At 64.2% G+C, this 53,550-nt stretch carries 56 protein-coding genes and 1 pseudogene (1 of these 57 only partly in view); 35 read left to right on the plus strand and 22 right to left on the minus strand.

The annotated features are described in order from the left end of the window. Positions 1-200: 200 nt before the first annotated feature. Positions 201-506 (minus strand): hypothetical protein, encoded by a 306-nt coding sequence (locus NKJ06_RS15275; RefSeq protein ID WP_352633902.1) that lies wholly within the window; start codon positions 504-506, stop codon positions 201-203. Positions 507-917: 411 nt separating this feature from the next. Here NKJ06_RS15275 and NKJ06_RS15280 point away from each other — a divergent pair, with 411 nt between their 5' ends. Continuing rightward, positions 918-2,423, plus strand: a complete 1,506-nt coding sequence (locus NKJ06_RS15280; RefSeq protein ID WP_352810134.1) for a helicase HerA domain-containing protein — start codon at positions 918-920, stop codon at positions 2,421-2,423. 106 nt (positions 2,424-2,529) lie between these two features. Here NKJ06_RS15280 and NKJ06_RS15285 read toward each other — a convergent pair whose 3' ends face one another. Both NKJ06_RS15285 and NKJ06_RS15290 read right to left on the minus strand, forming a co-directional pair. Beyond that, a complete protein-coding gene (locus NKJ06_RS15285) occupies positions 2,530-2,823 on the minus strand; it encodes a hypothetical protein (RefSeq protein ID WP_352633898.1) in 294 nt (97 codons plus the stop codon). Next, positions 2,795-3,427, minus strand: a complete 633-nt coding sequence (locus NKJ06_RS15290; RefSeq protein WP_352633896.1) for a hypothetical protein — start codon at positions 3,425-3,427, stop codon at positions 2,795-2,797. The genes NKJ06_RS15285 and NKJ06_RS15290 overlap by 29 nt, the downstream gene beginning before the upstream one ends. A 481-nt stretch (positions 3,428-3,908) precedes the next feature. On the opposite strand from NKJ06_RS15290, the gene NKJ06_RS15295 reads away from it, so the two are divergent. The 7 genes from NKJ06_RS15295 to NKJ06_RS15325 all read left to right on the plus strand — a co-directional run bounded on the left by NKJ06_RS15295 (position 3,909) and on the right by NKJ06_RS15325 (position 11,970). After that, the gene (locus NKJ06_RS15295) at positions 3,909-4,793 is read left to right on the plus strand and encodes a helix-turn-helix domain-containing protein (RefSeq protein WP_352633894.1); all 885 of its coding nucleotides are present in this window, start codon (positions 3,909-3,911) and stop codon (positions 4,791-4,793) included. A gap of 253 nt (positions 4,794-5,046) precedes the next feature. Next, the gene (locus NKJ06_RS15300; protein ID WP_352633892.1) at positions 5,047-6,117 is read left to right on the plus strand and encodes an ABC transporter substrate-binding protein; all 1,071 of its coding nucleotides are present in this window, start codon (positions 5,047-5,049) and stop codon (positions 6,115-6,117) included. A 90-nt stretch (positions 6,118-6,207) separates the two neighbouring features. Next, positions 6,208-7,029: an ATP-binding cassette domain-containing protein gene (locus NKJ06_RS15305; RefSeq protein WP_352633890.1), complete on the plus strand. Its 822-nt coding sequence runs from the start codon at positions 6,208-6,210 to the stop codon at positions 7,027-7,029. Next, a complete protein-coding gene (locus tag NKJ06_RS15310) occupies positions 7,026-8,285 on the plus strand; it encodes a sugar ABC transporter permease (protein ID WP_352633889.1) in 1,260 nt (419 codons plus the stop codon). Before NKJ06_RS15305 ends, NKJ06_RS15310 begins: the two co-directional genes overlap by 4 nt. 22 nt (positions 8,286-8,307) lie before the next feature. After that, on the plus strand, positions 8,308-9,036 hold the full coding sequence (locus NKJ06_RS15315; protein WP_127327764.1) for an SDR family oxidoreductase: 729 nt from the start codon (positions 8,308-8,310) through the stop codon (positions 9,034-9,036). A 163-nt stretch (positions 9,037-9,199) separates the two neighbouring features. Then, positions 9,200-10,801 carry an FGGY-family carbohydrate kinase gene (locus tag NKJ06_RS15320; RefSeq protein ID WP_352633887.1) on the plus strand — a complete coding sequence of 534 codons (1,602 nt, stop codon included), beginning with the start codon at positions 9,200-9,202 and terminating at the stop codon, positions 10,799-10,801. A 140-nt stretch (positions 10,802-10,941) separates the two neighbouring features. Further along, entirely contained in the window at positions 10,942-11,970 is a 1,029-nt protein-coding gene (locus NKJ06_RS15325; protein ID WP_352633885.1) for a cupin domain-containing protein, read from the plus strand. 18 nt (positions 11,971-11,988) lie between these two features. Here the strand turns inward: NKJ06_RS15325 and dinB are convergent, their stop codons facing one another. Together dinB and NKJ06_RS15335 are read right to left on the minus strand one after the other, a co-directional pair. After that, the gene (gene dinB, locus NKJ06_RS15330) at positions 11,989-13,236 is read right to left on the minus strand and encodes a DNA polymerase IV (RefSeq protein WP_352810135.1); all 1,248 of its coding nucleotides are present in this window, start codon (positions 13,234-13,236) and stop codon (positions 11,989-11,991) included. Between the two features lie 322 nt (positions 13,237-13,558). After that, entirely contained in the window at positions 13,559-13,975 is a 417-nt protein-coding gene (locus NKJ06_RS15335) for a winged helix-turn-helix transcriptional regulator (RefSeq protein ID WP_352633881.1), read from the minus strand. A 138-nt stretch (positions 13,976-14,113) separates the two neighbouring features. Here NKJ06_RS15335 and NKJ06_RS15340 point away from each other — a divergent pair, with 138 nt between their 5' ends. After that, positions 14,114-14,701, plus strand: coding sequence for a dihydrofolate reductase family protein (locus NKJ06_RS15340; protein WP_352633879.1), 588 nt, complete (start codon positions 14,114-14,116; stop codon positions 14,699-14,701). A gap of 43 nt (positions 14,702-14,744) precedes the next feature. Here NKJ06_RS15340 and NKJ06_RS15345 read toward each other — a convergent pair whose 3' ends face one another. The 4 genes from NKJ06_RS15345 to ada all read right to left on the minus strand — a co-directional run bounded on the left by NKJ06_RS15345 (position 14,745) and on the right by ada (position 17,685). Beyond that, complete coding sequence (locus NKJ06_RS15345) at positions 14,745-15,488, minus strand: 2OG-Fe(II) oxygenase (protein ID WP_352633877.1); 744 nt, start codon at positions 15,486-15,488, stop codon at positions 14,745-14,747. Continuing rightward, positions 15,485-16,039, minus strand: coding sequence for a methylated-DNA--[protein]-cysteine S-methyltransferase (locus NKJ06_RS15350; RefSeq protein WP_352633875.1), 555 nt, complete (start codon positions 16,037-16,039; stop codon positions 15,485-15,487). Before NKJ06_RS15350 ends, NKJ06_RS15345 begins: the two co-directional genes overlap by 4 nt. 281 nt (positions 16,040-16,320) lie before the next feature. Then, the gene (locus NKJ06_RS15355) at positions 16,321-16,542 is read right to left on the minus strand and encodes a hypothetical protein (protein WP_352810137.1); all 222 of its coding nucleotides are present in this window, start codon (positions 16,540-16,542) and stop codon (positions 16,321-16,323) included. Between the two features lie 12 nt (positions 16,543-16,554). Further along, positions 16,555-17,685 carry a bifunctional DNA-binding transcriptional regulator/O6-methylguanine-DNA methyltransferase Ada gene (gene ada / locus NKJ06_RS15360; protein WP_352633908.1) on the minus strand — a complete coding sequence of 377 codons (1,131 nt, stop codon included), beginning with the start codon at positions 17,683-17,685 and terminating at the stop codon, positions 16,555-16,557. Positions 17,686-17,933: 248 nt separating this feature from the next. Between ada and NKJ06_RS15365 the strand changes: the two genes are divergently transcribed. Next, positions 17,934-18,131 (plus strand): hypothetical protein, encoded by a 198-nt coding sequence (locus NKJ06_RS15365; RefSeq protein WP_352633873.1) that lies wholly within the window; start codon positions 17,934-17,936, stop codon positions 18,129-18,131. Positions 18,132-18,268: 137 nt separating this feature from the next. On the opposite strand, the gene NKJ06_RS15370 is transcribed toward NKJ06_RS15365, so the two are convergent. Continuing rightward, positions 18,269-18,961: a winged helix-turn-helix transcriptional regulator gene (locus NKJ06_RS15370; protein WP_352633871.1), complete on the minus strand. Its 693-nt coding sequence runs from the start codon at positions 18,959-18,961 to the stop codon at positions 18,269-18,271. Between the two features lie 176 nt (positions 18,962-19,137). On the opposite strand from NKJ06_RS15370, the gene NKJ06_RS15375 reads away from it, so the two are divergent. Then, positions 19,138-19,464 (plus strand): DUF1330 domain-containing protein, encoded by a 327-nt coding sequence (locus tag NKJ06_RS15375; RefSeq protein WP_023813864.1) that lies wholly within the window; start codon positions 19,138-19,140, stop codon positions 19,462-19,464. A gap of 115 nt (positions 19,465-19,579) precedes the next feature. Next, the gene (locus NKJ06_RS15380; protein ID WP_352633869.1) at positions 19,580-20,116 is read left to right on the plus strand and encodes a hypothetical protein; all 537 of its coding nucleotides are present in this window, start codon (positions 19,580-19,582) and stop codon (positions 20,114-20,116) included. Between the two features lie 195 nt (positions 20,117-20,311). Here NKJ06_RS15380 and NKJ06_RS15385 read toward each other — a convergent pair whose 3' ends face one another. Continuing rightward, entirely contained in the window at positions 20,312-20,761 is a 450-nt protein-coding gene (locus NKJ06_RS15385; protein WP_352633867.1) for an ester cyclase, read from the minus strand. Positions 20,762-20,993: 232 nt separating this feature from the next. On the opposite strand from NKJ06_RS15385, the gene NKJ06_RS15390 reads away from it, so the two are divergent. Next, positions 20,994-23,318: an EAL domain-containing protein gene (locus NKJ06_RS15390; protein ID WP_502905619.1), complete on the plus strand. Its 2,325-nt coding sequence runs from the start codon at positions 20,994-20,996 to the stop codon at positions 23,316-23,318. A 377-nt stretch (positions 23,319-23,695) separates the two neighbouring features. Continuing rightward, positions 23,696-23,926, plus strand: a pseudogene (locus NKJ06_RS15400) (3-keto-5-aminohexanoate cleavage protein); the annotation flags it as partial. Positions 23,927-23,942: 16 nt separating this feature from the next. Here the strand turns inward: NKJ06_RS15400 and NKJ06_RS15405 are convergent. Both NKJ06_RS15405 and NKJ06_RS15410 read right to left on the minus strand, forming a co-directional pair. Continuing rightward, positions 23,943-25,460, minus strand: coding sequence for an AMP-binding protein (locus NKJ06_RS15405; RefSeq protein WP_502905620.1), 1,518 nt, complete (start codon positions 25,458-25,460; stop codon positions 23,943-23,945). 24 nt (positions 25,461-25,484) lie between these two features. Continuing rightward, positions 25,485-26,306, minus strand: coding sequence for a p-hydroxycinnamoyl CoA hydratase/lyase (locus NKJ06_RS15410; protein WP_502905621.1), 822 nt, complete (start codon positions 26,304-26,306; stop codon positions 25,485-25,487). A 120-nt stretch (positions 26,307-26,426) separates the two neighbouring features. Here NKJ06_RS15410 and NKJ06_RS15415 point away from each other — a divergent pair, with 120 nt between their 5' ends. After that, positions 26,427-26,900 (plus strand): MarR family winged helix-turn-helix transcriptional regulator, encoded by a 474-nt coding sequence (locus tag NKJ06_RS15415; RefSeq protein WP_352633856.1) that lies wholly within the window; start codon positions 26,427-26,429, stop codon positions 26,898-26,900. Between the two features lie 37 nt (positions 26,901-26,937). Here the strand turns inward: NKJ06_RS15415 and NKJ06_RS15420 are convergent, their stop codons facing one another. The 3 genes from NKJ06_RS15420 to NKJ06_RS15430 all read right to left on the minus strand — a co-directional run bounded on the left by NKJ06_RS15420 (position 26,938) and on the right by NKJ06_RS15430 (position 30,918). Continuing rightward, positions 26,938-28,044, minus strand: coding sequence for a serine hydrolase domain-containing protein (locus tag NKJ06_RS15420; RefSeq protein WP_352633854.1), 1,107 nt, complete (start codon positions 28,042-28,044; stop codon positions 26,938-26,940). An 84-nt stretch (positions 28,045-28,128) separates the two neighbouring features. Continuing rightward, positions 28,129-29,730, minus strand: a complete 1,602-nt coding sequence (locus NKJ06_RS15425; RefSeq protein ID WP_352633852.1) for an ABC transporter substrate-binding protein — start codon at positions 29,728-29,730, stop codon at positions 28,129-28,131. Positions 29,731-29,784: 54 nt separating this feature from the next. Beyond that, positions 29,785-30,918 carry an NAD(P)/FAD-dependent oxidoreductase gene (locus NKJ06_RS15430; protein WP_352810140.1) on the minus strand — a complete coding sequence of 378 codons (1,134 nt, stop codon included), beginning with the start codon at positions 30,916-30,918 and terminating at the stop codon, positions 29,785-29,787. Positions 30,919-31,057: 139 nt separating this feature from the next. On the opposite strand from NKJ06_RS15430, the gene NKJ06_RS15435 reads away from it, so the two are divergent. Further along, positions 31,058-31,675, plus strand: coding sequence for a helix-turn-helix domain-containing protein (locus tag NKJ06_RS15435; protein WP_352633847.1), 618 nt, complete (start codon positions 31,058-31,060; stop codon positions 31,673-31,675). 369 nt (positions 31,676-32,044) lie between these two features. Here NKJ06_RS15435 and NKJ06_RS15440 read toward each other — a convergent pair whose 3' ends face one another. Continuing rightward, positions 32,045-33,076, minus strand: coding sequence for an ornithine cyclodeaminase family protein (locus NKJ06_RS15440; RefSeq protein ID WP_352633845.1), 1,032 nt, complete (start codon positions 33,074-33,076; stop codon positions 32,045-32,047). Positions 33,077-33,171: 95 nt separating this feature from the next. Between NKJ06_RS15440 and NKJ06_RS15445 the strand changes: the two genes are divergently transcribed. Beyond that, complete coding sequence (locus NKJ06_RS15445; RefSeq protein WP_352633843.1) at positions 33,172-33,633, plus strand: Lrp/AsnC ligand binding domain-containing protein; 462 nt, start codon at positions 33,172-33,174, stop codon at positions 33,631-33,633. On the opposite strand, the gene gcvA is transcribed toward NKJ06_RS15445, so the two are convergent. Next, entirely contained in the window at positions 33,630-34,529 is a 900-nt protein-coding gene (gcvA, locus tag NKJ06_RS15450) for a transcriptional regulator GcvA (RefSeq protein WP_352633841.1), read from the minus strand. The genes NKJ06_RS15445 and gcvA overlap by 4 nt on opposite strands. Before the next feature lie 127 nt (positions 34,530-34,656). On the opposite strand from gcvA, the gene NKJ06_RS15455 reads away from it, so the two are divergent. Both NKJ06_RS15455 and NKJ06_RS15460 read left to right on the plus strand, forming a co-directional pair. After that, positions 34,657-35,361 (plus strand): SDR family oxidoreductase, encoded by a 705-nt coding sequence (locus NKJ06_RS15455; protein WP_352633839.1) that lies wholly within the window; start codon positions 34,657-34,659, stop codon positions 35,359-35,361. A gap of 44 nt (positions 35,362-35,405) precedes the next feature. Continuing rightward, entirely contained in the window at positions 35,406-36,464 is a 1,059-nt protein-coding gene (locus tag NKJ06_RS15460) for a Gfo/Idh/MocA family protein (RefSeq protein WP_352633837.1), read from the plus strand. A gap of 27 nt (positions 36,465-36,491) precedes the next feature. On the opposite strand, the gene NKJ06_RS15465 is transcribed toward NKJ06_RS15460, so the two are convergent. Then, positions 36,492-36,992, minus strand: a complete 501-nt coding sequence (locus NKJ06_RS15465; protein WP_352633835.1) for an Lrp/AsnC family transcriptional regulator — start codon at positions 36,990-36,992, stop codon at positions 36,492-36,494. A gap of 108 nt (positions 36,993-37,100) precedes the next feature. Here NKJ06_RS15465 and NKJ06_RS15470 point away from each other — a divergent pair, with 108 nt between their 5' ends. Then, positions 37,101-37,640 carry an RBBP9/YdeN family alpha/beta hydrolase gene (locus tag NKJ06_RS15470; protein ID WP_352633833.1) on the plus strand — a complete coding sequence of 180 codons (540 nt, stop codon included), beginning with the start codon at positions 37,101-37,103 and terminating at the stop codon, positions 37,638-37,640. 2 nt (positions 37,641-37,642) lie between these two features. On the opposite strand, the gene NKJ06_RS15475 is transcribed toward NKJ06_RS15470, so the two are convergent. Next, a complete protein-coding gene (locus NKJ06_RS15475) occupies positions 37,643-38,239 on the minus strand; it encodes a DUF922 domain-containing Zn-dependent protease (RefSeq protein ID WP_352633831.1) in 597 nt (198 codons plus the stop codon). Between the two features lie 105 nt (positions 38,240-38,344). Here NKJ06_RS15475 and NKJ06_RS15480 point away from each other — a divergent pair, with 105 nt between their 5' ends. Together NKJ06_RS15480 and NKJ06_RS15485 are read left to right on the plus strand one after the other, a co-directional pair. Next, positions 38,345-38,839: a hypothetical protein gene (locus NKJ06_RS15480; RefSeq protein ID WP_352633829.1), complete on the plus strand. Its 495-nt coding sequence runs from the start codon at positions 38,345-38,347 to the stop codon at positions 38,837-38,839. A gap of 155 nt (positions 38,840-38,994) precedes the next feature. Further along, positions 38,995-40,194 (plus strand): aminotransferase-like domain-containing protein, encoded by a 1,200-nt coding sequence (locus NKJ06_RS15485; RefSeq protein WP_352633906.1) that lies wholly within the window; start codon positions 38,995-38,997, stop codon positions 40,192-40,194. Between the two features lie 35 nt (positions 40,195-40,229). On the opposite strand, the gene NKJ06_RS15490 is transcribed toward NKJ06_RS15485, so the two are convergent. Further along, on the minus strand, positions 40,230-40,787 hold the full coding sequence (locus NKJ06_RS15490; protein ID WP_352633827.1) for a hypothetical protein: 558 nt from the start codon (positions 40,785-40,787) through the stop codon (positions 40,230-40,232). A 63-nt stretch (positions 40,788-40,850) separates the two neighbouring features. Here NKJ06_RS15490 and NKJ06_RS15495 point away from each other — a divergent pair, with 63 nt between their 5' ends. The 13 genes from NKJ06_RS15495 (at position 40,851) to NKJ06_RS15555 (ending at position 52,981) form a co-directional block, all read left to right on the plus strand. Then, positions 40,851-41,279 (plus strand): VOC family protein, encoded by a 429-nt coding sequence (locus NKJ06_RS15495; RefSeq protein ID WP_352633826.1) that lies wholly within the window; start codon positions 40,851-40,853, stop codon positions 41,277-41,279. 200 nt (positions 41,280-41,479) lie between these two features. Further along, positions 41,480-41,938, plus strand: coding sequence for a hypothetical protein (locus NKJ06_RS15500; protein ID WP_502905622.1), 459 nt, complete (start codon positions 41,480-41,482; stop codon positions 41,936-41,938). 172 nt (positions 41,939-42,110) lie between these two features. Then, complete coding sequence (locus NKJ06_RS15505) at positions 42,111-42,728, plus strand: C39 family peptidase (protein WP_352633825.1); 618 nt, start codon at positions 42,111-42,113, stop codon at positions 42,726-42,728. 24 nt (positions 42,729-42,752) lie between these two features. Then, positions 42,753-43,820 (plus strand): D-alanine--D-alanine ligase family protein, encoded by a 1,068-nt coding sequence (locus tag NKJ06_RS15510; protein ID WP_352633823.1) that lies wholly within the window; start codon positions 42,753-42,755, stop codon positions 43,818-43,820. Between the two features lie 129 nt (positions 43,821-43,949). Then, a complete protein-coding gene (locus NKJ06_RS15515) occupies positions 43,950-44,309 on the plus strand; it encodes an SPW repeat protein (protein ID WP_352633822.1) in 360 nt (119 codons plus the stop codon). Positions 44,310-44,484: 175 nt separating this feature from the next. Further along, the gene (locus NKJ06_RS15520; RefSeq protein WP_352633820.1) at positions 44,485-45,858 is read left to right on the plus strand and encodes an NfeD family protein; all 1,374 of its coding nucleotides are present in this window, start codon (positions 44,485-44,487) and stop codon (positions 45,856-45,858) included. Further along, complete coding sequence (locus NKJ06_RS15525) at positions 45,855-46,619, plus strand: slipin family protein (protein ID WP_352633818.1); 765 nt, start codon at positions 45,855-45,857, stop codon at positions 46,617-46,619. The genes NKJ06_RS15520 and NKJ06_RS15525 overlap by 4 nt, the downstream gene beginning before the upstream one ends. A gap of 489 nt (positions 46,620-47,108) precedes the next feature. Beyond that, a complete protein-coding gene (locus tag NKJ06_RS15530) occupies positions 47,109-47,543 on the plus strand; it encodes a hypothetical protein (protein WP_352633817.1) in 435 nt (144 codons plus the stop codon). A 418-nt stretch (positions 47,544-47,961) separates the two neighbouring features. Beyond that, entirely contained in the window at positions 47,962-48,396 is a 435-nt protein-coding gene (locus NKJ06_RS15535) for a type II toxin-antitoxin system HicB family antitoxin (RefSeq protein ID WP_352633815.1), read from the plus strand. A 148-nt stretch (positions 48,397-48,544) separates the two neighbouring features. Beyond that, positions 48,545-48,856: a GNAT family N-acetyltransferase gene (locus NKJ06_RS15540; protein ID WP_352633813.1), complete on the plus strand. Its 312-nt coding sequence runs from the start codon at positions 48,545-48,547 to the stop codon at positions 48,854-48,856. 32 nt (positions 48,857-48,888) lie between these two features. Further along, complete coding sequence (locus NKJ06_RS15545; protein WP_352633811.1) at positions 48,889-50,889, plus strand: ABC transporter ATP-binding protein/permease; 2,001 nt, start codon at positions 48,889-48,891, stop codon at positions 50,887-50,889. Positions 50,890-51,158: 269 nt separating this feature from the next. After that, positions 51,159-51,629 carry a helix-turn-helix transcriptional regulator gene (locus NKJ06_RS15550; RefSeq protein WP_352633809.1) on the plus strand — a complete coding sequence of 157 codons (471 nt, stop codon included), beginning with the start codon at positions 51,159-51,161 and terminating at the stop codon, positions 51,627-51,629. Beyond that, complete coding sequence (locus tag NKJ06_RS15555) at positions 51,629-52,981, plus strand: HipA domain-containing protein (protein ID WP_352633807.1); 1,353 nt, start codon at positions 51,629-51,631, stop codon at positions 52,979-52,981. The genes NKJ06_RS15550 and NKJ06_RS15555 overlap by 1 nt, the downstream gene beginning before the upstream one ends. A 62-nt stretch (positions 52,982-53,043) precedes the next feature. Here NKJ06_RS15555 and NKJ06_RS15560 read toward each other — a convergent pair whose 3' ends face one another. After that, positions 53,044-53,550: the 3' portion of an aldo/keto reductase gene (locus NKJ06_RS15560; RefSeq protein WP_352633805.1), read on the minus strand. Its footprint extends 495 nt past the window's final position; only the last 507 of its 1,002 coding nucleotides appear in the window; its start codon lies beyond the right edge, outside the window — the gene reads right to left on this strand; the stop codon is at positions 53,044-53,046.

A 53,550-nucleotide genomic window follows, 5' to 3' on the forward strand; every position in this document is an offset into this window, starting at 1 on the left:
GCCCGAAGATGCTAGGTGCAAAGCGCATGCCCCGTTCCTTTTCTGAGTCTCGACAACCAGAGAGAAGACGGACAAACCCCGTTTTACGGGGCATGCACATGCGGCATTTCGATTCACTCAAAACTTTCCCCGGACAGCCCTGCCACAAGGGGGGAGATTGGCCGTTTGGCCGCTTTCGCCAATCTTCAGCCGTCAAAGCGTTAAATCCCTGAGCCATCCAACTGTTGGGCGTCGTCACCCTCCCACGGCGCCGGCATGGACGCGCGGCTGAGATTGGCTGTCGGCAGCGGCATCCAGCATTTCAGTTCCGGTTCGGCGTATTCGATGACGCGCCCTGGCGAGGAGTCCGACGCGCGCCAGCCTTCCGAGGCGAACTGGTCAGCGCGTGACCAATAGGCGAGATCGACTTCGGCCGGCCCCTGCTCGGATGGGCGCACCGTGACCAGGATCCGGCTCCCATCCCTCGGCGCCGTCGACATGTGGCGCCACCGTTCGGGTTCGTCCATCACAATTCCTCCTCGCACCTGCAGCGTTGGGTGAAGTGTCGCCTCGCGGTCCGAACGGGTCAACCCAAAGTTTGCGCCATGGAGCGGGTCCATACGATGTCAGGGCAGGATGGGGGACCACGCCAAATTGGCGACCGACATATACTGTGAAAGAAACTTGAAAACGTCGGTCGCCAGGGGCGGAGTTGGGACGCACCACGTTGGGGACGCGATGCGAGGTCAGGCTAGGCGGATGCTTGGTATCTGCAATCGGAACGCCGGATGATGGTGAACGACTGGTTACTATCCACAGGGTTCGCCCGACGGATCGCGTCAGGGCAACTGTGCGCAACGCGGAACTGGCGGCCATCCGCGCTCGACTGGCTGTGACCCAGTTGATATGCCCGTCTGCGAAAGGAGCCTTGAGTCGAAATGACCGTTGCGATCGAGATGGGACACACGACCGCCGGCGCCCCGGCGAATCTGGATCTCGAGGAACTGTTGGCCACCCGGCTTTTGGTGCAGGGCAATTCGGGCTCTGGCAAATCGCATCTTTTGCGCCGGCTCCTGGAGCAGAGCGCGCCCTGGGTGCAGCAGACCATCATCGACCCCGAAGGTGACTTCGTCTCACTGGGCGACCGTTACGGCCATCTGGTCATCGATGCCGAGCAACATACCGAGCGCGGCCTGCAGGCGGCCGGCGAGCGGGCACGCATCCATCGCGTTTCCACGGTGCTCAATCTCGAAGGGCTCGATGCCGAGAACCAGATGCGGCGCGCCGCCGCCTTCCTCGGCGGGCTGTTCGAGGTCGCCCGCGACCACTGGTACCCGATGCTGGTCGTCGTGGACGAGGCGCAGCTGTTCGCGCCGGCGGGGGCCGGCGAAGTGTCGGACGAAGCGCGCAAGCTCTCGCTTGGCGCCATGACCAATTTGATGTGCCGTGGCCGCAAGCGCGGGCTGGCCGGCATCATCGCCACCCAGCGGCTGGCCAAGCTCGCCAAGAATGTCGCCGCCGAGGCGTCCAATTTTCTCATGGGCCGCACCTTCCTCGATATCGACATGGCGCGCGCCGCCGATCTTCTCGGCATGGAACGGCGCCAGGCGGAGGCGTTTCGCGACCTGGAGCGCGGCCAGTTCATGGCGCTGGGGCCAGCGCTGTCGCGCCGTCCGCTGGGGCTTCGCATCGGCCCGACCGACACCAGCCCTCGCAACGGCACGCCGCGGCTGATGGCGATGCCGGAGGCGGCGCTGGAGGATGCTCGCGCGCTCATTCTGGCCGCCCCGCCCCTAGAGGCCGTGCGCGCGCCGCGCCGGATGGCGTCGCCGGACCTGCTCGACCAGCTGATGGCGGCGAAGTCGGCGGCGCTGGAAATCCGCCCCGAACCGGTGGAGCCGCAAATCAGCGCCGAGGATCTGGCGGAGCGTCGCGAGCGCGTCGACCGTGTGCTGCGCGCCATCCTGGCGCAGCCCGACGCGGGTTTTCGCGTCATCGGCGTGCTCTATCAGGAATTCGTGGTCCGCTGCCGCATCGAAGGCCTCGCCTCGGTCGTGCCCGACCTGCCGGAGTTCCGACGCATGCTGACGCGCGCCCGCGCCGGCCTCGGCTCCGACATGGCGGCAGGCGACGACGCCTGGCAGGATGTCTCGGTGCGTGCCTCGCTGCTGCCCGACGACATGCAAGGCGTGTTCATGATGATCGCGCGTGCGGCGAAGGAAGGCTGGCCGTGCCCGAGCGACGCCGCGATTGCCCGCGCCTACGGCTCCCACTCGCTGCGCCGCGCCCGGCGGCTCCTGACCTATATCGAGGAGCAGGGGCTCATCGTCTGCCAGCTCGACGGGGTAGGCAGGCGCACCGTGACGCTCGTTGAGCTGGCCTGGGCCACGGCCCCGGGCGACCCCAATGCCGAGGAAGTGGAGCAGGGGAGCCTGGCGTTGTGAAGGGACGCGCTTTGGGGTAGGCCACCGCTTGTCGTTTCCAAAGCCAGCCGGCCGGGGGGGCGCACCGGGAGATTTCACGCCGAGGCGCCGGGCGCCGCGACGAGACTCAGCCCGTGAACGCTTTGAATGTGTCCTTGGAGGTCAGCATCGCCTCGCCCTTGAACGAGATCGAGAAATCACCAAGCTGGTACTGGCCTTGGTCATTCTTCACTAGAATATCGCCATCAATCTTGTTGAAGCCACTCTCGATACCTTTGATGATCCCGTCGACGTAGCGTAGGTTGGTCTTGGCGGAGAGAATATCGTTCTTGGCCATCTGTTGCGCGAGACGTTGGAGCTTCGGGTCGTCGCCGATACTTTGCAGACGCGCCTCAACGACCTCGGGACTGATGCGCGCCAACGCTGCGTTCAGAGCCGGCAATGCCTTCTGCAAGCTGAACAATGAATCGGAAGTCCATCCTGCTTGCGTCGGCGTAGCTAAGGCTTTGGTTGCTGATCGCCTTGTTCGCCTGCGCTTGCGGGCTGCGGTCGGCGGCGGCCCCCATCTCGTCCTCGACAGCCCAAATATAGTCATGCTCGTCCATTGCCATCACGGTTTCCCGCGTCTCGCCGGCAGGGATGAAATAGCGGGCAACAGTGGAGTCTTCGTGCCGGCGGTCCGCCTCGACCATCGAGATGATGAAGCGCGTATACTCGGCATAGAGTTCGCCATAATTGGCCTTGCCGGCCAGCATATAGGGGTCGTCCGCCGTCGTGGTGGAGGCCTGTGCCGCACTGGCGGATGACGTCGCTGGCACGTCCGCCTTGGGGCCTCGGCTAAAGCTACCGAACAAGTCATACTCGGTGTTGTCCTCATTGCTGGCGGCGCCCGGTCGGATGACCGGAGCCTCGGTCCGCAAGGACGTACCAGCTTTGAGGAACGTCGGCTGGCTTGTTCCAGCAAAGCCGCTCCTGGCGGATACCAGCTTCTGTATCGTAACAGTGAGGTCCGAGGTAATCTGCACTGAGGAATCCCTGGATTTACCATGCCTTGCAGGCGATTCGCAGAATGAAGAACGGTAGTTAATCAATGGTTGAAGGTGAGCAAACGGATGTTTGACGAAGAAAAATTTCTCACGGCAGATGTAGTGTATTTATATCTTTAGATGATGCTGTTGCCGATCCGATCCGGAAGCGGGCTCGCAGGCTGCACCCATCCAAATGTCGTTGCGGGCAAGATCCGAACGCCGACCTTCAAGGTATGACCCGGCCGCCCCACAAATCATGGCCAGCACGTCAGCAAGGCTGACCCTCCTGCCCGAATATCGCCTCTCGGCAGCCCTTGCCGGTTAAAAAAGTATCATCCGCCGACCCGAATCGTGGTGGCGCCTGTTGTCATGAGCCGGTACCTTGGTCTCGAAATGCAGAGCCGAAACCAATTCGGCCGGTTTAGGGAATTTGGGCCGAATGCGGCAACGATCCGTACCGGCCCGGGAGGAAACGGACATGGAACCGGACCTGGAAGTTGTCCAGATACGACGCGGTGAGTCCTTCAAGGCGTGGTCGCACGGCTACCCCTTCCACACGGTGCGTTGGCACTTCCATCCCGAATATGAACTGCATCAGGTGATCTTCACCAACGGCCGCTATTTCGTCGGCGACTTCATTGGCGAGTTCGAGCCGGGCAATCTGGTGCTGACGGGGCCGAACCTGCCGCACAATTGGGTGAGCGACATCCCCCGCGACAGTTCGATCCCGCTGCGCGGCCGTATCATCCAGTTTTCCGAAAGCTTCATCGGCGATGCCATGCATGTGCTGCCGGAACTGGCGGGACTTGGCCATCTGCTCGAGGCGTCGCGTCGCGGCGTGCTGTTTTCCAACCGCACCAGCAAGGCGCTGGCGCCGCTGATGGAAGAGGTGATGCAGGCGCAGGGTGTGCGCCGCATCGAGCTGTTCATGATGATTGCAGGCCTGCTCAGCCGCGCCCAGGAATTCCAGTTGCTGGCCAGCGCCAGCTACCGGCCCGATCCGTCGGGCTACATGACCGCCGGCATGAACAAGGCGCTCGCCTATATCCGGGAGAACCTGACGCAGCTGTTCGACGAGGCGGATCTGGCGGCCATTGCCGGCCAGTCGACCGGCGCCTTCTCGCGCTCGTTTCGCCGCCACACCGGCATGTCGCTGGTGCAATACGTCAAGCGGCTGCGCATCAACCTCGCCTGCCAGATCCTGATGAGCGACGAGCAGGCCTCGATCACCGACATCTGCTACGAGGTCGGCTTCAACAACCTGTCCAATTTCAACCGGCAGTTCCTGGCGGAGAAGGGCATGCCGCCCTCACGCTTCAGGCGCCTGCTGGCCGACAACATCAACGCGGGAAAAGCCGCTTAACGGAGGAGCCAGGGAGGAACCAAGGGAGGAAATACTTTCTTTCGCATGACGACGTGGAACGCATAGGCGGTCCGCGATGGAGAGCGCTTGTCTTGAAAAATCCTCCGTCAGCGGAGGATGTCGGCGCGGACTCGAAAGGCTGGCGCCGGGCCCTAGTTCTCAATTGCAGTTTGGGGCGAGGCCGGAGGCGTGTCTCCACACCAAAGCAGTCAACGACCTTCTTACAACCATATCGAGAAACGGAGAAGACCGAATGACCAAACTTTCATTGAAGTCCGCCGGCATGGCAGCCCTTGCGCTGTCGCTGCTGGCCGGCACCGCCGCCATCGCCCGGGCCGCCGAAGTCACCGACGCCACCGTTGCCTTCCTGATGCCCGACCAGGCCTCGACCCGCTACGAGCAGCACGATTATCCCGGCTTCGCCGCCGAGATGAAGAAGCTGTGCCCGGGCTGCAAGGTGCTCTACCAGAACGCCGATGCCGACGCCTCGCGCCAGCAGCAGCAGTTCAACTCGGTGATCTCGCAGGGTGCCAAGGCGATCGTGCTCGACCCGGTCGACTCGACCGCCGCCGCCTCGCTGGTCAAGCTGGCGCAGAGCCAGGGCATCAAGGTCATCGCCTATGACCGGCCGATCCCGACAGCACCGGCCGACTTCTATGTCTCGTTCAACAATGAAGGCATCGGCAAAGCCATCGCCGACTCGCTGGTCGAGCACCTGAAGGCGCTGAAGGTCGATCCGGCCACCGGCGGCGTGTTGCAGATCAACGGCTCGCCGACCGACGCGGCGGCCGGCCTGATCAAGAAGGGCATCCATGAAGGCCTCGACAACAGCGGCTACCAGATCCTGGCTGAATACGACACGCCGGAATGGGCGCCGCCGAAGGCGCAGCAGTGGGCCGGCGGCCAGATCACCCGCTTCGGGCCGAAGATACTCGGCGTCGTCGCGGCCAATGACGGCACCGGTGGCGGCGCCATCGCGGCCTTCAAGGCGGCAGGCGTCGATCCGGTGCCGCCAGTGACCGGCAATGACGCGACGATCGCGGCACTGCAGCTGATCATCGCCGGCGACCAGTACAACACCATCTCCAAGCCGAGCGAGATCGTGGCGGCGGCCGCCGCCAACGTCGCCATCAAGCTGCTTTCGGGCGAGACGCCGAAGGCCGAGATGACGCTGTACGACACACCCTCGCAGCTGTTCACGCCGGCCGTGGTGACGCAGGAAAACCTGAAGGCCGAGATCATCGACAAGAAGATCAACACCGCGGCCGAACTCTGCGTCGATCGTTACGCGGAAGGCTGCAAGAAGCTGGGCATCGGGAACTGACCGCGACCCTTGCCCGCTCCGCTGTAAGGGCCCCCGCCGGGGGGCCCCACCGCGCACTTCCTCGAACCCGTTTTTTGAAAGGTCGCTGGCATGATTGAAACCCCGGACGAACCGGTTCCGACAGGCGAGCTGGTGCTCAGCCTGCGCGGCATTTCGAAACATTTCGGCGCCGTCTCGGCGCTCACCGACATCGATCTCGACGTCCATGCCGGCGAGGTTGTGGCGCTGGTCGGCGACAATGGCGCCGGCAAGTCGACGCTGGTCAAGATCCTGGCCGGCGTGCATCAGCCGAGTTCGGGAAGCATCAGCTACCGCGGTAAGCAGGTGACGCTGGCCGACCCGAGTGCGGCGCTGACGCTCGGCATCGCCACCGTGTTTCAGGACCTGGCACTGTGCGAGAACCTCGACATCGTCGCCAACATTTTCCTCGGCCGCGAACTCAGTCCGCTACGGCTGGACGAGGTGGCGATGGAAGTGCGCGCCTGGACGCTGCTCAACGAGCTTTCGGCGCGTATCCCGAGTGTCCGCGAAGTGGTCGCGTCGCTGTCGGGCGGCCAGCGCCAGACGGTGGCGATCGCCCGCTCGCTGCTGCTCGAACCCAAGCTCATCCTGCTCGACGAACCGACGGCCGCCCTTGGCGTGGCGCAGACGGCGGAAGTGCTCAACCTGATCGAGCGTGTGCGCGACCGCGGCCTCGGCGTCGTGATCATCAGCCACAATATGGAAGACGTGCGCGCTGTCGCCGACCGCATCGTCGTGCTGCGGCTTGGCCGCAACAACGGCATCTTCTCCCCCGATGCCTCGAACCAGGAACTGGTCAGCGCCATCACCGGCGCGTCGAACAATTCGGTGTCGCGGCGCGCCGAGCGCAGACAGGCTAGGCAAGACCAAACCCAGGAGCCCCACGCATGAGCCGCGAAGCCGAACAGGCCGCCCCCGTGCCGCCGCAGCTCGACCGCGCCGACGTGCGCGTCAAGCACGAGGCCGGGGTCGGCGGCGCCATCCGCAGGTTCTTCGACCGGGTCCGCTCCGGCGATCTCGGCTCGTTGCCGGTCATCGTCGGGCTGGTCATCATCTGGACGGTGTTCGCCAGCATCAACCCGATCTTCCTGTCGAGCAGCAATTTGGTCAATCTGCTGTTCGATTGCTCGACCGTCGGCGTCATTGCGCTCGGCATCGTCTGCGTTTTGATGGTCGGCGAGATCGACCTTTCGGTCGGCTCGATCAGCGGCTTTGCCTCGGCGATGGTCGGCACGCTGTGGGTCAACCAGGGCTGGCCTGTGGCGCTCGCCATCCTCGCCGCTATCGCCGTCGGCGGCTTCATCGGTGCGCTCTATGCGCTGCTGTTCAACCGGCTCGGCATGCCGAGCTTCGTCTCGACGCTCGCCGGCTTGCTGGCGGTGCTTGGCATGCAGCTTTACATCCTCGGCTCGACCGGCTCGATCAACCTGCCTTACGGCTCGAACCTGGTGAATTTCGGCCAGCTGCTGATGATGCCGAAATTCGTGTCGTTCGGGCTGGCGGCGGTGCCCGGCATCGTCATGCTAGTCACCGGCCTGCGCACTGTTGCGCGCCGCCGAGCCGCCAATCTCTCGGCGCCGTCGACCGGCGGGCTCATCACGCGGGCGATCGTCATCACGGTCATTCTCGAACTCATCGTCTTCTATCTCAACCAGGCGCGCGGCATTCCGTGGATGTTCGGCCTGTTCGTCGGCCTTGTCATATCAATGCACTACGCGCTGACGCGGACGAAATGGGGCCGCTCGATGTCGGCGGTCGGCGGCAACCGCGAGGCGGCAAGGCGCGCCGGCATCAATGTGCGGCTGATCTATTCCAGCGCCTTCGTGCTGTGCTCGATGCTTGCGGCCTTCGGCGGCGTGCTGTCGGCGGCCCGCCTTGCCTCGGCCAGCCAGCAGGCCGGCACCGGCGACGTCAACCTCAACGCCATCGCGGCGGCCGTCATCGGCGGCACCAGCCTGTTCGGCGGCCGCGGCAGCGCCTATTCGGCACTGCTCGGTATCATCGTCATCCAGTCGATCGCCAGTGGCCTGACGCTGCTCGATCTATCCTCGTCGCTTCGGTACATGATCACCGGCGCCGTGCTTGCCATCGCAGTCATCGTCGACTCGCTGGCCCGCCGCTCGCGTGTTTCCCATGGCCGGGCCTGAACCCCTCAACAGGAAGCAAGACATGAGCGAAGAACTGTCCGGAAAAGTTGCCGCCGTCACCGGCGCGGCATCAGGCATCGGTCTCGAATGCGCCAGGCATATGCTGGCGGCCGGCGCCACCGTGGTGCTGGTCGACCGCGCCGAGGCGACGCTGAACAAACTGTGTGCCGAGCTTGGCCCCAAGGCGATCCCGCTGGTGATCGACCTGATGCAGCCGGCAAGCGTCGCCACCATGATGCCGCAGATCCTGGAGAAGGCCGGCCAGCTCGACATCTTCCATGCCAATGCCGGCGCCTATGTTGGCGGCGAGGTGGCAACCGGCGATCCCGACGCCTGGGACCGGATGCTGAACCTCAACATCAATGCCTGCTTCCGCTCGATCCAGGCGGTGCTGCCGCACATGATCGAACGCAAGACCGGCGACATCATCGTCACCAGTTCGATCGCCGGCCTGGTCCCGGTGGTGTGGGAGCCGATCTACACGGCCTCCAAGCACGCCGTGCAGGCCTTCGTCCATACCGTGCGTCGGCAGGTCGCCAAGCACGGCCTGCGCGTCGGCGCAGTAGCGCCGGGCCCAGTGGTGACGGCACTGGTCGACGACTGGCCGAAGGCCAAGCTCGAGGAAGAGCTCGCCGCAGGCGGCCTGATGCAGCCGCGCGAAGTGGCCGAGGCCGTCATGTTCATGCTGACCCGGCCGCGCAACGTGACGATCCGCGATCTGGTGATTCTGCCGCAGAGCAATGATTTGTGAGGCAGTAGGGAGTAGGGAATAGGCAGTAGGGGAAGCACAGTCTTACAGGCCCCGCTCAAAAACGCTTCGCGCGTCCTATCCCTACTAACTAATCTCCTACTGCCTACTGCCTACTGCCTACTGCCTATTCCCTATTCCCTATTCCCTGAACCGGAGGTTCCTCATGCCCCACTATCTCGGCATCGACGTCGGCACTGGCAGCGCGCGGGCCGGGGTGTTCGACCACACCGGAAACCTGCTCGCCTCGGCCAAGCAGGATATCGAGGTCTGGCGCGAGGCCGGCGATATTGTCGAGCAGTCGAGCGATGACATCTGGCGGGCGGTGTGCATCGTCGTCCGCGCGGCCGTCGCGCAATCAGGCATAGCGCCCGAGGCGATCGCCGGCATCGGCTTCGACGCCACCTGTTCGCTGGTGGTGCTGGGCGAGGGCGGCGTGCCGTTGCCGGTTGGCCCGTCCGGCAATGCCGACCGCAACATCATCGTCTGGATGGACCACCGCGCGGTCGAGCAGACACGCCGCATCAACCGCAGCGGCGAAGCGGTGCTGAACTATGTCGGCGGCGTCATCTCGCCGGAGATGGAAACGCCGAAACTCCTGTGGCTGGCCGAAAACCTGCCCGCCACCTTCAATGCCGCCTGGCAGTTCCTGGACCTCGCCGACTTCCTCACCTGGCGGGCCACAGGCAGCCTTGCGCGCTCGGTCTGCACGGTGACCTGCAAATGGACGTATCTGGCGCATGAGAGCCGCTGGGACGAGACCTATTTCCGCAAGATTGGCCTCGGCGCGCTTGCCGATGAGGGGTTCGCCCGCATCGGCACCGAGATCGTACCGGCAGGTGCCGCACTCGGCGGCGGATTGACCGCGCAAGCGGCGGCGGAGCTTGGCCTGCGCCACGGCACCGCGGTGGCGGCCGGGCTGATCGATGCGCATGCCGGCGGCGTCGGCACGGTCGGTGCGCGCGGCGCGTTCGGCAGCGTTCTGTCGCGCATGGCCTATGTCTTCGGCACCTCGGCCTGCACCATGTCGTCGACCGCCGAACCGGCCTTCGTCGATGGCGTCTGGGGTCCGTATTTCTCGGCCATGGTGCCGGGCCTGTGGCTGAACGAGGGTGGCCAATCTGCGGCGGGTGCGGCGATCGACCATCTGGTGCGCATGCACCCGGCGAGCGGCGATGCGACGGCGAGGGCGCAGGCCGACGGCCTCAGCCTCAGCGCCTGGCTGTCGCTGCAGGCGCAAAGCCGCAATGGGGCAGCGGCCACGCCGGCGCTGGTCGGCGGCATCCATGTCGTGCCGGAATTCATCGGCAACCGCGCGCCATTCGCCGATCCGGACGCACGCGCGCTGATCGCCGGGCTCGATCTCGACACCAGCCTCGACAGCCTGGTCGGGCTCTATGTCGCCGGTGTTTGCGGGCTCGGCTACGGCGCGCGCCAGATCGTGCGGGCCGAGCATGAGAAGGGCATCCCGGTGGACACCATCGTCGTCAGCGGCGGCGCCGGGCAAAGCCCGCTGGTGCGCCAGCTGCTGGCCGACACGACTGGCATGGTGGTGGTCGCGTCGACCTCGCCGGAGCCGGTGCTGCTCGGCTCGGCGATGCTGGGCGCTGTCGCCGCCGGAACCTACAAGGATGTCGCGACGGCCATGGCCGGCATGTCGGAACTCGGCGAGGTCTATCATCCCGACGCTACGCTGGCCGGCTGGCATGCCAAGCGCTTCGCCGCGTTCGAGCTGCTGCAGCAAGCCGGCAAGGCGATCAGGGGTTAAACGGGCAGCTTCTGTCCGGCTTTGTCAGGAGCCTGGCGAACACCGCTTGGCGATGATGCCTGAAGCTGGCAGCTTTGTACTGTCGTAGACCCTCCTGCGGCTTGCGATGAGAGCAGGGCGACAGGATCAGGAGGCCCCCAATGGCAGACGAGAAAGCGCCCGTGCCATTCGCATCGGATGAGGTACCGTGGACGGAATGGTCCGATGTGCCGCGCTTCGGCGTGCGCTATCGGCATTTGTCGCTGGCCGCCCTTGGCGAAAACTATCATGTCGGCGTGGCGATCGAGGAACTGCCGCCGGGCAAGCAGACCTCGCCGGCGCATTACCATATTCTCGAGGAAGAGCATGTCTTCATCCTCGAAGGGATGCCCACCGCTTATGTCGGCGACGTCGCCTATGCCATGAAGTCCGGCGACTATATCTGCTTTCCGGCGGGCGCGGCGGCGGGGCATTGCCTGATCAACACCAGCGACGCGCCGTGCCGCTACATCATCGTCGGCGAGCGCAACCCGAATGAAGTTGTCGTCTACACCGCCTCCAACAAGGTGCTGGTGCGCGCGCTAGGCAGCCGCGCGATCTTCGACCTCGCGGCAATCCGAACCTACTGGGACGGCGAGAACACCGGCCTTGCCGCCGGCGATCCGTTGCCGTCGGATGTGACGGCCGGTGTCACCAAGGCCCCGGTTGCGCCGATCCCGCCGATCGCTAGCGATGCTGTCGAGTGGAAGGTCGAAGGCGAAGGCCCGCGGTTCGGCGGCCGGTCCAGGCATCTGACCTATGCCGCTCTGGGCCGGTCCGATTATCACGTCGGCATGCTGATCGAGGCGCCGGCGTCCGGCATGCGCCTGGCGCCCCGGCACTACCACATGCTGGAAGAAGAGCACGCGCTGATCCTGGAAGGGCAGGTGACGCTGCTGCTTGGCGAGGAGCGCCACGAGATGAAAGCTGGCGACTATGTCTGCTTTCCCGCCGGCCGGCCGGTTGGCCATTCCTTCCTCAACAGCGGTAGCGGACAATGCCGCTATTTGATGATCGGCGAAAGAAATCCCAATGAAGTCTGCGTCTATCCCGATTCCAACAAGATGGCGGTGGACGCCTTGCGCCGGCGCGACGGTATTTTCGATATGGCGGCGGTGAGGCTTTACTGGGACGGTGAAGAGACGCAATAGCGCCTCGCTGTCTCCCGCTCACAATTGCTTCTCGGCCAGTTCCCTGAATTCATCCGGAACCGAGCGCGCCGCTTCCAGCGCCACCGTGCCGTAGCCGACCGCCTGTTTGCCGAAGCGTTCGCGGATCTTGTCGATGGCGCGGTCGGCGTCGAAGCGTGCCAGGCCTTTCCTGGTACCGGGCCTGCGTTTCTCATCGGCGAGGCCGAAGGGCAGTTCGAGCTGCAGCTCGAAGCTTTCCTCGAGATGCGAGACCGAGATCGCCAGCAGCGAGATCGTTTTGTCGTGCGGGTGGTCGGCGAGCACGCCGCGCACCAGGTCGCCGGCGATCTCGGCCAGCATCGTTGTCGCCGAGATCGGCTGTTCAAGCGTGATCGAGCGCGTAACGGCGCTCAGATCGGCAAAGCGCACGCGCACCGTCACCGTGCGGCCGGGACGTGACTTGGCGCGCAACCGGCTGGCTACGCGGTCGGCCAGATGCAGCAGAGTGGGCACGATGACCCGCGATACCGCCGGCTTCAGGCCGAGCGCCGATTGCGCGCCGGCCGAGTGCGCGCGGCGCTTCGTCTCCAGTTTTCGCGGGTCGCGGTTCCATGACAGGGCGGCGAGCTTTTCGCCGACGGCGGGACCCAGCAGCCGTGTCCGCGCGCCGCTGTGGGTCCTGGCCAGCTGGCCGATGGTCTCGACGCCGATTTCGGCCAGCCGCGCCCTGGTCGCCGGGCCGACGCCCCACATCAGCCCGACGGGCAGATCGTGCAGGAAAGCAAGCTCGCTGCCGGGCTCGACCACTACCAACCCGTCGGGCTTGGCCACCTGCGAGGCGATCTTGGCCAGATGCTTGGTGCGGGCGACGCCGATCGAGATCGGCAGGCCGAGTTCGGCGCGTACCCGGCGGCGGATGATCGTTGCGATCTCTTGTGGAGAGCCGAACAGATGCGTGCAGCCGGCGACATCGGCAAAGGCCTCGTCGATGGAGATGCGCTCGACCAGCGGGGTGAAATCGTCGCGCACTTTGATAGCAGCATCGCCCAGCCGCTGGTAGTGGCTGAAATTGCCGCCGACGAAGATCAGCTGCGGGCAGAGTTCGCGCGCCTTGCGCCCCGGCATGCCGCCGCGCACGCCGAAGGCGCGCGCCTCGTAGGAGGCGGCGAGCACCACGCCGCCGCCCACCGCGATCGGCTTGCCGCGCAGCGACGGGTCGAGCAATTGCTCGACGGAGGCATAGAAGGCGTCGAGATCGGCATGCAGGATGGTGGCTGTCGTTTCCATCCCGAAGGCACATCCGCAGTTGCTGATAGACGCGAACGAATAGAGAACAAAAGGGGGTGATTGTCAAGATGGACATGATCACGCCACCCAAAATCGCGGCGGCAGCGCTGCCCCTCACCTGCCTGCCGGCATCCTCTCCCCGTAAACGGGGCGAGGGACGCTGTCATCGACCGTTTCGCCAATTGGCGGCGTCGCAGGAAAGGGATCGGCGCCGCGACAGCTTCTTTCTCCCCGTTTACGGGGAGAAATGCCCGGCAGGGCAATGAGGGGCGGCACTCACCTTGCAGAAGAGAATAATGCTGCTCTCGGAATTCGCCACTGTCTAGACAATATGCTCCGCCCGCAGCGCCGCCTTCATGGCCTCCAGAGCGGGCTCGCCGCCCGCCGCCAGCTCTTCGGCGATCCGCGCCAGATGATCGTCGGCCTTGCGGTGTTTGCTGCCCCAGGCGCCGAGCGTCGCCAGTACGGGCAGCAGGTCGATGCCGGCCTCGGTCAGCCGGTAGACCGTCTTCAGCCCATGCGTCGGGTCGTCGCTGCGGGTGAGGATGCCTTCGTCCTGAAGGGTCTGCAGCCGCTCGGCCAGCGTGCGCGATGAGATGCCTTCGTCGGATTGCAGGAATTCGCGAAAGTGCCTTTTCCCGGCGAAGACCAGGTCGCGGATGATGAGCAGCGTCCAGCGGTCGCCGACGAGTTCGAGCGACAGGTTGATCGGGCAGCCGGATTTTTCGCGCGTCGACATCTATGGTTCCATTTTTAAATCACTTTCCTATTGACATCATTTTTGGCTTGGCGTCAATGGTTCCAAATGTAAACCAATGGCGAAGCCGTAGCGAACCATGGTTTCGCCCGCATCCGCACAAACCCGAGGAGAATGACGATGAGAAAATTGATCCTTCAGATGCAGATGTCGGTCGACGGCTTTGTCGGCGCCAATGAGGACCATGCCTGGCAGCTCTGGGAATGGGGTGACGAGAGCGCCTGGGACGACGAGCTGAAGCAGGACTTCAACGCCGTCTTCGCCGGCATCGACACCATCCTGCTCAGCCGCAAGATGGCGCAGGAGGGCTATCTAGCCCATTGGGGTAGTGCGGCGAAGAAATTTCCGCGCGATCCCTTCTATGCGTTCGCGCAGCGCGTCGTCGACGCCCGGAAGGTGGTGCTGAGCGACAAGCTCAAGCAATCCGCCTGGGAGCGCACGACAGTGGCCAGCGGCGACCTGCCGCGCGAAATCGGTGCGCTGAAGGCTGGCGAGGGCGGTGACATGGCCGTCTTCGGCGGTGCCGGTTTCGCCTCCTCGCTGATCGCGGCCGGGCTGGTCGACGAGTTCCAGCTGTTCATCAACCCGGCGGTGCTGGGCGCCGGACGCCGGATCTTCGACCAGGGCGGTTTCCAGACCCTGCGGCTGCTCGGCTCGAAGGCCTATGCCTGCGGCATGGTGGTCAACCGTTACGCACGGGCAAGGTGAGGCAGCCCTTCTCTAACAAGGAGAAGAGAGCGCCTCACAACACTCACTTTGCATCATGAAAAATGATGCCGACCGTGTGGCGCATGCCTGAGCGCAGGCGGCTGACGCCGTGGCGCAGATTGACGCGGTAATTGCCCTTGGTTCCCTGCACCGGCCGGTTGTGGACGGCGAAGACGACGGCGTCGCCCTGGCGCAGCGGCACCACCTCGACCCGGCTCTGCATGCGCGGCCGCTGTTCGGTCAGCACAAACTCGCCGCCGGTGAAATCCCGGTCCGGCTCGGAGAGCAGGATCGCCACCTGCAGCGGGAAGGCGAGGTCGCCATAGAGGTCCTGATGCAGGCAGTTGAAGTCGCCGGGCACATATTGCAGCAGCAGCGGCGTCGGCCGCGTCTGGCCTGCGGCATGGCATTGTTCGAGAAACGCCGCATGCGTAGCGGGGTAGCGCATGGCTTGCCCCATGCGCTCATTCCAGCGGTTGGCGACCTCGGCCAGCCTGGGATAGAGCGCGCTGCGCAGGCCGCCCAAGAGGTCGGGCAAGGGGTAGCGGAAGTAGCGGTACTCGCCCTTGCCGAAGCCGTGCCTAGCCATATGGATGTGGCTGCGGAAATGCCGTTCCTCGGGATAGAGGCCGGCGATCCGGCGGCACTCGTCAGGCGACAGCAGCTTTTCGATCACCGCACAGCCGAAGCCGTCGAGTTCGGCGGCTAGGGCCGGCCAGTCGTAACCGGCGACGCGTGTCTTGGCGGCTTCGACCACCGATGTGGCAACCTTGGCGTGGGCGTTCATATCGTAGCCTCCTTGTCGAGCAGGGCGCGCTTGCGCTCGACGCCCCAGCGATAGCCCGACAGCGTGCCGTCGGCGCGGACAACGCGGTGGCAGGGAATGCCGAGCGCGATCGCGTTGGCGGCACAGGCGGTCGCCACGGCGCGGGCGCCATTCGGTTGGCCGAGGCGGCCTGCCAGTGCGGTGTAGGTGATGGTGGCGCCGCACGGGATAGCGCGCAACGCGGCCCAGACCTGTTGCTGGAATGGCGTGCCGTGGCGCATGTCAAGCGCCAGGTCGAGGCCGGTGGCAGGCGCTTCGATGAAGCGCGCTATTGCCGCGAGATCATCGCGCAAGGCGGGCCCGTCTTCGATCCGCATCTTGCCGGGGAAGCAATGGCCAAGGTCCTGCTCCAGGGCGTCGGAATCCGAGCCGATCAGGATGGCGCAGACGCCGATATCGCTGCGCGCCACCAGGATGTTGCCGATTGCGGATTGCCCGATTGCGTAGGTTATGGTGTCGAGGGCGGCATGGACGGTCGCCGGTGCGGCCATTTGAGTTTGCATGAGGTTCATTGCGTTCACTCCTTTGTCTGTGCCTGAACCTAGCCGTGTGCCTTCCGTCTCTCACTCCGGTGCTTGCTTTCAAATTCGAATCTCCAAGGTAGGTGCTCTACGGCGCCCCCCTCTGTCCTGCCGGACATCTCCCCCACAAGGAGGGAGATTGGCAGTTCCGGCGCCGGCTCTCGTCCTGAAACGTTGGAGATTGGCGAAGGCCGCGATGACAGCCAATCTCCCCACAAGTGGGGGAGATGTCCGGCAGGACAGAGGGGGGCGCCGTAGAGCGCTGATGGTGCTCATTCGACGCGTGTGACGAATATCTCGCCAAGCACGAACACCTCGCCGGTCAAAAGTCGCAACTCGATCTCGCCGGTCGCGGTGCGGCTCCACTCGGCTTTGCCGCCATCGACAAGCTCGCCGATGGCGGCCATCACCCGTGATTTCGCGTCTTGGATGCTGCGGCTGGCGGCAGCTTGGGTTTGGCTGTTCGCATCGGGAGAGCTTGCCATCGCGCGCATCGCGGGTCCTCGTCAGGCCCGCGAAGACCGGTACGTGGGTGTCCTCACCACGCTCGATCCGACGGCCGCCTCACGGTCGAGCAACGCGCGCTTGCGCTCTGCGCCCCAGGCGTAGCCGGATAGCGCGCCATCCCTGCGGATCACACGATGGCAAGGAATGGCGACGGCGAGATTGTTGGCGGCGCAGGCGGCGGCGATGGCGCGGGCCGCCTTTGGCGTGCCGATGCGCTGCGCGATCTCGGCATAGGAAACCGTGCGGCCGATGGGGATGTCCTGCAGGGCCTGCCAGACGCGCTGCTGGAAGGCGGTGCCGCGCACGTCGAGCGGCAGGTCGAGGCCGAGTGCCGGCGCTTCCACGAAACCGACGACGCGGGCGACCAGCGCCTCGTAGTCACGGTCGCCGCCGATCAGGCGCGCCTTGGGGAAACGGTCCTGCAGGTCGCGCACCAGCGCGTCGGGATCGTCGCCGAGCAGGATCGAAGCGACGCCCTTTTGGCTCGAGGCGACCAGGATGGTGCCGAGCGAGGATTCGCCGACGGCGAAGCGGATCTTCTCATGGGTGCCGCCGGCGCGATAGCGCGTCGGCGTCATGCCGAGCATGCCGGTCGATTTCTCGTAGAAACGCCCGCTCGAATTGAAGCCGGCATCGTAGATCGCCGTCGTCACGCTGGCGCCGTCTTCCAGGCCCCGGCGGACCCTGGCGGCGCGGTGCGCGGCGGCATACTCCTTCGGCGTCAGCCCGGTGACGGCCTTGAAGATGCGGTGGAAATAGCCGGCGCTGCGGCCGGCGGCGTCCGCCAGCTCACCGAGCGACGGTTCTTCCTCGCTCTGCTCGATCCTGCGGCAGGCGTCGGCGACCATCGCGGCGTTGCCGGCCTCGAGCGAAGGGCCGTCCGGATTGCAGCGCCGGCACGGGCGGAAACCGGTCGCCCTGGCCTGTTCCAGCGTGCCGTGCAACTGCACATTCCTGGGGTTGGCGCGCCGCGACGGGCAGGAAGGCCGGCAATAGACGCCGGTCGTCGCCACCGAATACCAGAACTCGCCGTCGGCAGACTTGTCGCGGGCGACAATGCGCGCCCAGCGCGGATCGTCGGCGACCGGCAGCGGCGCGGATTTCAGATTCTTGGCCAGGGTGATGAACATGGCCGCATTGAAGCCGCCAAAAGCCGGCCCCGCCACCCGTTTCCTGCCAACTGTCAGGAGGATGCAGCCCTATTCGTCGGGATGCACAAAGAGTATGACGAGATTGATCTGGAGAAGGTGTGATGGAAAACATTCGACCCGTTGAGACCGAAGCCGACTACGATTGGGCGCTCGCCGAAATCACATTGGCGATTATCCCTTTGACAAACCCGGATGACCGCTGACCGAAGTTCTGCTACGAACTGTCCATGATGCCAGCGCCCTTTAGCAGTTTCATAGGAACCATGATCCTCTGCTTTGTCGGGGTTTTAGCTTACCGGTGGTTTGGCCGAATCGCGCTGTTTGTTGTCGGCGGCATCGGTTTTCCAGCATTGCTGGCCTTGACCTTTTACTGGGGCGATTTGAAAGCCCGGAAGGTCTTTAACCCGACAGACAAGGACCTATAGCCACTCGCAGGTCTTGTCGCGCTACTAATTCGAGAATGAGCCGGAGGTCGGCTCTCTCGATGGTGATCGCTTCGATGTTCTCGCAACTCTGATCGAGGCTTATGAGGACAAGTACTATCCGATTGAAGCATCCGTTCCTACGCCGCCCGCTTGGGTTCGATCGCGAACGGGCTGAGCCCGAGCCAGGTTTGCATCTTCCTGCCGATGGCCTGGTCGCCGGTCAGGGCGACCTTCGCGCCGGCCTTCTCGACGGTCAGCAATCCCATCCAGATCGCCGTCATCGTGTGCAGGTCGGTCGAGACGTAGAGGTCGACGTCGAAGCCCGGATCGTACCAGCACAGATCGACCTCGCCGTGCTTCTCGACGATCAGCCACCACGACCGTTTGGACGCCGGCAGGTCCTGATACAGAAATTGTATCACCGTGCGCCCCTCGGGCAGCGGCGAGGGGTTCAAATTGCGCCGCATGTCCCACATCAGCAACGACGGATCGAGGTTCTTGAGCGACAGCCGGGACTCGACCCATTTCTGCCCCCAGAAGCCCATCGCCTCGACGACCGGGCGCAGGTCCCGGCCGGCCTCCGTCAACCGATAATCGAAGATCCCCTTCTCGCCCTGAACCTCGCCGCGTTCGACGATACCGGCGATCTCAAGCTCCTTCAGCCGTTGCGACAGAAGGGTTGGCGACATTTTGGGGACGCCGCGGCGCAGGTCGTTGAAGCGGGTCGAACCCGCCACCAGTTCGCGCATCAGCACCATCGTCCAGCGGGTGCACAGCACCTCGGCGGCCATCGATAGCGGGCAGAACTGTTTGTATCCGTGCTGGGTCATTATTGCGCCTCTCCTTCCAACTTGGGCCGAACATTAGGCCCTCATGAATGAGGCGGCCAGTACGGAAACTGTACTACCCCAGTACAGATCGCGGACTGGTTGGCGAGCGCCTTGCCATGCGAGCCCTTTGGCAGGTTGCACGGGATGCTCCTGTGCACCGCAACCAGGAGACTATCATGACCGCTTACGTTATCGCAGACATCAAGATTAACGACCCGCAGTGGGTGCCGGCCTATGCCGCGTCGGTGCATGACCTCGTCCACAAGCATGGCGGCAGATATCTGTCGCGCAGCGGCAATGTGAAAACGCTCGAAGGCAAGCCGCTCGACACCACGCTGATCGCCCTCATGGCATTCCCGTCGGAAGCGGCGGCCCGAGCCTTCACCAACGATCCGGCCTATGCGCCCTTCGTTTCGGCCCGTCAGGGCGGCAGCGACAGCCGTTTCCAGATGATCGACAACACCGATCTGGCCGGAACGATCCCGTATCTGCCGAAGGGATGACCGGCATCCCTGGCATCGTTTTCGGGATCTCCAAGCAACAACAGCCACAGCGCTTGCCCGCCGGGCCTCCGTATTTTCGGCGGCCGGCCAGCTGGGCTTTTTCAAGAAGAATGGAATGAAGATGATATCGAACTTTCGCAACAGACTTCTCATGGCAGGGGCCATGCTGGCCGTCTGCACCAGCTTCGCACAGGCGCATCAGCAAGCGGCCGCGCTTGCGTCCGTCCCCAATCCGCTGGCCGACAAGGTGCGGGCCGCCAACAGCCGGTTTCTCGACGTCAAGGCCGCTACATCGGAGGGCTATGCGCCCATTCCCTGCGCCAGCGGCGTCACCGGCGGCGCCATGGGCATTCACTATGTCAACGGCCAGTATCTGAAGGACGACAAGATCGACATCGCCCGTCCCGAAGCCGTGATGTACGAGCCGATGGCCGACGGAACGATGCAACTGGTGGCGGTCGAATACATCTCCTCGAAGGGGCCGGCATCGTTGGACGGCCAGCTGTTCAACTTCAACAGCGCGCCCAACCGCTATGGGCTGGGTGAATTCTACGAACTGCATGTCTGGGCCTGGAAGGGCAACCCGACCGGCACTTTCGCCGACATGAACCCGAAAGTGTCATGCGAGCACGCGACGGCGCCGAGCCAGTAAGCGCCGAGCCAGTAAGCGCCGGGCCAGCAAGCTATGAAGCCAGGCGGCGCCAATGCCGCCTGGCCGCTCTCCCGCGAAAGTCGGGATGCTCCGGCTTCCAACGATTGCAGGCTGCTTGTCGTCAAGCTCCGATCACGATCCAAAAAGGGGCCGTCCCCTGGGCGGCGATGGCCCCTTTTCAATCATGCGGCTCGATCAGGCGGTTTTGATCAGGCCGAGCTGGGTGAGAGCGGCGACGCCGTCGTCGAGGCCGATCTCCTCGACGATCCTGCCGTCGACCACCTTCAGCACGGTGGTTCCGGTGAAGCGCATGGTGCGGCCGGTGGCGGCGGGCAGCGAACCGACGAGGAAATCGCTGAAGGCCGGGCCGGTGTGCGTGCCGCCGCCCTCCCACTGGCCAACGACATAGTCGCCCTCGGCGATCAGGTCGGCCGTGGCCCAGAAATTGAGGTCCGGGAAGGCGGCGCGGAAGTCGGTCATGAAGGCCTTGATGTCGTCGCGGCCGCGGCGCGGCTCGTGCAGCGAATATTTCAGCAGCATGTCGGGCGCGGCAATGTCGTCGACGACGGACAGGTCGCAGGTTTCACCCCAGAAGTCGGTGAACCATCTGACGACGACGGCCTTATTGTCTTCTTGGCTAGTCATTGGGAGGTCCTCTTTGTCTCTGCAACGCGATCATCGGATTGGCCGACGACCTGGAGCCATGACTAGGACGATCCGGCGCGGGCAAAACTCCGGTTCTTGCCGGCCAATCGAAAAGCGAGAGGGCAGAGGTGGCAGGTCAGGAGGCACGGAACCGCCTGTCTCAGCCCAAGTAACGCTTTCTTCTCTGGTTTTGCCGCAGATTGCCCCGCAGTGGGGATGAGCGAAACAGACGATGGCTGGTCGGGATAAGAAAAGTCGCAATGGAACGTTCTGGGCCAAGGCCCTGGAACGCGCCCATCTTGGCGTCTGGGACTGGGATCTCCGCACCGGCGACTGCTTCTATTCGGCGACCTGGGCGCGGATGCTGGGCTATGACGAGAGCGAACTGGCCAACACCAGCGACCTGTGGCTGCAGTTGACCCATCCCGACGATCGCGAGCGGGCGCTGGCCAGCGGCGACCGCCACATTGCTGGCCAAACCGATGCCATCGAGACCGAACTCCGGCTGAAGCACAAGCAGGGCCACTGGGTGTGGGTGCTCGATCGCGGCGGCATCGTCGAGCGCGACGCCACCGGAAAACCGCTCAGGCTGATGGGTGTGCAGACAGACATCACCAAGCAGAAGGCGGCCGAAGCCCAGCTCGAGCAGGTCAATGTGCGTTTTCGCCTGGCGCTCGCCGCCAGCGGCACCGGCATCTGGCACTACGATATCGCCACCAACAGGAGCTATTGGGACGCCCGCACCAGGGACATATTCGGCCTCGTTGCCGACACCGACGAGGTGACGGCCGGCCTCTGGCACAGTTATCTGCACCCCGACGACAAGGAGGCCACCGAGCAGGCCCACCTGCCGCCGCCCGGCTCGGACGGTGTCACGGCCTCGCAATACCGTATCATCCGGCGGGACGGCCAGGTCCGGCATGTCGAATCGCTGGTGCGCTTCATCACCGGTGCGGGTGCTGCCGGCCAGATCCTCGGTACGGTGCGCGACATCACCGAGGACAAGGAGCGCGAGCAGGAACTCGCCTATGCCGCCCGCCACGACGCGCTGACCGGCCTGTGGAACCGCTCCGCCTTCGACCGGCTGCTCGCCGACCATATCACGGCGGGTGCGCCGCTGGCGGTGTTCTATGTCGATCTCGACTACTTCAAGGCGCTCAACGACTTTGCCGGCCACGCCGCCGGCGACCTGGCGCTGAAGAGCGTTGCAGCCGGCATTCGCGGCTGCCTGCCGGCGACAGCACACGCGGCGCGGCTGGGCGGCGACGAATTCGCACTGCTGGTGCCACATTGCGATGCCGTACAGGCCGAGAGGATCGCCGCTGCCGTGCTTGGCGCCGTGCGCGAGGCGGATCTCGGCCTGGCCGCGTCGACCCGCAAGCTGGCGGCCTCGATCGGCATCGCCTTCATCGACGATGCCAGCACCACCGTCGCCGACGCGCTCGCCTGCGCCGACGACGCCTGTTACGCGGCTAAGGCTGCCGGACGCAACCGTTTCGCGGTGTTCTCCGCGGCAGCGGAAGCGGGATCGGGCGGGCTGAATGCCGCGCGCGTCGCCGCCGACACCGTCGATGCCATGGAAGACGGACGGTTGAAACTGTTCGGCCAGGAAATCCATCTGCTGGGCCGGCCCTGGCAGGAAAGCCGCCATGTCGAAGTGTTGGCCAGGCTCATCGCACGCAACGGCCGGCTGGTGCCGCCCGGCGAGTTCATTCCGGTGGCCGAGCGCTTTGGTATCGCGTCGCGGCTCGACCGCTGGATCATCCGCACCGCGCTGTCGCGCCATGGCGCCGCCTTGCGCTCGGGCGCGCTGACGCTTGGCTTCAACTTGTCGGCGCAGACGTTGAGCGATCCGCAGCTGTGGGCGTTCGTCGACAGCATCATCGAGGAGACCGGAGCGCCGCATTCGGGCATCGGCTTCGAGATCACCGAAACCGCCGCCGTCACCAATTTCGACGCCGCCGAACAATTCGTTCGCAAGGCGCGTGAGCGGCACTGTCGGGTCAGCCTGGACGATTTCGGCGCCGGCATGAGTTCGTTCGAATATCTCAGGCGCTTCCCCGTCGACACAATCAAGATCGACGGTTCCTTCATCGAGCACATCACGCAAAGTCGCTTCGACCGAGAAATCGTGCTGGCCATCACCAGCATCGCGCGCAGCCTCGGCTGCGACGTAGTCGGCGAGAAGATCGAACGGCAGGAAACGCTGACGATGCTCGGCGACATGGGCGTCGCCTACGGTCAGGGGTTTTTGCTGCACCGGCCGGAGCCGCTGGAGGCGATTGTTTCGCGCGCGACCGAGCCGGCTCGCAAGGCATCGGGATCCCGCTGCGCCGCGTTTCAGGTCAGGCCGGCCCAACCTGAAACGCAACACATCCTAACCGGTTCGCCGCGCCGTCGATCGCGGAAACTCCAGCACGCCAGCCTCGGGTCGCCTATGCTGTGCTTCCGCCACCGCTTCGATCAACAGATCCAAGGCGTCACAGGCTGCGCGGCTCGTCTCGTCATTGCCTTGCAGATAGTGATAGGCACGTTCGAGGTGGATGCGGGCGGCTGAAAAATCGCTGGTCAATGGTCCCTCCATGATCCCGCCCTAATTTGCATCTTGCCGGGCCTGGCGGAACGCGAAGTAAATATCCACAGGTGGCTTTTATTCAAATGCCACAGAAGGAGGGCGCGGCGGTGATGCTGCGATCTCCCCCCTCGTGGGGGAGATGTCCGGCAGGACAGAGGGGGGCGCTGTCCCGCTGACCCGAGTAGTCAAATCTTTTCTTTGACCTGCCTCGCAGTAGGTAGCAGTTATGAAGTTAGATCAGAGGGGCTGGCGATCCGTCACGCCCCCCTCTGCCCTGCCGGGCATCTCCCCCACGAGGGGGGAGATTGGCAGTTCTACCGCCGCGCGATTAGATTGCCGCTTCCCTTGTCCGAGGTGAGGCGCACGGCATCGCCGCCGTGCTCGAACGCGCCGGGGTGCGGCGGCCGATCCTGCTGCACGGCGCCGACGTCACCGTCTGGCCGTTCGTCGGGCTTGCGCATCGCAAGCGCTGGTCGACGCGGGTCGGGCTGGAAGACGGCAAGACGCTCGCCGACGGAACTGTGGCGCAGGACAATGCGGAAATCGTCGCTGCTGCCGTAGCAATTTTTCGCGGTGCGCCCGCGGGCTGAGCAGCGGAGAGGCGCCTCAGGTCTGCCCGGCCGGTGCTGTCCAGCTGCGCAAAATGTGTTTCTGGATCTTGCCGGATGCGGTGCGCGGCAGTGCATCGGTGAGCAGGAATTCCTTCGGCACCTTGTAGCGGGCGATGCGCTCGCCGCAGTAGCTTGCCAGATCACCCGGATCGAGAACGCAACCTGACTTCAGCACGACAAAGGCGCGCCCGACTTCGCCCCAGCGCTCGTCGGCGATGCCGATTACTGCTGCTTCGGTGATGTCGGGATGGTCGAGCAGCGCCATTTCGATTTCGACCGGATAGACGTTCTCACCCCCGGAGATGAACATGTCCTTGAGGCGGTCGACGAGGGTGACGAAACCTTCCTCATCGCGCCTGGCAATGTCGCCGGTGCGGAACCAGCCGTCGGCGGTGAAGGCGCGGGCAGTCTCTTCCGGCCGGTTCCAGTAGCCCGGCGTGATGCTGGGGCCGGACAGCCATATCTCGCCTGGCTCGTCGGTGGCGACGTCGCGGCCATCGCCATCGACGATGCGCAGGCCGATCATCGGAGCCGGCAGACCGGCCGAGCCCGGCTTGCCTGTGATCCGGTCGGCCTCGACCGGCATGCCGAGCACGGTGCCGGCCTCGGTCATGCCGAAACCATCGGCCATGCGTACGCCTTGTGCCAGCCACCAGAGGATGTCGGCAGCAGGATTGGGCGCGCCGCCGGTGAAGATAGCAGTGAGCGAGGTCCAGTGCGCAGGCGCGAAATCGGGATGGTCGCGCAGCATCCTGGCCATCTGCGGCACGCAGAAATAATGGGTGATGCCAAGCGCAGGATCGGCGAGGCGGCGGTTGGTAACGCCGGCGTCGAAGCCGGACGAGATCAGCACCGTGCCGCCCTGCAACAGCGGTGGACGCAGGCTGGTGATGAGGCCGATGACATGGAACATCGGCGCGTCGCAGAGGAAGACGCTGGCATTGCCGACCCGCCCCAGCACGCCGAAATTGACCGCGGTGGCGAAGGCGTTGGCCTCGGTGATAACAACCCCTTTCGGCCGGCCTGATGTGCCCGACGTGTAGAGGATGATCGATGGCGCATCGCTGGCCGGCAACGGACGGCGCGCTGCCGGCACCTGCGCCTCGACCGCCGCCGCGAAGGCAGTGACTTCGATTGGCGTGCGGCCCGTGGGCAGCACCGTTTCAAGGACGGTGTCATGCAGCAGCAGGACCGGATCGCAATCGGCCAGGATCGCCTGCCGTTCGGCACTGGCGAGCCGCCAGCTGAGCGGCACGAAGATGGCGCCGAGCCGCATCGCTGCCTGCTGCAGGATGAGGAGGTCGGCGCTGTTGCGCGCAAGCGTGGCGATCCGTTGTCCCTGTTCGATACCATAGCCGGTTTCGAGGACCCGGACGGCGCGCTGGATGGTCTCGTCGAGAGCGGCGTAGGTCCAGCGCCGGCCGGTTGCCAGATCAACGCAGGCAATACGATCCGGCTGCGTCCCGGCGTGCAGGGCCACGGGATCTGGCGTCGTCCAGGCCGGCATTCGCATCTCCTCCCAGATTGCGTCGGTGGGTTATCGCGCCTTGTCGTAGGCGCCGAGACCCGGCTTGTAGCTCTTTTCGTCGATAAACTGGCGGATGCCTTCCTTGCGGCCGTCATTGTCGTGGGAATTGGCCGCCTCCTGTGCCCGCACCAGATAATCCTCGGCATTGTCGTAGGTCATCTCGGCGACGCGGCGGATGGCGTCCTTGGTTGCCTTCAGGGCAATCGGGTTCTTCTTCAGCAGCACATTCGCAACCTCGGTGACGCGCGCCTTGAGATCGGCCAGCGGCAGGCTTTCGTTGACCAGCTTCCAGGCGGCGGCCTTCCTGCCGTCGATGAGCTCGCCGGTCAGCGCGTGGTACATGGCGTCGCGCATCGACAAGAGGTCGACCACCACCTTGGTCGCGCCGCCGCCGGGCAGGATGCCCCAGTTGATCTCCGACAGAGCGAACTGCGCCTCGTCGGCGGCGAAGGCGAGGTCGCAGGCGAAGAGGGGGCCATAGCCGCCGCCGAAACACCAGCCATTGACCATGGCAATGGTCGGCTTGCCGTACCAGCGCAAGCGCCGCCACCACCCATAAGCTTCGGACTGCGCCTTGCGGATGGCCCCAAGCCCCTTGGCTTCGGTCTCGCGAAAATACTCCTTGAGGTCCATGCCCGCCGACCAGGCGCTGCCTTCGCCGGACAGAACCAGCACGCCGACGTCGTCGCGGAATTCAAGCTCGTCGAGAACCTCCATCATTTGCCGGTTGAGCGCCGGGTTCATGCAGTTGCGCTTGTCCGGCCGGTTGAAGCGCACCCAGGCGATGCCGTTCTCGACGTCGAAGGCAACGGTCTCTTCGGTCATGGTCATGTCCTCCCATTCCGCCTTTAATATTAGTAGAAATTGCTATGCTGCATAGCTATCGTGTTTGCTATGTCGCATAGTCTTTTTCGCTTGACAAGGTCTTTGATCGCGGTGATCGCTTGCAGCATGGACGATAAAAAGGTTCACACCAGCCGCAGCGCGCCAGGCGCTATGGCCGAAGACGCACTCGATGCGCAGATCGGCTACAATCTCAGGCGCGCCTCGGCCTTTGCCTTGAATGATTTCGCGGTCGAACTGACTGACGCGGCGCTGCGTCCGGTCACCTATGCCATGCTGGCGCTGATCGACGAGAAGCCCGGCATCCGCGCCGCAGAACTGTGTCGGCTGCTCGGCATGAAGAGCGCCAACATGGCGCCGTTGCTCGCTGAACTGGAAGAACGCGGACTGGTCGAACGCGACGACCATGCGGGGGACAAACGCGTGCAGGTGCTTGCCCTGACGAAGGCCGCCAGAGCGGCCATGCCCGGATGGCGGCAACAGGTTCGCCGGCACGAGGACCGGTTCCTGCACAGGCTGACGAAAAAGGAGCGGGCAACGCTGCTGCGGTTGCTACGCCTGATCTGGACGGACGACGACTGAGGGGGGGCTGCCTCAGCGGTGCGGGATAGTCACTGCGTTATCTCTCACCCAGAACAATCCGGATCGCCTCGTCCACCACCGGGTGCAGCCCACTCGCCTGAAAGGACAGGCGGTTGCCGGAGCCGACATTGCTGGTCATGGCGATGGTCAGGCTTGAGAGCGGGTCATGCAGCATGACGGCGACGTAGCCGGGGATGCTGCCCTGATGGCCGTAGAAGGCGCGGTCGGCGTAGGCGCTCTGGAACATGCCGGCACCGGTCTCGCGCATGCGGGTGCCGGGGAAGCTTGCCGGCACGCGATGTTCGAACATCTCGGCGAAGAAAGGCTGCGACAGCAGTTTTCCGGAAAACAGGCCGCGCATGAAAGCCACCATGTCCGAGGGTGTCGACACCATGTCGCCGCAGCCATAGGCGGCGCCGAACGGGAAGGAATCGGAAGAATCCTGCAATTCGTCGGAGTAGGGCAGAACGCCGTCCATGCGCCACATCTCGCCGCCCGAGGCGATGTCGGTGGGTGCATTCGCCGGCGGCGGCGGCCGGTGGTAATAGCCGCGCACCATCGATTTTTCCGGGAAGGCTTCGGTGGCCGGCGACCAGGTGTTCTTCAGGCCGAGCGGCTGCAGCACGGCGCTCCTGACATAGCCGCCCAGCGACTGGCCGGAGGCGGCCTCGATCACCATGCCGGCCAGCACATAACCGGTGTTGTTGTAAACGGCAGGTCCGTCAGGCGCTTTCTGCTTGTCGGAGGCGAAGGCGATGTCGACCAGTTGCTGCGGCGTCCACTGCCGGCTCGGGTCCATCGGAATGTAATATTCGAACTCCGGCAGGCCGCTGCGGTGGTTGATCAGCTGTCGCACCGAAATGTCGTTGGCGCCGGGCAGATCCGGGAACCAGGAAGAGATCGGCGCGCCGAGATCGAGCTTGCCGTCCTGGGCGAGTTTGACCAAAGCGGCGGCAACGAAGGTCTTGGTGCAGCTGCCGATCTTGAACAACCGGTCGGGCAGGATGGAAACGCCGTGCTCCCGGTCGGCCAGGCCTGCGGTTACGGCGGTCGGTGCGGCGCCGTTCAGGGCGTATGCCAGCGAGGCGCCCACCGCGCCGTCCGCGAGATAGGCATTGAGGAGGGCGTTCAGGTCTTTACGCATGGATTCTGCTTTCGCCGCTAAACTGCTGGTTTCATACATGTCGGTGCGCCCTCGGGCCGAGCCCGAGGGCAGGGTCGCCAAGCTTCACTCAGCCATGTCGACCGCGGCAAAATTCTGCCGGCCAAACGGATCGAGCACGTAGTTGAGCACGCTCTTGCGGATCGGGATCGCCACCACCGAATGCGCGATCGGCGCCACCGGTACCTCGACCTTCAGGATCGCCTGCGCCCTGGCGTAGATGTCGGCGCGCTGCTTGGGATCGGCGGCGACGCGGCCTTCCTGCAGCAGCTTCTCGAAGGCCTGATCGCACCAGCGTGAGCGGTTGGAGCCGCCCTTCACGCCGTCGCAGGAGAGCAAATAACTCAGCATGTTGTCGGGGTCGCCATTGTCGCTGCTGCCGCCGAGCAGGTAGGCGTCCTGTTCGCCCGCGGCGGTGCGCTTGAGATACTCGCCCCATTCGAAGCTGACGATCTCGGCCTTGACGCCGACTTTCGCCCAGTCGGCCTGGATCATCTCGGCCATGCGCTTGGCATTGGGGTTGTAGGGGCGCGACACCGGCATCGCCCACAGGCTGATTTTCAGGTCGCTTTCGTGGCCGGCGTCCTTCAGCAGCTTCTTCGCGCCGTCCGGATCATAGTCGATGCCGGCGTCGGTGACGGCGCCGATCTGCGCCGGCGGCACGACGCTGCCGGCCACCGTGCCGGCGCCGGCATAGACGGCATCGACGATCGCCTTGCGGTCGACGGCCTTGGCCAGCGCCATGCGCACGCGGACATCGCCGAGCGGCTGGTGCTCGACATTGAAGCCGAGGATGCCGATGTTCTGGCCCTTGAGGTCGAGCACGGTGATGTCGGGATCGGTGCGTAGATCGGCGACGGCGCTTGGCGGAGGCGGTGCGGCGACCTGGCACTCATTGGCCTTGAGGCGCTCGACGCGGGTGGTCGGCTCGGGCGTGACGGCGAAGACCAGCGTGTCGATCTTCGGCGCGCCGCGCCAGTAATCCTTGTTGGCGGCGTAGCGGATCTGGCTGTCGGGGACATAGGCTTGCAGCACGAACGGGCCGGTGCCGACGGGTTCAGAATCGATCAGTTCCGGCGTGCCGGCAGCGACCATCTTTTCGGTCTGTTCCAGCGACAGGATGGAGAGATAGTCGAGCGCGATGCCGGGCAGGAAGGTGACGTTGGCCGCCGTCAGAGTGAAGCGCACCGTGTGGTCGTCGACCTTGTCTATCTTGTCGATGAGCGTGCCCATGCCCAGCGCATTAAAGTACTCGTACGCGCCGCCGCCGAGCTTGTGGTAGGGATTGTTGGCGTCGCGCTGGCGATTGAACGTGTAGAGCACGTCGTCGGCGTTGAAATCGCGCGAGGGCGTGAAATGGTCGTTTGACTGGAATTTCACGCCGTGGCGCAGGTGGAACGTGTAGGTTTTGCCGTCGGCTGAGACCTCCCAGCTTTCGGCCAGCGCCGGCCCGACTTCCGTGGAACCCGGCTTGAACTCGACCAGCCTGTTGAAGATCGTCTTGGCGGCGGCATCCATGGTGGAATCGGCGGTGCCGATCGCCGGATTGAAGGTCTCGGGATTGGCTTCCGAGCAATAGACCAGGGTTTTGGCGTAGGCCTGCCCGCCGAGAAGGACGGATGAGGCCAGCAGGGACGAGGTAAGCACTGCGCGCAGAACGGATTTCATCGCAAACGCTCCTGATGACACTTTACGGGTTGAGGAAGGGAAGGTCGGTGGACTTCATGGCGTCGCCGCCGGGGTGATGAAACGGTCGGGCGCCAGCGCCGCCGTGCTGACGCCGCGTGCCGCGAGATCGTCGGGCAGGGGCTGGCCGCGCAGCAGCGCCGAGCCCTGCCGCGCCAGCGGCAGCGAGACCTGGAAACCGAAGCCACCCTGGCCGCCGAGCCAGAAGAAACCGGGCAGGCGCGGGTCGAAGCCGACGACCGGACTGCGGTCGGGTGAAAAGGTGCGGAGGCCGGCCCAGGGCGTCGAGGGACGGCCGATGCGCAGTGATGTCGCCCGCTCGATGCGGTCGACGGCGATGGCGACGTCGATGTCTTCCGGCCAGGCGTCGCAGGGTTCGGAATCGGTTTCGTCGGCCAGCGAGCCGATCAGCCTGCCGGCGTCCGGCTTGAAGTAGAACTGTTCGTGCAGGTCGACCACCAGCGGCCAGTTGGCTATGTCCGTGCCAGCGGGCGGATCGAACAGGAAGGCGGTACGGCGCTTCGGCCGGAAGCCGAGGCCGGGAAGGCCGGCCAGCCCCGCGACGACATCGACCCAGGCGCCGGCGGCGTTGACGACGATGTCTGCCTGATAGGCGCCGGCATTGGTGGCGACGCGGAAGCCGGCCGCCGTGCGAGTGATCTCGCGAACCGCTTCGCCGGTGCGAATAATACCGCCGCCCGCCTTCACCACCGAGGCTGAGGCCGCCAGCATTTTTGCCGTGTCGACATCGAGCGCGCCGGGTTCATGCACGCCGCCGCAGGTTGTTTCGGTGGCGATGACCGGCACCAGCGCGTTGACTTGCGCCGCCGACAGGCGCCGCACACTCGGCACCAGCGCCTGCATCTCGGTCGCCATGCGGTCGACCGCTGCACTGTCCTGGACACCGCCGACATGCAGCGCGCCGCGCCGGTGCGCGGCAAAGCCGCCATCGACGATCGCTTGCCGGCTGGCCAGCGACAACGCCCGCACCAGCGCGTTGCCGTAGGTTTCGGAAAACAGCGCCGCCGAGCGGCCGCTGGCGTGGTAGCCGAGATGCGGCTCGCGCTCGAGCTCGGTGACCTCGGCCCAGGGCTGCACGGCCGCCGCCAGCGAGAGGCCGGCGATACCGCCGCCGATGATGACGATTTTCTGGGAGGACTTCGACTGCATTCGATAGGCGTAGAAATAATTTCGTATCCAGTCAATATTTAGCGTATAAGAAAATTGTTAGCGTTGTTGATAGCGGCAGGGAGTTGAACTACGTAGGGTAGATCAGCGGCGAGAGCGAAGCCGCGCCATGGAGTTGACGATGTCGGAGCAACCCAACCTCGGTGATTGCCTGCGCGGCCTCAGGAAAACGCATGGCTGGACCTTGCAGGAGGTCAGCACGCTGACCGGGGTCGCGGTGTCGACGCTGTCCAAGGTCGAGAACGACCAGATGTCGCTGAGCTACGACAAGCTGCTGCAGATCTGCGAGGGGCTGGGCATCCATGTCACCGAGCTGCTCAGCGGCGACCGCAAGCAGCCGTCGGCGCGCACGCGGCGATCGGTGACCTCGCAGTCCAACACGCTGCGCCAGCTGACCCGCAACTACGACTACCGCTATCTGGCCACCGATCTGGTGCGCAAGCGCATGGTGCCGATCCACGCCTATGCGCGCGCCCGCACGCCGCAGGAATTCGGCCCGCTGACCAGGCATGCCGGCGAGGAATTCCTGATCGTGCTCAAGGGCGAGATCGAACTCCATACCGACCAGTACGCGCCGGTGCGTCTGAAAGAGGGCGAAAGCGTCTACATCGATTCCACCATGGGCCACGCCTATTTGTCTGTCGGCGAGGGCGACGCCGAGATGCTGTGCGTCTGCTCCGGCGACGAGCCTGATATGGAAGGCACGCTGCTGAGTGTGCTGGAGACGGTGGAGGGGTAGGGCGGGCAGGCCCTAACATTCCCGATATTTGCGCCGCCCCTCATCTGGCTGCCGCCATCTTCACCCCGTGAACGGCAGGGCTATCGCATATGGAATTCCTGAGATGTCTGCCCGGCACGGACCCCCACCCCTAACCCCTCCCCACAAGGGGGAGGGGGACTTCCGTTGGCGCTGACCAGGAGAATCGCCTGTCTTTTCGGCGCCAAGAAGAATTAAAGGCACGCGGCAGCGTTCCCTCCCCCTTGTGGGGAGGGTTAGGGTGGGGGTCCGTCTTCGCAAGAATCCGTATGCGATTCCCCCTGCCGTGAACGGGGAGAAGGGAGCTCTTATCGACGGGGCGGCGCTGGCTTCAACAATTGAGCGGCCCCACTACAGCGCAATAACCCGCCCCACTCCTCGCCGTACCGCTTCGCGGTAGGCCAGGTCGGCCGCCACCATGTCCTCCATGGCGACACCCATGGCCTTGTAGACCGTGATCTGATCGGCGCTGACGCGTCCCGGCCGCAGCCCGAGCAGCATGTCGCCGAGTTCGATTCCAGTTTCAGGATCGAGGCCAGCGAGTTCGCAAGAGCCGACCGGCGTTGGGGCAAAGGCCTCCCTGGTCTCGACGAACAGGCTGGCCCTGCCGATAAGCTCGACCGGCAGTTCGCCGCCGGGCGGGGCGACACCGACCGAGGAGACATGGGTGCCGGGCCGTACCCAGTCGGCCGAGATCACCGGTTCGTAGGAATGCGTTGCCAAGCAGACAACATCCGACGAGCGCACCGCGGCCTCGATATCGCTGACGGCGACGACCCCGGGATGCTGCGCGGCAAGCGCCTCGGCATCCGAAAATTCCTTCGAGACGACGCGGATTTCGGCAAAGTCGCGCACCAGCGGCAGAAGATTGAGATGCTGGCCAGCCTGCACGCCGGCCCCCACCACAGTCGCGACCTTGGCGTTGCGCCGGGCGAGTTCGCGCACCGAAAGTACGGCCGAGCCGGAGGTGCGCACGGCGGTGATATAGGTGCCGTCCATGACGCAGACCGGCATGCCGGTATCCGGGTCGAACAGATGGATCGTGGCGAGGTGGCTGGGAATGCCTCTGGCGATGTTGCCCTCGAACACGTTGACGATCTTCACCGTCAGATGCATGCCCGCCGTCCAGGCCGGCATGGCCAGCGAATAGCCGGCCTGCGGAATGTCGAGCTGCGGCCGCGCCGGGCTGGCCACCTTGCCGCCGGACAGTGCCTTGAAGCCGCCGGCCAGAGCGTCGAGAAGCTGGCGCAGATCGATGCAGGTTTTCACCTCGGCCTCGCTCAGGATGAGCACCGACGTGTCGCCCTTGGCTTGGGCGCTGCGGGAAATCGACAGGGCTGATGTCATGGTCTTGCCTTGATCGGGGGTTGCGTTGCCCGTCAACGGTATTGCCACCTGACAGCGTGATGAAAGATGTTGTTTTTGCGATTTTGGCGTGATTATCACGCTTCTCTTGGCTCAAAGGCGTGAATCCTAAAATGGACGATCTCGACCGTATCGACCGCTCGCTGCTGCGCTTGCTACAGGAGGATGGGCGCCGTACGACGCTCGATCTGGCGCGGCGGGTCGGCCTCTCGCCGACCGGGGCGGCGCAGCGCGTCAAGCGGCTGTTCGCCGAAGGTTTCATCCGCGCGGTGCGGGCCGTTCTCGACCCGGCCCGGATCGGGCAGGCACAGCTCGTCTTCATCGAGGTGCGGCTCGACCACACGGCGCCGCATGTCTTCGACCGCTTCGCCGAGGCGGTGTTGCAGGCGCCGGAGATCATCGAGTGCCATATGGTGGTCGGTGGCTTCGACTATCTGGTCAAGGCGCGCATCGCCGACATGGCGATGTTCCAGGATTTTTTGCAGCGGGTCATCCTGCCGCTGCCCGGGGTGCGGGAAACGCACACCTACGCCTCGATCGCCAATGTGAAGCCCGACGCCTTGCTGCCGATCTAGACCGGCGGCCGTTCCCCCGCATCCAGCAGCCACTGCCGCACGGCTTGCGTCGGCTCGGGGTGTCGCTGCTTTCTTGGCATCACGACATAAAAATCCTGCGTGCCGCGCATTTCACCGCTGACGGGCTGGACCAGCCGGCCGGCGGCGAGGTCGGCGGCGACAAGGAAGCGGCTGGCCAGTGCTATGCCCTGGCCGGCGATGGCCGCGTCGATGGCGAGGCTCGTCTGGTTGAAGCGCATGCGTTTCAGCTCCGTCGTCATCTTTAGGCCCACCGCCTTTTCCATGAATTCCGGCCACAGATTGTGGGCGTCGTGCAGCAGGACGTGATGCTGGATTTCTGCGGCCGCGATCCCGACCGTGCCGGCCGGAAGCAGGGCAGGGCTGCAGACGGCGATGATCTGTTGGGGAAACAACAGGTCGACGATGAGGCCGGCGCCGAAGGGCGGGCGGCCCTGGCGCACCGCGATGTCGACGCCATCGGCCTGAAAGCTCGACAGGCTCTCGCTGGCCAGAACGCGCAGGTCGACCAGCGGATTGTGCGTCACAAAATCCTGCAGCCTGGGGATCAGCCATTTGGTGGCGAAGCTTGGCGTCACGCTGATCGTCAGCCGCGCCGGTTCGGGACGAAGCAGCAGTGTCGCTTCCGAGATCAGGTCGAAGGCGCGGCGGATGTTCGGCACATAAGCGCGGCCCTCATCGGTCAGCGCCAGGCCGCGCGGCAGCCGCTCGAACAGTTTTGTGCCGAGGTCCGCCTCCAGCCCGCGGATGTGCTGGGCCACCGCCCCTTGGGTGACGTTGAGTTCCTCGGCCGCGATGCGGAAGTTGAGATGGCGCGCCGAGGCTTCGAAGGCGCGCAGCGCATTCAACGGCGGCAGGCTGAGGAAGGCTTCGGGCATGCAGGAGTTTTTCTACAGGTTGATTTCAGGCATTCTGGTTCGAACCGATGCGGAAAACCAGCTATATCAACGCTCAATTCCCGAAAACACCGTTTGCGGTGCCTGACAACCCGAGAAGGAAAATCCAATGAGTGTAGAAAAAGTGGCTGTTGTCGTGGCCGGCGGCAGCGGCATGGGTGCTGCGGCGGCGAAGCGGCTGGCGGCGGACGGCTTCAAGGTCGCCATCCTGTCTTCCTCCGGCAAGGGCGAGGCACTGGCCAAGGAACTTGGCGGGCTCGGCGTCACCGGCTCCAATCAGTCGAACGACGATCTGCAGCGCCTGGTCGACCTAACGCTCGAGCGCTATGGCCGCATCGACGTGCTGGTCAACAGCGGCGGCCACGGGCCGCGCGCGCCGATCCTGGAGATCACCGACGAGCAGTGGCACACCGGCATGGACGTCTATCTCTTGAACGTCATCCGGCCGGTGCGCATCGTGGCGCCGCAGATGGTCAAGCAGAAGGGTGGCGCTATCATCAACATCTCGACGGCCTGGGTGGTCGAGCCGAGCCCGATGTTCCCGACTTCGGCTGTGTTCCGCGCCGGCCTTGCCGCCTACACCAAAATCTTCGCCAACACCTATGCATCAGAGAATGTGCGCATGAACAATGTGCTGCCCGGCTGGATCGACAGCCTGCCGGCCACCGAAGAGCGCCGTGACAGCGTGCCGATGCAGCGCTACGGAACTTCCGAAGAGATCGCCGCGACCATCGCCTTCCTGGCGTCCGAAGGCGCCGGCTACATCACCGGCCAGAACATCCGGGTCGACGGCGGCATCATCCGCGCTATTTGAGGGCGTCGATCGGACGGGGGGCCGATATCTCCAAGGAGCAATAAATGCGGCTTTTGATACTCGGCACCGGCTGGATGGCGCAGGAACATGCACGGCGCTTCAGCGCCATCGAGGGCGTCGACATTGTCGCCGCCGTCGATGTCGATCGGGGGCGCGTCGGCGACTTCGCCGACAGCTTCAACATTCCCAACCGCTTCACCTCGCTGGAGGAGGCGCTGACGTGGGGCGCCTTCGACGCGGTGGCCAATGTCACGCCGGACCGCATCCATCACCCGACCACCATGATGTTGATCGCCGCCGGCAAGCCGGTGCTGTGCGAGAAGCCGCTGGCCGAAAATTTTAGCAAGGCCACCGAGATGGCCGACGCCGCCGAGGCCGCCGGCATCGTCAACATGGTGAACCTGACCTATCGCAATGTCGCCGCACTCCAGAGGGCCCGGCAGATGGTGCAGGCGGGCGAGATCGGCACGGTCAGGCACGTCGAGGCGTCCTATCTGCAAAGCTGGCTGGTGTCGAAATTCTGGGGCGACTGGCGCACCGATCCAAAATGGCTGTGGCGCCTGTCGCGCGGCCACGGTTCGAACGGCGTGCTCGGCGATGTCGGCATCCACATCCTCGATTTCGCCAGCTATGGTGCCTCGCTCGACATCGACCATGTCTTCTGCCGGCTGCGCAGCTTCGACAAGGCACCCGGCAACCGCATCGGCGACTACGGGCTCGACGCCAATGACAGCTTCGCCATGACACTGGATTTTTCCAATGGCGCTTTCGGCGTGGTGCATGCCAGCCGGTGGGCGACCGGCCATCTCAACGAGCTGCGGTTGCGAATCTATGGCGAAAAGGGCGGCATTGAGGTGGTGCACAATCTCGACGGCTCGGCGCTCAAGGTCTGCGTCGGCGACAATGTCGAGAACGCCATATGGGAAGAGGTCGACGCCGGCACGGTGGCGACCAACTACCAGCGTTTCGTCGATGCGGTGCGAACCGGCGTGCAGGCCGAACCGTCATTCCATCATGCGGCCGAATTGCAGAAGGTGCTGGATCTGGCTGTCGTCTCGGACGAGAAGCGTGCGGAGCTGAGGGCGAGCGCGGATACGCATTGAGGGAAAATAGCCAGCCGCCAGAGGCGGTCAGGAGTGCGGTGGCGCCTGATCTAGCCGCGCGCGTCTGATCAGTGCGCGGCCGATCGGTTTCGGCGTCTCGCTGCGCAGCACCAGCGCTGTCGTGACCGAACCGTGACGCGCCACCGCGTCGACGATGGTTTCGAGCTGCGCCGGCGAGGGAACGAGGACCTTGAGAATGAAGCAATCCTCGCCGGTCAGCCGGTGCACCTCGGTGATCTCAGGCATCTCGGCGAACTGCTTCAGACAGGGGCGGATGTGCTCATGCGTGGTGCGCACCCGTATGATGGCCATCATGCCGAGGCCAAGGGCCGTCGGATCGATCACCGCGGTGTAGCCGGCAATGACGCCACGCTCCTCCAATCGTTTCACCCGCTCGGAAGTCGCCGGCTGTGACAGGCCGACCCGGCGGCCAAGCTCGGACATGCCGATGCGGCCGTTCTCCTGCATCGCTTCGAGAATGGCAATGTCGGTCGGATCGAACGCTGCGCGCTCATCGCTGTTTTTCATGGTCACCTTGAATCCATCGGAAATGCCCGGGCTTCCCCGATGGTTTCGTATTTCCGTTGCCGGAGCAAGGCGTCAGAATGCCCGCTCGATCGATAGGAGCAAGGCGACATGACGCACTTCATTATCCTGCCCGGCAGCGGTGGTTCCGGTCCGGCGCATTGGCAATCGCGCTGGGAAGATGCCAATCCGGCGATGCGGCGTTTCCAGCCGTCAAGCTGGGACCTTCCCGATTTCACCGACTGGCTGGCGGCGCTGGAGCGGGCGGTGAGCGAGGCGCCCGAGCCGCCGGTGCTGGTCGCGCACAGCCTGTCCTGCCTGCTGATCGCCCATTGGCAGAAGATCTCGCGGCGGCCGGCCAAGGCGGCCCTGTTGGTCGGCGTTCCCGACCCGACGTCCGCCGTCTTCCCTGGATATGGCATGGCTTTCGCCGAAATTCCGCAAGGGCGATTGCGCTTTGCCTCGCTGGTGGTAGCCAGCACAAACGATCCGTATGGCTCGCCGGAGTATGCAGAGGCGAGGGCGACGCAATGGGGCAGCCGCCTTGCCGTCATCGGCCCTGCCGGCCACATCAATGCCGAGAGCGGATTGGGAGACTGGCCGGAAGGCCTCGATCTTCTCGAAGGGCTCGTTTCCGAGGCCCAGGGGTAGCGTCAGCCGCCATTCACCAAAGCAAGAATGAGTTTTTGCAGATTGCCGCCCTGGCCGAGTTCGACGCGGTCGAAATCGCGGCTAGCTTGCCGCTGCGCCTGTGACAGCTCGGACAAGCGCCTGGTCATCTCGGTGCGGATCTTGCTGCATTTGGCATCGTCGGCAACGCTGAGGCCGACGGTCGCCGTCTCGATCTTGCGCACCATGTCGATGATATCGGCGCCGTGCACCTTCTCGTGGGCGCTGACGCCGGCGATGAAAATCTCCCAGTTCCTCTGGATGGCCGGCGGCAGCGGCGCCGAAGGGCTTGGCAATGTGTAGGTGATGATGAGCTTCGGCCGCGCCGTCGCCAGCACGCAGGCGCCGGCCCGCGCCTGATAGTCCCGGGTCCAGGTCAGCTTGAAATTGGTGTGGGCAATGGCGCGGGTGATGCCGAGCTTCGGACCGTTTTCGCCGATCGAGCGATAGAGTTCCGGCCCGGACTGGCCCGATATGGCGTAGGTCTCGACCTTCTCGACAGGCTTCCAATCGGCATGGGCGGCGAGCGGCAAGGCTACAAGCGCGGCGATCGACAGACACAGACGAACACAGGCTTTCAATGCCACTCTCCGCGAAATCAGGACCGGCGCCGAACCAGGCGATGCCACCGGATGGCTTTTCCTATATGCTGCCTGCGGGCACCGCAATTGCCGGAGGGGGAAGTCATGAGAGCTGGATATCTCGTCGTCGCCGGTGCGTTGGCGGTCCTGCAGGCCATGCAGCCGGCCTTCGCGGCGTCCTGCGGCGGCTGGGCCGCCAAAATGGAGGAAGACGAGGGCGGCAGCGTGCTCACCGCCTCGGTCTGCGGCGGGCCGAAAGGCGATGCGCATCTGATGCTGACCTGCTTCGACACGCCGGTGCTGAGCTATGACCTCGGCGCCACCGGCCAGCAGCTGGAGCCGGGCATCAGCGGTTCGTTCGAGTTCAACGCCGACGGCAAGGCGGTGACCAAGACCTTGCAGTTGGAGGCCATGTACAACTATTTCGTGGCGGACCTGGCCCGGGCCGATCCGTTGCTGGACCTGCTGCGCGGGAAGGGCGATGTGCTGGTCAGCGCCGCCAAATACGGCCAGACCAGTTTTCCGCTGAAGGGCTCCAGTGCCGCCATCGGCAAGGTGCTGGCGCAGTGCGGCAAGGCAGCGCCTGCGGACGGGGATTGAGCGGCGGGCGGCGGCCCGCGCGCCTTCGTCGCCCCGGCGGTGACTGGCGTATAGCGGAAGGCTTTCAGGCTCTATTCAAATCGCCCGATAAAGCAGATATAGGTCAGCTAGGTTGACCTAAATAGAATTGTCGCGGGAGGCGTGACTTGACCCTTATGAACCTGTTGGCTTCGCGCTCGTCGCGCATGAAAGCGTCCGAAATCCGCGAACTCTTGAAGCTGCTCGACCAGCCGGACATCATCTCGTTCGCCGGCGGCATTCCCGATCCGGCGCTGTTTCCGGCCGCAGCGATCCGCGACGCCTATGCCGATGTGCTGGGTGGCCCGGAGGCGGGTGCGGCGCTGCAGTACCAGGTCTCGGAAGGTTATCTGCCGTTGCGGCAGTGGCTCGCCGGGCAGATGGGCAAGCTCGGCGTTGCCTGCGACGAGGCCAACATTTTCATCACCTCCGGCTCGCAGCAGGCGCTGGATTATCTCGGCAAACTGTTCCTGTCGCCAGGCGATACGGCACTGGTGACATGGCCGACCTATCTCGGCGCGCTGCAGGCTTTCAACGCCTATGAGCCGCGCTACGACCGGCTGACCCCGGCCGGCGGCAACATGACGCCCGATGCCTATCGCGCGGCCGCGGCTTCGAATGGCGGCAAGGCCAAGTTCGCCTATCTGGTGCCGGATTTCGCCAACCCGACCGGCAACACGCTGGACCGAAAGCAGCGCGAAGCGGTGCTCGACCTTGCCGGCGAACTCGACATCGCCGTCATCGAGGATGCCGCCTATCGTGCGCTGCGTTACGACGGCGAAGGCGTGCCGCCGATCCTGGCGCTCGACTGTGCGCGGTCCGGCGGCATCGACAAGGCGCGCACGCTTTATTGCGGCTCGTTCTCGAAAATCCTGTCGCCGGGCATGCGCGTCGGCTGGGTGTGCGCGCCGCGCCATATCGTCGAGAAGCTGGTGCTGATGAAGCAGGCCTCGGATCTGCACAGCCCGTCGATCAACCAGGTGGTGATGCACCGCGTTGCCGAAACGGCGTTCGACGGCCAGGTCGAAAAGCTCATCGGCGCCTATCGCGAGCGCCGCGACGGGCTGCTCGCGGCACTGGAAGCCCACATGCCGGACGGCGTGACCTGGAGCCGTCCGGAAGGCGGCATGTTCGTCTGGGCGACGCTGCCCGAAGGCTCCGACGCCACCGCGTTGCTGGCGCGATCGGTAAAGGAGGCGCGCGTCGCCTTCGTGCCTGGCAGCGCTTTTTATGCCGATGGCACCGGGCGCAACACGCTGCGGCTGTCCTTCACGCTCGCCGACCGCCGGGCGGTGAGCGAGGGCATCCCGAGGCTGGCGGCCATCCTGAAGGAATAGGCTTCCGCCGGAATTCAGCAGGCCCGGTGTGGTTCCTATGCCGGCACGTTCATCAGGTGCTTGAGCTTGGAAAGCCTGGTGCGAGCCAGCTTGCGAAGTTGTTTTTCGAACCCTTCCTCGCCGGTTTCGACGACGAAGACCAATGTCTTGAAGTCCAGCATGAACTCGTCGATCGCTGCTGTGACCTTGTCTGATCTGCCCTTGAAACGACGCAGCAATACGTTCGCTTCTTCGACATCGTCGGCACCAGCTCTGTCGACGAGCGCTTCGAGCCTTTGAAAACTATCCAATTCCAATTCCTCCCGGCCGCGCCACAAAACTTGGCTCCGGACAAAAAGTTCCAAGCTGAACGGGATTTGCCTGCCCGGCGCATCATGCGGCTTGCGTAACAAACAGCTCGCCGGCGGGCTTTTTTCGTTCCGGTGGAACCTCCGCGGCAAATCGGAGTTCTCACCATGTCTGCCCCCCCGCAGACAAATGAAAGCCTCTTGTGTCGGCTTTCCAAAGGCCCGTCGGATCCCCTCCCGGCGGGCTTCTTGTTTGAAAGATGGATCATGGGAACCATCAGTGGGCTTGCGGCGCGCGACGGTCATGCGTCCGCATTGACGGCGTCCTGTCCGAACCTAAATTCGAAAGCCTCACGAGGAGGAGTTTGCATGGAAACCCAGGAATTGCATCGCGGTCGGCTCATCGACCATATCCAGCTGGTGGTCAGGGATCTCCCGGCCAGCCGGCGTTTCTACGAAGCGGTCTTCGAGGTGCTCGATATCCCGATCGGCGGCACCGGCGACGGCTATTTCTGGGCCGACGAGTTGTTTATCTCCAGTGCCGACAGCCCTGCAGCGTTGGGAAAATTCACCGGCCGCCATCATCTCGCCTTCCAGGCAAAGGACCACGCCATGGTCGAGGCCTTCTACAAGGCCGGGCTCGCCGGCGGCGGCAAGGACAATGGCGCGCCGGGCGAACGGCCCTATCATCCCGGCTATTACGCCGCTTTCCTGCTCGACCCGGACGGCAACAACATCGAAGCCGTCCATCACGGTCCGCACACGCGCAGCGCCGCTTCGGTGAAGATCACCTTCTAGGCTGGAGAGATGCCGCTTTGCGTTGCCAATTTGGTGGCGCCGATGCTAACCGTGCAGATGGCGGGCGGGAATCGGCATCGAAGCAACGCGCGCCAACAAATGTCTCGATAAAACTCCCATTACCCACCGTGGAGACTATTTTTATGCATAGCCTAACCAAGGCGATCCGTGCCGGCGCACTTTTATTTGCGATCGGGACCATGGGTTTGCCAACCATATTATCGGTTGCTTATATCTCGTCGGCGCAAGCTCAGGAGGAGTATCTTCCGACCCAGAAGGATTTTGTCGGCAAATGGAAACTGAACGGTGGAGCCATCCGGCCGCCGCGCGACATGCCGGATGCGCCCACGCCGGAACAAGAGGCTGCCGCCAGTGAGTTCCAGCAGACAGTGACCGCGTTTTACGGCGCGTTCGACTATCTGGAAATCACAGCGGACGGCCGCTACAACTTTCACCAGCCCGGTGATCCGGCGTCGGGGCTCTGCGTCTGGTGCGGAACCTGGTCCTTTGCCAGCAGTTCGGCGTGGCTCAAGCTGGAAACGGCGCCCAGGCTGGATATCTACGCCAAGGACGGCGACATACAGATGACCTACACTGCCGAACCTGACGAAAAATCGAAATACGCCTGGCTGGTTTTCGGCTGGACGAAGGTCGAGTAGGCGGCGGCGCTCACTGCATAGACGTTTTGACGGGTCGCTTGCGTTCGCTTCGTCATCCTCGGGTCTGCGCCGCGTCGCTTCGCTGCTGCTTCGCCCGGGATGACGACGTTGGAGCTTTTCATCTATCTCGTATCCTCGTATACGAGATGGCCAGCTGCCCGAGGAGCCCGTTATGAGTCCACTGCCTGAAACCGTGCCGTTTTTCAGCCAGTGGGAAACGCCGGACATGACGATGGACGTGCTCGCCGACGGCGCCCAACTGGCGCTCAGGCGCGATCCCCTATGGCAGGGATCGGGAGCGGAAACGCTGGACGAATATGCGGTCTGGGCCGCTAATATCTGCGGCATGGCATGCCTGAAGATGATCCTGGCGACGCGCGGCGAAATCGTGCCGACGATCGAGCTTGCCAGACGATGCACTGGATATGGCGGCTATGTCGTCAAAGACGGTTCGATCAAGGGGCTGATCTACGCGCCTTTCGTCAGCTTCGTGCAGGAGGTCTTCGGCCTGCGGGCCGAGGTGATGACCAATGTCGCGACAGCGGACATACCGGCGATCCTTTCGCGGTCGCGTTTTTTCATCGCGTCGGTCAGCAGTTCCATCCGCTGGCCCGAGCGCGAGCCGCCCTCGAAGGGCGGCCATCTGGTGCTGGTCACCGCTGCGTCGGACGAGAGTTTCCGTTTCCACAATCCGTCCGGCCATATCAGCGCCACACAGGCAAACGCAGTGTTGGCGCCAGCCGATTTCGACCGTTTCTTCGCCAATCGCGGCATTGCCGTCGCCATTTGATTTTTTGACAGTTGAGGAATTTCGATGACCGCTAAGACAAGGGTAGCCATCCTCTATGGCGGGCGTTCGGCCGAACATGACGTGTCGCGCCTTTCGGCTGCCAATGTGCTGAAGGCGATCGACCGGACACGCTACGACATCGTGCCGATCGCCGTTTCCCGGAGCGGCAGATGGCTGCTGCAACAGTCGGCCGCCAACGACGGGGCAAGGGCGCCGGCATCCGAGGACGGCATCGAGGTCGCCCTGCTGCCCGGCGGCAAGGGCAGGCTGGTCGCCATATCGCCGGATGGAACGCAGCCTGATCCCGTCGATGTCGTCTTTCCCGTCCTGCACGGGCCGTTCGGCGAAGATGGCTCGGTGCAGGGCTATGCGGAAGTCGCCGATGTCGCCTATGTCGGCTGCGGCATCCTCGCTTCGGCCGCGGCCATGGACAAGGAGATCGCCAAGCGGCTAATGCGCGAGGCCGGGCTGGCGGTTGCCCGCTCGCTGACCTTGCGGCGCGGTGAGCGCGTGTCCTTCGAGGATGTCGCGGCAAAGCTCGGCCTGCCGGTGTTCGTCAAGCCGGCGCGCCAGGGCTCATCCTTCGGGGTCAGCAAGGCAACCGACAGCGCCGGCTTCACCGCGGCCGTCGAGGCCGCTTTCCGGCATGACAGCAAGGTTTTGGTGGAGGAGTTCGTTGAAGGCCGCGAGATCGAGTTCTCGGTACTGGAGCGGGCCGACGGCACGCTGACGGTGTCGCTGCCCGGCGAGATCATTCCAGCCGGCAAGCACGGCTTCTACACCTATGAGGCCAAATATCTCGATGTCGACGGCGCGGTGGTCAAGGTGCCCGCCGATGTCCCGGCCTCGGTTGCCGACAAGGCCAGGGAGATGGCGCGGCAGGCCTTTCAGGCGCTCGGCTGCGAAGCCATGGCACGCGTCGATTTCTTCCTGCGCGCCGACGGCAGCCTGCTGGTCAACGAGGTCAACACCATTCCCGGTTTCACCGACATCTCGATGTACGCCAAGGCGCTGGCGGCATCAGGCATCGGTTACAGTCAGATCATCGACGTGCTGATCGAGCACGCGCTGGCAAGGCATGCAGGGCGCTGATCCCGTTCGGGAGCGGAAGGGTCACTGGTCAAGCCTTGAAGGCCATGTGAAGCGTAGTTACATCAATCATTGAGCGTGCGTTGCACGCGAACTTAACGCTTTGGTCAAGCTTCATCTATGGAGGTTGTCATGGCTAATACACTCATGGAAGGAAAGAAGAGCCAGGACTGGCTCAATCTGGTCCTTGCCATCTGTCTGTTCATCTCACCTTGGATAATCGGCTTCGCTACTGCAACCGCTCCCGCATGGAACGCCTGGATTGTTGGCGTCGTGCTGGGCGTCATGGCTCTGGCGACGCTTGCCGCATTCGCCGAGTGGGAGGAATGGGTTAGTGTCGTTCTCGGGCTCTGGCTGATCGTTTCGCCCTGGCTTCTCGATTTCATGGCGAACGGGTACGCGATGGCCACCCATGTCATTCTCGGCGTGCTGGTGGTTGCGGTATCAGGTTGGGCAGTCTGGGACTTCCGTCATCCGCACGCGCATGCGTGACCGGTGAAAGGGTGGGGGTCCGGCGCGCGAGTGGCGGGCTCCTCCGGATTTGAATTTACGCGCCCATGCGTTGCCATCCAGGCCGCGCAGAGCCGGGTTGTGGCTTGCAGTCCTGCGGCCGCGCCATGGATTTTGATGGGATCGGGCCCCATATCCTGCCTAGGGAGTTTTGAGCGTGAACCTCGCGCGGATGGCGGTTCTTGCCGCGGCTCTCACGGCCGCCGCGGTCGCCAGTCCCTCTTCCGTAACCGGAGAGGCGACGGAGAAGCTGGCGTTGCGCGTCGAGATGGACGGCGCCATCGGGCCGGCGAGCGCAAGGCAGCTCAAGGAGGCGCTGGCGAAGGCCGCCGAGCGGCACGCCGAAGTTCTCATCCTCGAGATCGACACGCCGGGCGGGCTGGTCACCTCGATGCGCGAGATGATCGCAGATATCCTTGCCTCGCCGGTTCCCGTCATCGGCTATGTCGCGCCCGCCGGCGCGCATGCGGCAAGTGCCGGAACCTATATCCTCTATGCAACCCATGTCGCGGCGATGGCGCCCGGCACCAATCTGGGCGCCGCTACACCGGTCGAGCTTGGCGGGTTGCCGTCCCTTCCCGGTGGCGGCGACCAGAACAAGGACGACCAGAAGGACGCCACCGGACCGCCGGCGGACGACGCGATGATGACCAAGGTGACGAACGACGCGGTTGCCTTGATCCGTTCGCTCGCCGAACTGCGCGGGCGCAATGCCGACTGGGGTGAAAAGGCCGTGCGCGAGGCGGCCAGCCTTTCCGCCGGCGCGGCACTTCAGGCACATGTCGTCGATCTCGTCGCCCACGACACGGCCGAACTGCTGCAGCTTGCCGACGGCCGCATGGTCGAGGTGGCTGGCAAGAAACAGGTGCTGGCGACCAAAGGCCTCCCGGTCGAGACGCTGGAGCCCGGCTGGCTGATCCGGCTTCTCGCCGTCATCACCGATCCCAACATCGCCGTCATCCTGATGCTTGCCGGCTTCTACGGCCTCATCTTCGAGTTCACCAGCCCCGGCGCGGTGGCTCCCGGCGTGATCGGCACCATCTGCCTTCTGCTCGGGCTCTATGCGCTCAACCTGTTGCCGATCAACTATGCCGGCCTTGCCCTGATGCTGCTTGGCCTCGCTTTCCTCGTCATCGAGGCCTTCAATCCGACCGTAGTGCTTGGGCTTGGCGGCGTGGCCGCCTTCCTGCTCGGCGCCGCCATGCTGCTCAAGGTCGAGGGCCCCGGCTTCGAGATGTCATGGGCGGTCATCGGCACCGCCGCCGCGCTGACGCTTGGCCTGGCGCTGCTGGCCGGCAGCTATCTGTGGGCGGCGCGCAAGCGTCTGCCGCGTGTCGGCGCGCAGGCCATGCACGGACTTCCGGCCAAGATCCTCGACTGGTCGGGCAGCGAGGGCCATGTGCTGGCCCAGGGCGAACGCTGGCGGGCGAAAGCCAACGAACCGCTCGCCCTGGGCGACAGCGTCGAGGTGGCCGATGTCAGGGATCTCGTGCTGACGGTCCGGCGCAGGAACAATGGAGCAAGGCAATGATGATCGGTTATGTGGCCTATCTGATACTCGCCCTCCTCGTGCTGATCTTCCTCTCCGCAGCCATTCGTATCCTGCGGGAATATGAGCGCGGCGTGGTCTTCACACTCGGCCGCTTCACCGGGGTGAAGGGCCCCGGCCTCATCCTCCTCGTTCCCTTCGTCCAGCAGATGGTGCGGGTCGACCTGCGCGTGGTGGTGCAGGACGTGCCGCCGCAGGACGTGATCTCGCGCGACAACGTCTCGGTGAAGGTCAACGCCGTGCTCTATTTCCGCATCGTCGACGCCGAGCGGGCGATCATCCAGGTCGAGGATTTCATGACCGCTACCAACCAGCTGGCGCAAACCACATTACGCTCGGTGCTCGGCAAGCACGAGCTCGACGAGATGTTGGCCGAGCGCGACAAGCTGAACAGCGATATCCAGGAGATCCTGGACCAGCGGACCGATGCCTGGGGCATCAAGGTCTCCAACGTCGAGATCAAGCATGTCGACCTCAACGAGAGTATGGTCCGCGCCATCGCCAAACAGGCCGAGGCCGAAAGGCTGCGGCGCGCGAAGGTGATCAATGCCGATGGCGAGCAGCAGGCGGCGGCAAAGCTGGTCGAGGCCGGCAAGATGCTGGCGCAGGAGCCGCAGGCCATGCAGTTACGCTATTTCGAGGCGCTGCACGACATCGCCGGCGAGCGCTCGTCGACGGTGGTGTTTCCGCTGCCGGTGGACCTGCTCACGATCTTCAACAAAAAGCCGGACGGGGCCAAGTGAAGCGAATGATCATGACCATCGCCAGCGGTCCAGACCGGGACCGTATGCTTGGGCGGCACGTCGTTTTCATCCGGATTGGGGACCGGCTCTTCATCCGGAAGCCTGTCCGGATCCGGCTCGCGCATGGGCTTCGGTTCGGGAAGCGGCGGCGGCGGCGTGGGTACTGGAGCAGGCACTGGGTCGGGGTTAGGCAGAATGGCCATGAAGTAACTCCTGCGTGGGGGCTTGGTGGGTCATGAACATCGGCGGATGCCGACCAACCAGCGTCTCGACCAGGGCTGATGCGGGCAGAACGGTCGCGCTTGCGGATGGTTCCGATGCGGTTTCGATTGCGCCCCGGCCACGCGCTCACGAGCCGTACAGCGGAATGGAGCCATGCCGCCCAAAATGAATCGTCGTAGCGTGCATCTCCGGGTCTTGCCGACCCCACCGGGCGACATAATTCCATTAAAGGCTGAACCGAATTCAGCTGCTGAATAGGAGGCGTCCGTGAAGCATCAAACCGTTGACCAACTGAATGCCGTTGCCGACGTCCACGCCGAGGCAACCCATCTTCTCGCGACCCGAGGCGAACGCCTCGAACGCTGGGCGCAGCTTCTGGAGCAAAATCCCAACAGGTGCCTAGGAGCGCTGACGGGGACCGAGCACCAATCCGTGGAGACGCGCGAAAGAATGCGTTCCGCGGGATCACCGATCACAATTGCTTTCGAGGATCCGCTCTTTCGCGCGCTGGGCCTGAAAGAAGATACCTACGGTGAGGCCAAGCGCTTCTTCGAGCTGACCGATTGGCAGCTCCACGGAATCGTCTGCCATTGTCACGTAGGCGCCACGATGACGGCACGATGGGCCGCATCCCGTGTCCGCGCGGCAATGTCTGGAAGATCCGGTTTCTTCGCGTGGCTGCGAGAAGCGTTTATGCACTGAAGGCCGACGCCCGACTGGCGAACACCGCGCACTATGCCGAGCCGGGCTGAACGACTGCTTGAAGAACGATGAGGCGGCAGCGAGTCTCTCCGCCTCCTCGATTGTGGTGGCTGGCGCCGCTTGTCGGCGAACCAGGGTAGATATTTTCTATATTTTTCAATGAGCTGCCTAGAGTCCACACTTCTGTTGATTTCCACATATGTGTGGACTACGCTATCTATGTGAACGCGAACGAACTCCGGCGCTGGCTCGCCAAGCAGGGATGCACCTTCGAAACCCATCGTTGTGGAAGCGGTCATCTGACTGTCCGTCTCAAAATAGGGTTTCCCAGTTGCCCATGCACGGCGGAAAGGAGCTCGGCACGCGCTTGGTCGAAAAGATCAAGGGGACTTGGGGCTGAAATGGAGGAGCCTTTGTAATGTGGTATGAACTCACTCTCGCGCCCGATGACAATGATACCTGGCTGGTTACAGCGCCTCAATTCGACGAAGTTGTTTCTTATGGAAGTACGCAGGAGGAGGCCTGTGTAAACGGCCGGAACGCTATCGAGGAGGCTATCGCCGCTCGCATCGCGAATGGGGAGGATCTTCCCTTCCCGCTCAAGGAAACGTCAAGCAAGGGGCGGTTTGTAGAGGTTTCAGCGCTCGTCTTCCTGAAATCTGGGCTCTATATGCTCCTGAAGAGCAAGGGGTGGACTCGCGCCGATCTGATGCGTGAACTCAAATGCCAGCGCGAACATGTCGACCGGCTTTTCCGGCTCGATCATAACTCGCGGCTCGACTCGCTCGAAGAAGCGTTTAAGGCGCTCGGCTCTCCGCTGCGCTTTGACATGGAGTTCCCGCAAGCCGCTTGAACTTTCGTTATGAGAGGTGGCAGCGTCCCTTTCCATCATTTCTCACGCGAACAACCCACCTTGTGGAAGGGCGGGTCAAACCTCCGAGTTCGTCGCTTCGCTTGCTCGCACCAATCATATGGCTCCTGACTTTTGCAGGACGTGAAGAATGCTTGAAATCCGCCCGGCACGGGAGGCCGACCAGTCGGCGATTGTGCAACTGTGTCATCAGGGCTGGCATGATGCCCATGCGCATCTGGTCCCAACCGAAATCCTGGCGTACCGAACGCCCGCATATTTTTCGCTCTGGTTGAAGCAGACCACCGATGTGTTCCATGTGGCTGTAAGCGATGAACTGCTTGGCTTCGCCGGCAATGACAGTGTCCATTCGCCAAGCACCCAAACGCCCCCTCGCGGACACTGGAAGCCAGAAGAGCCTTGGTGTGCCGCTGGCAGCCAGCATCTCGGGCGGACATCATGAAACCTTTTGATTTTTAAGCCGTTATCGCCGTTATGTCCGGGGCTAAATCCAAGCCGAAATCGGTCGACGGCGCCAAACCACGCGAGGCTGGAAAGTCGCGCCTGGAAAAGGCATCGGCTGTCGAAGCCACGCCCGAGGTCGATGGCCAGGCCGCGCCGCCGCCGGAGGCCGTCGAACCCGATCCAGAACTGACGCCCGAGGAGGCGGAGCAGGCGCGCAAGCGATATTTGCTGAGGCGTTTCTGGATCAGCGCGCGCGGCTACTGGGGCCGCGGCGGCGATCGGCTCGCCTGGCCGTTCACCATCGGGGTGCTGCTGCTGATCTGCATCAATATCGGTTTCCAGTACGGCATCAATGTCTGGAACCGCTCGATGTTCGATGCCCTCGAGCAGCGCAATGCCCGCAGCGTCTATTTCCTCATCGCCATATTCATGCCGCTGGTGTTCTGCAGCGGCAGCCTTGTCGTCGCGCAGGTCTACCTGCGCATGACGATCCAGCGCCGTTGGCGTTCCTGGCTGACCACCGCGGTCATCGCGCGCTGGCTGGCCAACGGCCGCTACTACCAGCTGAACCTCGTCGGCGGCGACCACCAGAACCCGGAGGCCCGCATGACGGAAGATTTGCGCATCGCCACCGAATCCCCGGTCGATTTCATCGCCGGCGTCCTCAACGCGTTCCTGTCGGCCTCGACCTTCATCGTCGTGCTGTGGACCATCGGCGGCGCGCTCACCCTGCCGATCGGCGGCGAGAGCATCACCATTCCCGGCTTCCTGGTCATCACCGCAATAATCTATGCCGCCATCACCTCCACCTCGATGGTGGTCATCGGCCGCAACTTCGTCCAGCTGTCCGAACGGAAGAACCAGGCGGAGGCCGAACTGCGCTACACGCTGACGCGCGTGCGCGAAAACGGCGAGAGCATCGCCTTGCTCGGCGGCGAGGAGGAGGAGCGCAGCGGCATCGACAGGAATTTCGGCCATGTGCTCAGGCAATGGGCGCTGCTGACCGGTCAGCACATGCGCACGGCGGCGGTGTCGCAGGGATCGAGCCTGTTTGCGCCGGTCGTGCCGATCCTGCTGTGCGCGCCAAAATTCCTCGAAGGCTCGATGACGCTTGGCGAGGTGATGCAGGCAGCGTCTGCCTTTGGCATCGTGCAGGGCGCGTTCGGATGGCTGGTCGACAACTATCCCCGTCTCGCCGACTGGAACGCCTGCGCGCGGCGCATCGCGTCGCTGATGATGTCGCTCGACGGACTGGAGCGCGCCGAGCAGAGCGACGCGCTCGGACGCATCCAGCACGGCGAAACCAATGACGGTGCGATGCTCAGCCTCGACAATCTTTCCGTGACGCTCGACGACGGCACCGCCGTGGTCAAGGAGACCGAGGTTGCGATCGAACCGGGGGAGCGGGTGCTGGTGGCCGGCGAATCCGGCTCGGGCAAGTCGACACTGGTGCGGGCCGTCGCGGGACTGTGGCCGTGGGGCGGCGGCGGCGTCAGTTTCCACGCGGGCAGGCGTTTGTTCATGCTGCCGCAACGCCCCTACATCCCCTCGGGCACGCTGCGCCGCGCGGTCGCCTATCCTGCGGCGGCGGACAAGTGGACGATCAAGCAGATCAAGGCTGCCCTCGACAAGGTGGGCCTTGCTTACCTTGCCGACAGGATCAAGGAAGAAGCGCCGTGGGACCAGACGCTGTCGGGTGGCGAAAAGCAACGCCTCGCCTTCGCGCGCCTGCTGCTGCATCGCCCCGATATCGTCGTGCTGGATGAAGCGACCTCGGCGCTCGACGAGAAGAGCCAGGACAAGATGATGGAGACGGTCATCGGCGAATTGCCTGAAGTCACCATCATCAGCGTGGCGCACCGCGCCGAGCTGGAAGCCTTCCATAGCCGCAAGATCACATTGGAACGGCGCGAGGGCGGGGCAAAGCTTGTCAGCGATATCGATCTTGTGCCGCGCAAGGGCAGGCGGAACTTGCTCAGGCGCGCCTTGTGGGGCTCCGGCGCGCGCAACAGAAGGGCTACGCGACCATGAGCTTCTATCGGTCGACTATCGCCATCGCGCGCTGTCGACGAATTGCCCTCATGCGCCGATGGCCGCAGCCCAGAAAGGGTCTGGCGTCATGAGTCAGGAACCCGCCTTCGTCCTGCTCCCGCTCGGGATCGGTGCGGCGGTTGTGCGAATTAGAATGCGCCTGCTGTTCCCGTACGGTATCCGATCTTTTGAGCAATGATCCCGATCGGGTACAAAACGGCTTGTATTTTGCTCCGGGAGGGATTATGTTCCCGCTCGGGATCAGCATCATGACTAAAATCACACCGACGCCGGCAACCGTACCCCTGAGCGCCATCGAGATTGCGCGCCGCGCCGCGCGAACCGATCCTGCGGATGCCGGCAGGCCGGCCGGATTCGCCGAACAGGGTGATGGGAGCAATGTACCGGACCCGGGTGGGGCGGGCGTCGTCGTCCCGGTGACAGGGGTGACGATCAAAGCCCCTTCGCCCGAGGTTCGGGTCACGCTGTCTCGGATGCTCGGCCCCGATGCCCAGGCCGAGTCCGAACTCACCATCATCGCGTCGCCGCCGGACCTCGGCCGGCTGGTGCGTGCTGCTCGTGAGCAGCGGAGATTTTCGCAACAGGAATTCGCCGACCTTGCCGGGGTCGGCCGGCGCTTCCTGTCGGAACTGGAGAACGGCAAGCCGACGCTGGAACTGGGCAAGGTGTTGAAGGTCACCAATGCCGCTGGCATTGTGCTCTTCGCCCGGGAACGCTGATGGATGCGCTGACACTTGACGTCCGGCTCGACGGATTCACCGAGCCGGTCGGCATCCTGGCGCGCGACGACAATGGCGGGGTCGCTTACGCCTACCGGAAGAACTATGTCGCCAATCCCGACGCTGTCGCCCTATCCTTGTCGCTGCCGTTGACCGACGAACCCTATGGCGATGTCGCGGCCAGGCCGTTCTTCGACAATTTGCTGCAGGAACGTGATGGTGCGCTGGCCGATATCATGGCCCGCGAGGGCCTTGCACGCGATGACATCGCCGGCCTGCTGTTCCATATCGGCAAGGACTGCGCCGGCGCCTTGTCGGTGCTGCCGGCCGGCGCCCCACCGGTCAAGCTGCCCGGAGACTATGGCAGCGACTATGTTCGGATCGGCATGGAACGAATGGTCGACATCGTCGATGCGCTGCACCGCCGCCGCCGCTTGCCGGACGGCACCGCCGACCCATCGCCGCTGGCCGGGGTGCAGAGCAAGATCGCGCTGACCTACCTGCCCGACGGCTCCTTCGCCGAACCGCGGCGGGGTTCGGGCGCACCGACCACACATATATTGAAAGTCCCTGATCAGGGTCATCTCCGCGATGCCCGCGACGAGGCCGAGGCGCTCGCGCTCTCGCGGGTGCTCGGTTTCGACACGACCGACGCCACGGTTATGCCATTCGGCGAGATGGAGGCGCTGCTGATTACCCGGTTCGACAGGGCGCTGACCGGCGACGGACAGATCGTGCGCATCCATCAGGAGGATTTCGCCCAGGCGCTCGGGCTGCCGGCGGGGCTGAAATACGAGCGACGCGGAACGCCCGGCCGGCGCTTCGACGCTCCGGCCATTCGCCGCGTGCTCGAGGCGACGATAGACCCGGCCGGCGAGAAGGATATCTTCATCAAGGCAACGCTGTTCGATCTGATGATCGGCAACACCGATGGCCACGCCAAGAATTTCGCGCTTCTTCACGATAGAGGCGGGCGCATCCGCATGGCGCCACGCTACGACCTGCTGCCGACGCGGCTCGACGCCAACGTGACCGAAGAACTGGCCTTCAGGATCGGCACGGCGGACAGGCTGGCGGCGATCACCGCTGACGATTTCGCTGTTTTCCTGCAAGCGCTGGGTATCGAAAGCGCTGCCGCGCGCAAACGCATTTGTGCCGGCCATACGACCGACATCGCGGCATCCCTGGCGGGGCAGCTCAATGGTCTCGACAAGCGGAACATGAAGCGCTTCGCTGATCTCATTGCTTCGAACATCGGCACGTTGACGGCGGCGTTCGGGATGGCCACGCCAGCGGCGGTGGAACAGCGGGACGCGTTTCTTGACCGAGCCGGCGGTTGGCTGATGACCTGAGAGCTGGCCAGTTCGCAAAGAGCTACAGCATTGACGACTCCGCAAAAAGGGGCGGCGCCGCCCTACCGGTCGACCGTCGCCATGCCGCGCTCGGTATAGCGCGGGCCGGAGATTTTTCCGGGCGCGAGCGCTTCGTCGAGCGCGGCCATTTCGGCGGCGTCGAGTTTCAGCGAGGCGGCGGCGACGTTCTCCTCCAGATATCTGATCCGCTTGGTGCCGGGAATCGGCACGATGTCGATGCCAAAACCGTTTCCCTTCTCCAGCAGCCAGGCCAGCGCGACCTGGCCTGGCTTGACGCCCCGGGCTATCGCGATGTCGCGCACCTTGGCCGCCGCCTCGACATTGGCGTCGTAGTTTTCGCCCTGGTAGCGCGGGTCGTTGCGGCGGTAATCGCCCTCGGCATAGTCTTCCGCGCGCTTGACCGCGCCGGTGAGAAAACCGCGGCCGAGCGGCGAGAACGGCACCAGGCCGATGCCGAGTTGCCTGAGCAGCGGGATGATCTCCGGCTCCAGATTGCGCTCCCATAGAGAATACTCGCTCTGCACCGCCGACACCGGATGCACGGCATG

It is taken from the genome of Mesorhizobium sp. M0293 (assembly GCF_040321735.1).
Lineage (GTDB): Bacteria > Pseudomonadota > Alphaproteobacteria > Rhizobiales > Rhizobiaceae > Mesorhizobium.

What these genes read in the sequence shown, in the direction of transcription:
- NKJ06_RS15275 (WP_352633902.1), bottom strand. Translation starts at nt 506, where the DNA reads ATGGACGAACCCGAACGGTGGCGCCACATGTCGACGGCGCCGAGGGAT.
- NKJ06_RS15280 (WP_352810134.1), top strand. Translation starts at nt 918, where the DNA reads ATGACCGTTGCGATCGAGATGGGACACACGACCGCCGGCGCCCCGGCG.
- NKJ06_RS15295 (WP_352633894.1), top strand. Translation starts at nt 3,909, where the DNA reads ATGGAACCGGACCTGGAAGTTGTCCAGATACGACGCGGTGAGTCCTTC.
- NKJ06_RS15300 (WP_352633892.1), top strand. Translation starts at nt 5,047, where the DNA reads ATGACCAAACTTTCATTGAAGTCCGCCGGCATGGCAGCCCTTGCGCTG.
- NKJ06_RS15305 (WP_352633890.1), top strand. Translation starts at nt 6,208, where the DNA reads ATGATTGAAACCCCGGACGAACCGGTTCCGACAGGCGAGCTGGTGCTC.
- NKJ06_RS15310 (WP_352633889.1), top strand. Translation starts at nt 7,026, where the DNA reads ATGAGCCGCGAAGCCGAACAGGCCGCCCCCGTGCCGCCGCAGCTCGAC.
- NKJ06_RS15315 (WP_127327764.1), top strand. Translation starts at nt 8,308, where the DNA reads ATGAGCGAAGAACTGTCCGGAAAAGTTGCCGCCGTCACCGGCGCGGCA.
- NKJ06_RS15320 (WP_352633887.1), top strand. Translation starts at nt 9,200, where the DNA reads ATGCCCCACTATCTCGGCATCGACGTCGGCACTGGCAGCGCGCGGGCC.
- NKJ06_RS15325 (WP_352633885.1), top strand. Translation starts at nt 10,942, where the DNA reads ATGGCAGACGAGAAAGCGCCCGTGCCATTCGCATCGGATGAGGTACCG.
- dinB (WP_352810135.1), bottom strand. Translation starts at nt 13,236, where the DNA reads ATGGAAACGACAGCCACCATCCTGCATGCCGATCTCGACGCCTTCTAT.
- NKJ06_RS15335 (WP_352633881.1), bottom strand. Translation starts at nt 13,975, where the DNA reads ATGTCGACGCGCGAAAAATCCGGCTGCCCGATCAACCTGTCGCTCGAA.
- NKJ06_RS15340 (WP_352633879.1), top strand. Translation starts at nt 14,114, where the DNA reads ATGAGAAAATTGATCCTTCAGATGCAGATGTCGGTCGACGGCTTTGTC.
- NKJ06_RS15345 (WP_352633877.1), bottom strand. Translation starts at nt 15,488, where the DNA reads ATGAACGCCCACGCCAAGGTTGCCACATCGGTGGTCGAAGCCGCCAAG.
- NKJ06_RS15350 (WP_352633875.1), bottom strand. Translation starts at nt 16,039, where the DNA reads ATGAACCTCATGCAAACTCAAATGGCCGCACCGGCGACCGTCCATGCC.
- NKJ06_RS15355 (WP_352810137.1), bottom strand. Translation starts at nt 16,542, where the DNA reads ATGCGCGCGATGGCAAGCTCTCCCGATGCGAACAGCCAAACCCAAGCT.
- ada (WP_352633908.1), bottom strand. Translation starts at nt 17,685, where the DNA reads ATGTTCATCACCCTGGCCAAGAATCTGAAATCCGCGCCGCTGCCGGTC.
- NKJ06_RS15365 (WP_352633873.1), top strand. Translation starts at nt 17,934, where the DNA reads ATGATGCCAGCGCCCTTTAGCAGTTTCATAGGAACCATGATCCTCTGC.
- NKJ06_RS15370 (WP_352633871.1), bottom strand. Translation starts at nt 18,961, where the DNA reads ATGACCCAGCACGGATACAAACAGTTCTGCCCGCTATCGATGGCCGCC.
- NKJ06_RS15375 (WP_023813864.1), top strand. Translation starts at nt 19,138, where the DNA reads ATGACCGCTTACGTTATCGCAGACATCAAGATTAACGACCCGCAGTGG.
- NKJ06_RS15380 (WP_352633869.1), top strand. Translation starts at nt 19,580, where the DNA reads ATGAAGATGATATCGAACTTTCGCAACAGACTTCTCATGGCAGGGGCC.
- NKJ06_RS15385 (WP_352633867.1), bottom strand. Translation starts at nt 20,761, where the DNA reads ATGACTAGCCAAGAAGACAATAAGGCCGTCGTCGTCAGATGGTTCACC.
- NKJ06_RS15390 (WP_502905619.1), top strand. Translation starts at nt 20,994, where the DNA reads ATGGCTGGTCGGGATAAGAAAAGTCGCAATGGAACGTTCTGGGCCAAG.
- NKJ06_RS15405 (WP_502905620.1), bottom strand. Translation starts at nt 25,460, where the DNA reads ATGCGAATGCCGGCCTGGACGACGCCAGATCCCGTGGCCCTGCACGCC.
- NKJ06_RS15410 (WP_502905621.1), bottom strand. Translation starts at nt 26,306, where the DNA reads ATGACCATGACCGAAGAGACCGTTGCCTTCGACGTCGAGAACGGCATC.
- NKJ06_RS15415 (WP_352633856.1), top strand. Translation starts at nt 26,427, where the DNA reads ATGGACGATAAAAAGGTTCACACCAGCCGCAGCGCGCCAGGCGCTATG.
- NKJ06_RS15420 (WP_352633854.1), bottom strand. Translation starts at nt 28,044, where the DNA reads ATGCGTAAAGACCTGAACGCCCTCCTCAATGCCTATCTCGCGGACGGC.
- NKJ06_RS15425 (WP_352633852.1), bottom strand. Translation starts at nt 29,730, where the DNA reads ATGAAATCCGTTCTGCGCGCAGTGCTTACCTCGTCCCTGCTGGCCTCA.
- NKJ06_RS15430 (WP_352810140.1), bottom strand. Translation starts at nt 30,918, where the DNA reads ATGCAGTCGAAGTCCTCCCAGAAAATCGTCATCATCGGCGGCGGTATC.
- NKJ06_RS15435 (WP_352633847.1), top strand. Translation starts at nt 31,058, where the DNA reads ATGTCGGAGCAACCCAACCTCGGTGATTGCCTGCGCGGCCTCAGGAAA.
- NKJ06_RS15445 (WP_352633843.1), top strand. Translation starts at nt 33,172, where the DNA reads ATGGACGATCTCGACCGTATCGACCGCTCGCTGCTGCGCTTGCTACAG.
- gcvA (WP_352633841.1), bottom strand. Translation starts at nt 34,529, where the DNA reads ATGCCCGAAGCCTTCCTCAGCCTGCCGCCGTTGAATGCGCTGCGCGCC.
- NKJ06_RS15455 (WP_352633839.1), top strand. Translation starts at nt 34,657, where the DNA reads ATGAGTGTAGAAAAAGTGGCTGTTGTCGTGGCCGGCGGCAGCGGCATG.
- NKJ06_RS15460 (WP_352633837.1), top strand. Translation starts at nt 35,406, where the DNA reads ATGCGGCTTTTGATACTCGGCACCGGCTGGATGGCGCAGGAACATGCA.
- NKJ06_RS15465 (WP_352633835.1), bottom strand. Translation starts at nt 36,992, where the DNA reads ATGAAAAACAGCGATGAGCGCGCAGCGTTCGATCCGACCGACATTGCC.
- NKJ06_RS15470 (WP_352633833.1), top strand. Translation starts at nt 37,101, where the DNA reads ATGACGCACTTCATTATCCTGCCCGGCAGCGGTGGTTCCGGTCCGGCG.
- NKJ06_RS15480 (WP_352633829.1), top strand. Translation starts at nt 38,345, where the DNA reads ATGAGAGCTGGATATCTCGTCGTCGCCGGTGCGTTGGCGGTCCTGCAG.
- NKJ06_RS15485 (WP_352633906.1), top strand. Translation starts at nt 38,995, where the DNA reads ATGAACCTGTTGGCTTCGCGCTCGTCGCGCATGAAAGCGTCCGAAATC.
- NKJ06_RS15490 (WP_352633827.1), bottom strand. Translation starts at nt 40,787, where the DNA reads ATGACCGTCGCGCGCCGCAAGCCCACTGATGGTTCCCATGATCCATCT.
- NKJ06_RS15495 (WP_352633826.1), top strand. Translation starts at nt 40,851, where the DNA reads ATGGAAACCCAGGAATTGCATCGCGGTCGGCTCATCGACCATATCCAG.
- NKJ06_RS15500 (WP_502905622.1), top strand. Translation starts at nt 41,480, where the DNA reads ATGGGTTTGCCAACCATATTATCGGTTGCTTATATCTCGTCGGCGCAA.
- NKJ06_RS15505 (WP_352633825.1), top strand. Translation starts at nt 42,111, where the DNA reads ATGAGTCCACTGCCTGAAACCGTGCCGTTTTTCAGCCAGTGGGAAACG.
- NKJ06_RS15510 (WP_352633823.1), top strand. Translation starts at nt 42,753, where the DNA reads ATGACCGCTAAGACAAGGGTAGCCATCCTCTATGGCGGGCGTTCGGCC.
- NKJ06_RS15515 (WP_352633822.1), top strand. Translation starts at nt 43,950, where the DNA reads ATGGCTAATACACTCATGGAAGGAAAGAAGAGCCAGGACTGGCTCAAT.
- NKJ06_RS15525 (WP_352633818.1), top strand. Translation starts at nt 45,855, where the DNA reads ATGATGATCGGTTATGTGGCCTATCTGATACTCGCCCTCCTCGTGCTG.
- NKJ06_RS15535 (WP_352633815.1), top strand. Translation starts at nt 47,962, where the DNA reads ATGTGGTATGAACTCACTCTCGCGCCCGATGACAATGATACCTGGCTG.
- NKJ06_RS15540 (WP_352633813.1), top strand. Translation starts at nt 48,545, where the DNA reads ATGCTTGAAATCCGCCCGGCACGGGAGGCCGACCAGTCGGCGATTGTG.
- NKJ06_RS15545 (WP_352633811.1), top strand. Translation starts at nt 48,889, where the DNA reads ATGTCCGGGGCTAAATCCAAGCCGAAATCGGTCGACGGCGCCAAACCA.
- NKJ06_RS15550 (WP_352633809.1), top strand. Translation starts at nt 51,159, where the DNA reads ATGACTAAAATCACACCGACGCCGGCAACCGTACCCCTGAGCGCCATC.
- NKJ06_RS15555 (WP_352633807.1), top strand. Translation starts at nt 51,629, where the DNA reads ATGGATGCGCTGACACTTGACGTCCGGCTCGACGGATTCACCGAGCCG.